This window comes from Streptomyces sp. NPDC027672, from assembly GCF_055566335.1.
Genome location: NZ_JBVHSO010000001.1, coordinates 112,038 through 169,708 on the forward strand (window position 1 = coordinate 112,038; position 57,671 = coordinate 169,708).

36 protein-coding genes and 2 pseudogenes (2 of these 38 cut by a window edge) are annotated in these 57,671 nt (G+C 71.0%); 19 read left to right on the forward strand and 19 right to left on the reverse strand.

Annotated elements, in window-relative coordinates; genetic code table 11:
- Nucleotides 1–1,442: the 5' portion of an ABC transporter ATP-binding protein gene (locus ACZ4SV_RS00515; RefSeq protein ID WP_468000349.1), read on the reverse strand. It extends 412 nt beyond the left edge of the window; only the first 1,442 of its 1,854 coding nucleotides appear in the window; it begins with the start codon at nt 1,440–1,442; the stop codon falls past the left edge of the window.
- Between the two features lie 341 nt (nt 1,443–1,783).
- On the opposite strand from ACZ4SV_RS00515, the gene ACZ4SV_RS00520 reads away from it, so the two are divergent.
- From ACZ4SV_RS00520 to ACZ4SV_RS00530, 3 genes are all read left to right on the forward strand, one after another.
- Nucleotides 1,784–3,838: a M4 family metallopeptidase gene (locus ACZ4SV_RS00520; protein ID WP_468000351.1), complete on the forward strand. Its 2,055-nt coding sequence runs from the start codon at nt 1,784–1,786 to the stop codon at nt 3,836–3,838.
- A 237-nt stretch (nt 3,839–4,075) separates the two neighbouring features.
- Complete coding sequence (locus ACZ4SV_RS00525) at nt 4,076–5,728, forward strand: M4 family metallopeptidase (RefSeq protein ID WP_468000353.1); 1,653 nt, start codon at nt 4,076–4,078, stop codon at nt 5,726–5,728.
- Nucleotides 5,729–5,800: 72 nt separating this feature from the next.
- Nucleotides 5,801–6,322, forward strand: coding sequence for a DUF1990 domain-containing protein (locus tag ACZ4SV_RS00530; protein ID WP_468000355.1), 522 nt, complete (start codon nt 5,801–5,803; stop codon nt 6,320–6,322).
- A 3-nt stretch (nt 6,323–6,325) separates the two neighbouring features.
- Here ACZ4SV_RS00530 and ACZ4SV_RS00535 read toward each other — a convergent pair whose 3' ends face one another.
- Nucleotides 6,326–8,953, reverse strand: a complete 2,628-nt coding sequence (locus ACZ4SV_RS00535; protein WP_365874635.1) for a glycosyltransferase family 1 protein — start codon at nt 8,951–8,953, stop codon at nt 6,326–6,328.
- A 334-nt stretch (nt 8,954–9,287) separates the two neighbouring features.
- Between ACZ4SV_RS00535 and ACZ4SV_RS00540 the strand changes: the two genes are divergently transcribed.
- From ACZ4SV_RS00540 to glgB, 4 genes are all read left to right on the forward strand, one after another.
- Nucleotides 9,288–11,414 (forward strand): alpha-1,4-glucan--maltose-1-phosphate maltosyltransferase, encoded by a 2,127-nt coding sequence (locus tag ACZ4SV_RS00540; RefSeq protein WP_468000358.1) that lies wholly within the window; start codon nt 9,288–9,290, stop codon nt 11,412–11,414.
- Entirely contained in the window at nt 11,411–13,111 is a 1,701-nt protein-coding gene (treS, locus tag ACZ4SV_RS00545; protein WP_468000360.1) for a maltose alpha-D-glucosyltransferase, read from the forward strand. Before ACZ4SV_RS00540 ends, treS begins: the two co-directional genes overlap by 4 nt.
- Before the next feature lie 91 nt (nt 13,112–13,202).
- Nucleotides 13,203–14,588 carry a maltokinase N-terminal cap-like domain-containing protein gene (locus tag ACZ4SV_RS00550; RefSeq protein ID WP_468000362.1) on the forward strand — a complete coding sequence of 462 codons (1,386 nt, stop codon included), beginning with the start codon at nt 13,203–13,205 and terminating at the stop codon, nt 14,586–14,588.
- 170 nt (nt 14,589–14,758) lie between these two features.
- Entirely contained in the window at nt 14,759–16,984 is a 2,226-nt protein-coding gene (gene glgB, locus ACZ4SV_RS00555; RefSeq protein ID WP_468001272.1) for a 1,4-alpha-glucan branching enzyme, read from the forward strand.
- Here glgB and ACZ4SV_RS00560 read toward each other — a convergent pair.
- Complete coding sequence (locus ACZ4SV_RS00560; protein ID WP_468000364.1) at nt 16,959–19,262, reverse strand: HelD family protein; 2,304 nt, start codon at nt 19,260–19,262, stop codon at nt 16,959–16,961. The genes glgB and ACZ4SV_RS00560 overlap by 26 nt on opposite strands.
- 127 nt (nt 19,263–19,389) lie before the next feature.
- Entirely contained in the window at nt 19,390–21,072 is a 1,683-nt protein-coding gene (locus ACZ4SV_RS00565; protein WP_468000366.1) for an MFS transporter, read from the reverse strand.
- 127 nt (nt 21,073–21,199) lie between these two features.
- On the opposite strand from ACZ4SV_RS00565, the gene ACZ4SV_RS00570 reads away from it, so the two are divergent.
- Complete coding sequence (locus ACZ4SV_RS00570; RefSeq protein ID WP_468000368.1) at nt 21,200–21,826, forward strand: TetR/AcrR family transcriptional regulator; 627 nt, start codon at nt 21,200–21,202, stop codon at nt 21,824–21,826.
- A 323-nt stretch (nt 21,827–22,149) separates the two neighbouring features.
- On the opposite strand, the gene ACZ4SV_RS00575 is transcribed toward ACZ4SV_RS00570, so the two are convergent.
- Nucleotides 22,150–23,529, reverse strand: a complete 1,380-nt coding sequence (locus tag ACZ4SV_RS00575; RefSeq protein WP_468000370.1) for a cation:dicarboxylate symporter family transporter — start codon at nt 23,527–23,529, stop codon at nt 22,150–22,152.
- A gap of 154 nt (nt 23,530–23,683) precedes the next feature.
- Here ACZ4SV_RS00575 and ACZ4SV_RS00580 point away from each other — a divergent pair, with 154 nt between their 5' ends.
- From ACZ4SV_RS00580 to ACZ4SV_RS00590, 3 genes are all read left to right on the forward strand, one after another.
- Nucleotides 23,684–25,312 carry a sensor histidine kinase gene (locus ACZ4SV_RS00580; RefSeq protein WP_468000372.1) on the forward strand — a complete coding sequence of 543 codons (1,629 nt, stop codon included), beginning with the start codon at nt 23,684–23,686 and terminating at the stop codon, nt 25,310–25,312.
- Nucleotides 25,309–26,001 carry a response regulator gene (locus ACZ4SV_RS00585; RefSeq protein WP_468000374.1) on the forward strand — a complete coding sequence of 231 codons (693 nt, stop codon included), beginning with the start codon at nt 25,309–25,311 and terminating at the stop codon, nt 25,999–26,001. The genes ACZ4SV_RS00580 and ACZ4SV_RS00585 overlap by 4 nt, the downstream gene beginning before the upstream one ends.
- Nucleotides 26,002–26,145: 144 nt before the next feature.
- Nucleotides 26,146–26,868 (forward strand): XRE family transcriptional regulator, encoded by a 723-nt coding sequence (locus tag ACZ4SV_RS00590; RefSeq protein WP_468000376.1) that lies wholly within the window; start codon nt 26,146–26,148, stop codon nt 26,866–26,868.
- A gap of 57 nt (nt 26,869–26,925) precedes the next feature.
- On the opposite strand, the gene ACZ4SV_RS00595 is transcribed toward ACZ4SV_RS00590, so the two are convergent.
- Nucleotides 26,926–27,144, reverse strand: a complete 219-nt coding sequence (locus tag ACZ4SV_RS00595) for a hypothetical protein (protein ID WP_468000378.1) — start codon at nt 27,142–27,144, stop codon at nt 26,926–26,928.
- Between ACZ4SV_RS00595 and ACZ4SV_RS00600 the strand changes: the two are divergent.
- The 3 genes and pseudogenes from ACZ4SV_RS00600 to ACZ4SV_RS00610 all read left to right on the forward strand — a co-directional run bounded on the left by ACZ4SV_RS00600 (nt 27,079) and on the right by ACZ4SV_RS00610 (nt 29,914).
- Nucleotides 27,079–28,444: pseudogene (locus ACZ4SV_RS00600) on the forward strand (replication initiator). The gene ACZ4SV_RS00595 and the pseudogene ACZ4SV_RS00600 overlap by 66 nt on opposite strands.
- Nucleotides 28,444–28,671: a helix-turn-helix domain-containing protein gene (locus tag ACZ4SV_RS00605; RefSeq protein WP_468000380.1), complete on the forward strand. Its 228-nt coding sequence runs from the start codon at nt 28,444–28,446 to the stop codon at nt 28,669–28,671. The pseudogene ACZ4SV_RS00600 and the gene ACZ4SV_RS00605 overlap by 1 nt, the downstream one beginning before the upstream one ends.
- Nucleotides 28,671–29,914 (forward strand): annotated as a pseudogene (locus tag ACZ4SV_RS00610) (site-specific integrase). Before ACZ4SV_RS00605 ends, ACZ4SV_RS00610 begins: the two are co-directional and overlap by 1 nt.
- Before the next feature lie 110 nt (nt 29,915–30,024).
- On the opposite strand, the gene ACZ4SV_RS00615 reads toward ACZ4SV_RS00610, so the two are convergent.
- Both ACZ4SV_RS00615 and ACZ4SV_RS00620 read right to left on the reverse strand, forming a co-directional pair.
- A complete protein-coding gene (locus ACZ4SV_RS00615; RefSeq protein ID WP_468000382.1) occupies nt 30,025–30,384 on the reverse strand; it encodes a hypothetical protein in 360 nt (119 codons plus the stop codon).
- 44 nt (nt 30,385–30,428) lie between these two features.
- Nucleotides 30,429–37,529 (reverse strand): polymorphic toxin-type HINT domain-containing protein, encoded by a 7,101-nt coding sequence (locus ACZ4SV_RS00620; protein ID WP_468001274.1) that lies wholly within the window; start codon nt 37,527–37,529, stop codon nt 30,429–30,431.
- Between the two features lie 529 nt (nt 37,530–38,058).
- On the opposite strand from ACZ4SV_RS00620, the gene ACZ4SV_RS00625 reads away from it, so the two are divergent.
- Nucleotides 38,059–41,526, forward strand: a complete 3,468-nt coding sequence (locus ACZ4SV_RS00625) for a DNRLRE domain-containing protein (protein ID WP_468000384.1) — start codon at nt 38,059–38,061, stop codon at nt 41,524–41,526.
- 348 nt (nt 41,527–41,874) lie between these two features.
- On the opposite strand, the gene ACZ4SV_RS00630 is transcribed toward ACZ4SV_RS00625, so the two are convergent.
- Nucleotides 41,875–42,900: an ATP-dependent 6-phosphofructokinase gene (locus tag ACZ4SV_RS00630; RefSeq protein ID WP_365878932.1), complete on the reverse strand. Its 1,026-nt coding sequence runs from the start codon at nt 42,898–42,900 to the stop codon at nt 41,875–41,877.
- A 193-nt stretch (nt 42,901–43,093) separates the two neighbouring features.
- Here ACZ4SV_RS00630 and pta point away from each other — a divergent pair, with 193 nt between their 5' ends.
- The 3 genes from pta (at nt 43,094) to pyk (ending at nt 47,898) form a co-directional block, all read left to right on the forward strand.
- Nucleotides 43,094–45,184, forward strand: a complete 2,091-nt coding sequence (gene pta, locus ACZ4SV_RS00635; protein ID WP_397943615.1) for a phosphate acetyltransferase — start codon at nt 43,094–43,096, stop codon at nt 45,182–45,184.
- The gene (locus ACZ4SV_RS00640) at nt 45,181–46,392 is read left to right on the forward strand and encodes an acetate kinase (protein ID WP_365878936.1); all 1,212 of its coding nucleotides are present in this window, start codon (nt 45,181–45,183) and stop codon (nt 46,390–46,392) included. The genes pta and ACZ4SV_RS00640 overlap by 4 nt, the downstream gene beginning before the upstream one ends.
- 84 nt (nt 46,393–46,476) lie before the next feature.
- The gene (gene pyk, locus ACZ4SV_RS00645; protein ID WP_365878938.1) at nt 46,477–47,898 is read left to right on the forward strand and encodes a pyruvate kinase; all 1,422 of its coding nucleotides are present in this window, start codon (nt 46,477–46,479) and stop codon (nt 47,896–47,898) included.
- A 94-nt stretch (nt 47,899–47,992) separates the two neighbouring features.
- On the opposite strand, the gene ACZ4SV_RS00650 is transcribed toward pyk, so the two are convergent.
- The 4 genes from ACZ4SV_RS00650 to ACZ4SV_RS00665 form a co-directional block, all read right to left on the reverse strand.
- The gene (locus ACZ4SV_RS00650; RefSeq protein ID WP_468000387.1) at nt 47,993–49,450 is read right to left on the reverse strand and encodes a hypothetical protein; all 1,458 of its coding nucleotides are present in this window, start codon (nt 49,448–49,450) and stop codon (nt 47,993–47,995) included.
- Nucleotides 49,451–49,544: 94 nt separating this feature from the next.
- Nucleotides 49,545–50,132: a DUF6114 domain-containing protein gene (locus tag ACZ4SV_RS00655; RefSeq protein WP_365878942.1), complete on the reverse strand. Its 588-nt coding sequence runs from the start codon at nt 50,130–50,132 to the stop codon at nt 49,545–49,547.
- Nucleotides 50,133–50,249: 117 nt separating this feature from the next.
- Nucleotides 50,250–50,888, reverse strand: a complete 639-nt coding sequence (locus ACZ4SV_RS00660; RefSeq protein WP_365878944.1) for a DUF6230 family protein — start codon at nt 50,886–50,888, stop codon at nt 50,250–50,252.
- 624 nt (nt 50,889–51,512) lie between these two features.
- The gene (locus tag ACZ4SV_RS00665; RefSeq protein WP_365878946.1) at nt 51,513–52,487 is read right to left on the reverse strand and encodes a tetratricopeptide repeat protein; all 975 of its coding nucleotides are present in this window, start codon (nt 52,485–52,487) and stop codon (nt 51,513–51,515) included.
- Between the two features lie 210 nt (nt 52,488–52,697).
- Between ACZ4SV_RS00665 and ACZ4SV_RS00670 the strand changes: the two genes are divergently transcribed.
- On the forward strand, nt 52,698–53,324 hold the full coding sequence (locus tag ACZ4SV_RS00670; RefSeq protein WP_397943608.1) for a TetR/AcrR family transcriptional regulator: 627 nt from the start codon (nt 52,698–52,700) through the stop codon (nt 53,322–53,324).
- Nucleotides 53,325–53,413: 89 nt separating this feature from the next.
- Here the strand turns inward: ACZ4SV_RS00670 and ACZ4SV_RS00675 are convergent, their stop codons facing one another.
- From ACZ4SV_RS00675 to ACZ4SV_RS00700, 6 genes are all read right to left on the reverse strand, one after another.
- The gene (locus ACZ4SV_RS00675; protein ID WP_468000391.1) at nt 53,414–55,114 is read right to left on the reverse strand and encodes an acyl-CoA mutase large subunit family protein; all 1,701 of its coding nucleotides are present in this window, start codon (nt 55,112–55,114) and stop codon (nt 53,414–53,416) included.
- Nucleotides 55,115–55,189: 75 nt separating this feature from the next.
- Entirely contained in the window at nt 55,190–55,528 is a 339-nt protein-coding gene (locus tag ACZ4SV_RS00680) for a DUF3817 domain-containing protein (protein ID WP_468000393.1), read from the reverse strand.
- A gap of 43 nt (nt 55,529–55,571) precedes the next feature.
- Nucleotides 55,572–56,081: a MarR family winged helix-turn-helix transcriptional regulator gene (locus tag ACZ4SV_RS00685; protein WP_365872156.1), complete on the reverse strand. Its 510-nt coding sequence runs from the start codon at nt 56,079–56,081 to the stop codon at nt 55,572–55,574.
- Between the two features lie 116 nt (nt 56,082–56,197).
- Nucleotides 56,198–56,845 (reverse strand): TetR/AcrR family transcriptional regulator, encoded by a 648-nt coding sequence (locus ACZ4SV_RS00690; RefSeq protein WP_468000395.1) that lies wholly within the window; start codon nt 56,843–56,845, stop codon nt 56,198–56,200.
- Nucleotides 56,842–57,522 carry a DUF4166 domain-containing protein gene (locus tag ACZ4SV_RS00695; protein ID WP_468000397.1) on the reverse strand — a complete coding sequence of 227 codons (681 nt, stop codon included), beginning with the start codon at nt 57,520–57,522 and terminating at the stop codon, nt 56,842–56,844. The genes ACZ4SV_RS00690 and ACZ4SV_RS00695 overlap by 4 nt, the downstream gene beginning before the upstream one ends.
- Nucleotides 57,519–57,671: the 3' end of a hypothetical protein gene (locus ACZ4SV_RS00700; protein ID WP_468000399.1), read on the reverse strand. Its footprint extends 600 nt past the window's final position; the window shows 153 of its 753 coding nt (coding positions 601–753); its start codon lies off the right edge, out of view; the stop codon is at nt 57,519–57,521. Before ACZ4SV_RS00700 ends, ACZ4SV_RS00695 begins: the two co-directional genes overlap by 4 nt.

Genomic DNA, 57,671 nt, shown 5'->3' on the forward strand with positions numbered 1-57,671 from the left:
TTCCCGGCGCCTTCGGGCGCGCCCATGAGCACGTTCTCGCCGACACCGGCGGAGAAGAGCGTGGGTTCCTCGAAGGCCACGGCGACCCGGGTGCGCAGCTCCGCGCGGGACATCGCCCGGATGTCCACGCCGTCGAGCGTGATCCGGCCGGAGGTGACCTCGTACAGCCGGGGGACGAGGGCGGTGAGGGTGGTCTTGCCGCTGCCGGTGGCGCCGACCAGGGCCATGGACTCGCCGGGGCGGATGTGCAGGTCGATCCGGGCGAGGAGGGGCGGCGAGCCGGCGGGCGCGTCGGGGTACCGGAACGAGACACCCTCGAACCGCAGCCCCTTGCCGCCCCCGCCTCCCGCCGTGGCCGGGGCCGCCGGGGCCGGGCCCTGATCCGCCGGGGCCGCCTGGTCCGCCGGGGCCGGGGCCGCCGGCGTCAGGGCCGTCGTGTCCTCCGGGGGTTCGTCCATCACCTCGAAGTAGCGTTCCGTGGCGGTCGCCGCCTCCTGGCTCATCGCCAGCAGGAACCCGATGGAGTCGACCGGCCAGCGCAGCGCGAGCGCGGTGCTGAGGAAGGCGACCAGCGTGCCCGCGGACAGGCCGCCGTCGGCCACCCGGACCGTGCCCAGCACCAGCGCCGCCCCGATCGCGATCTCGGGCAGGCCCACGATGACGCCCCAGATGACGGCCAGCAGCCGCGCCTTGCGCAGTTCGGTGCCGCGGAGCCGGGCCGACAGCGCGCGGAACGCGCGCTCCTGGCTGCGGTGGCGGCCGAAGCCCTTGACGACCCGGATGCCGAGCACACTCTCCTCGACCACCGTCGTCAGGTCCCCGACCTGGTCCTGGGCGCGCCGCGCCACCCGCGCGTACCGCCCCTCGAAGACCACGCAGGTCCACAGCACGGGCAGGGCGGGCCCGAGGACGACCAGTCCCAGCAGCCAGTCCTGCATCAGCATGATGACCAGGCCGACGAGGATCGTCACCGCGTTGACCAGCAGGAAGGTCAGCGGGAAGGCGAGGAACATGCGCAGCAGCATCAGGTCGGTGGTGGCGCGCGAGAGCAGTTGCCCGGAGGCCCAGCGGTCGTGGAAGGCGACCGGCAGGCGCTGCAGCCGGCGGTAGAGGGCGGCCCGCATCTCCGCCTCCACGTGCGACAGCGGCCGGGCCACGAGCCAGCGCCGGACGCCGAACAGGACCGCCTCGGCGAGGCCGAGCAGGAGCAGGTACAGCGCGCCGAGCCGGATGCCCGCCGGGTCCCGGTCGGCGACCGGCCCGTCGACCAGCCACTTCAGCACGAGCGGGATGACCAGTCCGGTACAGGAGGCGACGATCGCGACGAACGCGGCGGTGAACAGCCGCGCGCGGACGGGGCGGACGTACGGCCACAGCCGCAGCAGGGTGCGGACGGCGGACCGGTCGGCGGAACGGTCGGCGGTCGCGGGTGTCGTGGACATCAGTCCGGAGCGTACGGACCGCCGCCCGCATCGCCCACCGAGTTTTGGCCGGACCCCGTTCAACAGGCTGTCGCATACCAACAGTTCGCATACCGAACCCGAACATCCGGTCAACGAACCGTTTCCGGCCAACTTTCTGACGCGGTCCTGACAGACCGGGAGATCCCCTGCCACTCTTCCCAGGCCGACTCACAGCGACCCCACAGCTTCCGCACACCTGTGCGGGCCGGTCGAGCGCGCGCACCTGGTTCCGCGTAACGCCCTGTTCTGCCCGGACGCCCGAACCCACCGTCCGGTCTCCCCTGGCCGCGCGACCCGCGGTCATGCAGAAGGAGTCAGTGTTGAGAAGCAGTTCCTCTCGCGGACGCACCCCCCACGCAGCCCGGCGCCACCCGGCGCACCGCCGCACCGCCGTCGTCGCCCTCGCGGGCGTCACCGCCCTGATCGCCGCCGCCGTCCAGGCGGGCGCGGCCACCGCCGCCCCGGCCCAGCCGCGGGCCGGGCAGACCGGCTCCGCCCACGCGGCGCTCCGGCTCAGCCCCTCGCAGCGGGCCGAGCTGATGCGGGACGCCGACGCCGGCAAGGCCGCCGCGGCCCGGGCGATCGGCCTGGGCGGCCAGGAGAAGCTGGTCGTCAAGGACGTGGTCAAGGACGGCGACGGCACGCTGCACACCCGGTACGAGCGGACGTACGCGGGGCTGCCGGTGCTCGGCGGCGACCTGGTCGTGACCACCGCGCGGTCCGGCAAGACCATGGAGGTGGTCCGGGCCACGAACGCCACGCTGAAGGTCCCCGGGCTCACCCCGGCCGTCCCCGCGGCCGCGGCCGAGCGGCAGGCCGTGCGGCGGGCGGAGGCGCTCGGCGGGACCCGGACGGCCGCGGACAGCGTCCGCAAGGTGATCTGGGCGGCCACCGGCAAGCCCGCGCTGGCCTACGAGACCGTGGTCGGCGGGCTCCAGGAGGACGGCACGCCGAACCGGCTGCACGTCGTCACCGACGCGGCCACCGGCAAGAAGCTGCACGAGTACCAGGGCATCGAGACCGGCACCGGCAACACCCAGTACAGCGGCCAGGTCGCGCTGACCACGACCCAGTCGGGCTCGGCGTACACGCTCACCGACGGGGCGCGCGGCGGCCACAAGACGTACAACCTGAACCGGGGCACCTCCGGCACCGGCACCCTGTTCTCGCAGGCCTCGGACACCTGGGGCAACGGGACCGCGTCGAACGCCGCCACCGCGGGCGCGGACGCCCACTACGGCGCGGCGCTCACCTGGGACTTCTACAAGTCCGCCTTCGGCCGCACCGGCATCAAGAACAACGGCGTCGGCGCCTACTCCCGCGTCCACTACGGCAACGCGTACGTCAACGCCTTCTGGGACGACAGCTGCTTCTGCATGACCTACGGCGACGGCACCGGCAACACCAAGCCGCTGACCTCGCTGGACGTGGCCGGCCACGAGATGAGCCACGGGGTCACCTCGGCCACCGCGAACCTCAACTACAGCGGTGAGTCCGGCGGTCTGAACGAGGCGACCAGCGACATCATGGCCGCGGGTGTGGAGTTCTCCGCGAACAACACCACCGATCCCGGTGACTACCTCGTCGGCGAGAAGATCGACATCAACGGCAACGGCACCCCGCTGCGCTACATGGACAAGCCCAGCAAGGACGGCGCGTCCAAGGACAACTGGTACTCGGGCATCGGCGGCGTCGACGTGCACTACTCGTCGGGCCCGGCGAACCACTTCTTCTACCTGCTGAGCGAGGGCAGCGGCGCCAAGGTCGTGAACGGCGTCAGCTACAACTCGCCCACCGCGGACGGGCTTCCGGTCACCGGCATCGGCCGGGACAAGGCGCTGCAGATCTGGTACCGGGCCCTGACCACCAAGTGGACGTCCACCACCAACTACGCGGGCGCCCGCACCGGCACCCTCGCGGCGGCCGGCGAGCTGTACGGCACCACGAGCGCGGAGTACAAGGCGGTGCAGGACGCCTGGGCGGGCATCGCGGTCGGCTCCCGCTCCGGTGGCGGGGGCGGCGGCGGCACGTCGTACGAGAGCACCACGCCGGTGGCCATCCCGGACAACGGACCGGCCGTCACCTCCGACATCGCCGTCTCCGGGCGGACCGGGAACGCGCCGGCCGCGCTCCAGGTGGGCGTGGACATCGCGCACACCTGGCGGGGCGACCTGGTGATCGACCTCGTCGGCCCCTCGGGCACCGCCTACCGGCTGAAGAACGCCAGCTCCTCGGACTCGGCGGACAACGTGTCCGAGACCTACACGGTCAACGCCTCGGCGGAACCGGCCAACGGCACCTGGAAGCTGCGCGTACAGGATCAGGCCACCTACGACACGGGAACGATCAACGGCTGGAAGCTGACGTTCCCGTAAGCAACGCCTCGTCAGGCCGGTGATCACGGCGCTGCCCGGGGGCTCGACACCTTCGGGCAACGCCCGTTCATCCCGGTGAAACATTCACCTGAACGTCGATTTCCAGCCAACATCACTTCAGGGTCATGACATGTACGCGGCCCTGATGTCACTCTCTCTCCACCCGCCGCAGCACCCACGCCACACACTCCGGCCAGTGACCCCACGCTGACCGGACTCCCCCACGAAGGAGCTTGCGTGAGCCCCCTCTACACGCGTCACAAGCGCAGCATGCTGGCCATCGCCACCGCTGTCGCCGCCGGAGCCCTCCTCGCCACCGGTGTGACCACCAGCGCCAGCGCCCAGACCCCGGCCGGCGCCGCGGCGAAGCCCCTGGCCGCCGCCCCGACCACGCTGTCCGCCGCGGCCCGCACCACCCTGATACAGAAGGCCCAGGCCGGCGCGGCCGACACCGCGCGGAGCATCGGCCTCGGCGCCAAGGAGAAGCTGGTCGTCAAGGACGTCGTCAAGGACGTCGACGGCACCGTCCACACCCGCTACGAGCGCACCTACGCGGGCCTCCCGGTGCTCGGCGGCGACCTGATCGTCCACACCGCCAAGTCCGGCAAGACCGAGGGCGTCACCAAGGCGACCAAGCAGGCCGTCAAGGTGGCCTCGCTCAAGCCGCAGGTCAGCGTCGCCCACGCCCGGCAGCAGGCGGTCTCCGCCGCCAAGACCCTCGGCTCCGCGAAGACCACCGCGGACGGCGCCCGCAAGGTCATCTGGGCCGGCTCCGGCAAGCCCGTCCTCGCCTACGAGACCGTCGTCGGCGGCCTCCAGGACGACGGCACCCCGAACCAGCTGCACGTCATCACCGACGCGGCCACCGGCAAGAAGCTCTACGAGTACCAGGGCATCGAGAACGCGACCGGCAAGACGCTGTACTCCGGCACGGTCACCCTCAACTCGGTGCAGTCGGGCTCGACGTACCAGCTCACCGACAGCGCGCGGGGCAGCCACAAGACGTACAACCTGGCCCGCAAGACGTCCGGCACGGGCACCCTGGTGGCCAGCTCCACCAACGTCTTCGGCACCGGTACCGCCTCCACCTCCTCCTCCGACCAGACCGCGGCCGCCGACGCCGCCTACGGCGCGGGCGTGACCTGGGACTTCTACAAGAACACCTTCGGCCGCAACGGCATCAAGAACAACGGTGTCGGCGCCTACTCCCGCGTCCACTACGGCAACGCGTACGTCAACGCGTTCTGGGACGACAGCTGCTTCTGCATGACCTACGGCGACGGCTCCGGCAACGCGGACCCGCTGACCTCGCTGGACGTGGCCGGCCACGAGATGAGCCACGGCGTCACCTCGAACACCGCGGGCCTGAACTACTCCGGCGAGTCCGGCGGCCTGAACGAGGCCACCTCCGACATCTTCGGCACCGGCGTGGAGTTCTACGCGAACAACGCCAGCGACCCCGGTGACTACCTCATCGGCGAGAAGATCGACATCAACGGCGACGGCACCCCGCTGCGCTACATGGACAAGCCCAGCAAGGACGGCGGCTCGTCGGACTACTGGTCCTCCTCCGTCGGCGGCAAGGACGTGCACTACTCGTCCGGCGTCGCGAACCACTTCTTCTACCTCCTGGCGGAGGGCAGCGGTTCGAAGACGATCAACGGTGTGACCTACAACTCGCCGACGTACAACGGCTCCACGGTCACCGGCATCGGCCGCGCCAAGGCGCTGCAGATCTGGTACAAGGCGCTCACCACGTACATGACGTCGACGACCAACTACAAGGCCGCCCGCACGGCGACCCTGAACGCGGCGTCCGCGCTGTACGGCTCGTCCAGCGCCGAGTACAACGCGGTGGCGGCGGCCTGGTCGGCGGTCAACGTCAGCTAGTCGCACCCCTTTCCGGCCGAGGGCGGCACCCGGGACCGACCGGTCCCGGGTGCCGCCCTACCCTTGTGACCCATGTCCTCGGCGCCCTTCACCTACGAGCCGGTCGGCGCGACCCGCGACGACCTGGCCTTCTGTCCGCCCGGCTTCCACCCCCTGCTCGTCCGCACCCGTCTCGGCGAGGGAGCGGCGGTGTTCCGGCGGGCCGCCGAGGCGGTCCTGACCTGGGAGATGCACCGGGCCCTGGGCGTCGGCATCGACGCCGGCGCCGACCGCGCGGCCCCCGGGGTCGACATCACCGTCACCCTGGCCGGCCTCGTCAAGGCCCCCTGCCGCATCATCTGGACGGCGGAGGAACCCCGCCGCGCCGGCTGGGCCTACGGCACCCTCGAAGGCCACCCCGAGTGCGGCGAGGAGGCCTTCGTGGTGGACCGCACCGGCGACGGCACCGTCTGGCTCACGGTCGCCGCGTTCAGCAAGGCGGCGAAGTGGTACGCCCGGGCCGGCGGCCCGGCCACCCGCGGCCTCCAGCACGCCTACGCCCGCCGGTGCGGCAAGGTGCTCAGGGAACTGGCCACCCGGGGGTCCGAGGACTGAGGCTCACCGCAGCACCATCCCCGCCCCCTCCACCACCTCCTGCGACGGCACCGTGACCAGACCCGGCTCCGCCGGGGAGGCGAGCAGGCGGTGGGTGGGCAGGATGCGGACCGTGTAGCCGTAGGGGCCGGTGCGGTCCAGGGAGAGCGGGCCCTCGTACAGCACGCGGCCCTCCAGGTCGGGCGGGCCGGCCGGTTTCAGCGGCACCACCGTGGCGTCGGTGATGCGGTCCTCCGCGTCCACCCGGCCGGACACCGCCTGCACCTCCACGTCGTCCGGGGTCAGTTCGCCGAGCGCCACCCGGACCCGCAGCCCCACGGTGGCGCCCAGCTCCGCCGTGGCCGTCGCCGCGGTCGTCCCGGTCGTCTCCACGTGGTCGACGCTCACCGCCGGCCAGGCGGCCCGCACCCGCGCCTTCCACCCGGCCAGGTCCCGGGCGGTGTCCGGGGTCAGCGCCCGGTGCGCGCGGGCGGCGGGCGCGTAGAGCCGGTCGACGTACTCGCGGACCATGCGGCCGGCCAGCACCTTCGGGCCGAGCAGGGACAGGGTCTGGCGGACCATCTCGATCCAGCGGTCCGGCAGCCCGGCCCGCCCGCGCTCGTAGAAACGCGGCGCGATCCGCTGTTCGAGCAGGTCGTACAGGGCCGCCGCCTCGATGTCGTCCCGGCGGTCGGGATCGGTGCCGGCGCCGTCGGCCGTGGGGATGGCCCAGCCGAAGTCCGGCCGGAACCACTCGTCCCACCAGCCGTCCAGCACGGAGAGGTTGAGGCAGCCGTTGAGCGCCGCCTTCATCCCGCTGGTGCCGCACGCCTCCAGCGGCCGCAGCGGGTTGTTCAGCCAGACGTCACAGCCCGGGTAGAGCTTCTGCGCCATCGCCATGCCGTAGTCGGGCAGGAAGACGATCCGGTGCCTGACCCGCGGGTCGTCCGTGAACCGGACCAGCTCCTGCACCAGCCGCTTGCCGCCGTCGTCCGCCGGGTGCGCCTTGCCCGCGACCACGATCTGCACCGGGTGCTCGGGGTGCAGCAGCAGCTCGGTCAGCCGGTCGGGGTCGCGCAGCATCAGCGTCAGCCGCTTGTACGACGGCACCCGGCGCGCGAACCCGATGGTCAGCACGTCCGGATCGAGCACGCCCTCGATCCAGCCCAACTCGGCGTCCCCGGCACCGCGTTGCCGCCAGGACGCGCGCAGCCGCTCGCGCACCTCCAGCACCAGCCGCTCGCGCAGGGTGCGGCGCAGCTCCCAGACGTCCTCGTCCGGGATGTCCGCGACCGAGTCCCAGCGCTCGGAGCCGCCGACGGTCAGCGCGTCCTCGGCCCGCTGGGCGCCGACCTGCCGGGCCCCGAGCCGCAGCACCTCCGGCGCCACCCAGGTCGGCGCGTGCACCCCGTTGGTCACGGAGGTGATCGGCACCTCCTCGGCGTCGAATCCCGGCCAGAGCCCCGCGAACATCTCCCGGCTGACCTGGCCGTGCAGCAGTGAGACGCCGTTGGCGCGCTGGGCCAGCCGCAGTCCCATCACGGCCATGTTGAACAGGTTCGGCTCACCGCCCGGGTAGGTCTCCCGGCCCAGTTCCAGCACGCGCTGCACGTCGATGCCGGGCAGTTCGGCGTCCGGGGCGAAGTGCCGGGCGATCAGCTCCCGGTCGAAGCGGTCGATGCCGGCCGGGACCGGGGTGTGCGTGGTGAACACCGTCCCGGACCGCACGGCCTCCAGCGCCGCGTCGAAGTCCAGCCCTTCCGCGCACAGTTCGGCGATCCGCTCCAGGCCGAGGAACCCGGCGTGGCCCTCGTTGGTGTGGAACACCTCGGGCACCGGGTGCCCGGTGAGCCGGCAGTACGTCCGCACCGCCCGCACACCCCCTATGCCGAGCAGCATCTCCTGGAGCAGCCGGTGCTCGCTGCCGCCGCCGTAGAGCCGGTCGGTGACCCCGCGTTCGCCGAGGTCGTTCTCCTCCACGTCCGAGTCGAGCAGCAGCAGCGGCACCCGGCCGACCTGCGCCAGCCAGATCCGGGCGTGCAGCGCCTTGCCGCCGGGCAGCGCCAGCGAGACCTGGGCGAGGGTGCCGTCAGCCTCCTCGAGCTGGGTGAGGGGCAGCTCGTTGGGGTCCAGCACCGGGTAGTGCTCCTGCTGCCAGCCGTCCCGGGAGAGGGTCTGCCGGAAGTACCCGTGCCGGTACAGCAGTCCCACGCCGATCAGCGGCACCCCCAGGTCGCTGGCCGCCTTCAGATGGTCGCCGGCGAGGATACCGAGGCCGCCGGAGTACTGCGGGAGCGCGGCCGTGATGCCGAACTCCGGGGAGAAATAGGCGACGGCACCGGGCAGGCCGTCGGCCTGTTCCTGGTACCAGCGGTCGCCGGAGAGATAGTCGTCGAGGTCGTCGGCGACGGCGGTGAGCCGGCGCAGGAACCTCCGGTCACCGGCCAGTTCGGCCAGCCGGTCGGGCCGCACGCTGCCCAGCAGCCGCACCGGGTCGGCGCCGGCCGCGGCCCACGCCTCGGGGTCGACGGACTGGAACAGGTCGCGCGTCTCCGCATGCCAGGACCAGCGCAGGTTGCGCGCCAGGTCGCTCAGCGGCCGGAGGGGGTCGGGGAGAACGGGACGGACGGTGAACCGACGGATCGCCTTCACATTCCACCTCGGACGCGTTACGGGGTGAGACGCACGTGGTCCGGTCGTGCGTCTCGTCGTCGCCTTCGACGGTAGTGGTTACCGCGCGGTCGGTGGGGACGTACCGGCCTGGGGTGTCGGGGTGCGTCAAGACCCGGTCGCCGGGCACCCGGAAGGAGGAGGGTCTTGTGGAGGGACGTACGCGTGAGTAGTTAACACAGTGCCGGATTGCCCACCCGAACCGGGTGGGAAGGCTCCTCCGGTACACATCCCGCACGCGCACCACTGCACCACCGCAGGACCCACCTCCCCACACCCTCCGCCCACACCACCGTTGAAGCGGACAGGAGCGGTCATGCCCGCCAGGCACCACTCGTCACCACCCCCGACACCCGGCAAGACCAAGGCAGCAGGAAAGAAGACGACGGGCAGGAAAGGAGTAACGCCCCCCGGCGCGGCCGCTTCGCCGGCCGCCGGGGAACGGCCCACCGCGCGGGCGGCCACCGCGGTGGGCCGCATCCCCGTGCTCGACGTCCGCCCCGTGGTCCAGCACGGCCGCCGGCCCGCCAAGGCCGTGACCGGCGAGTCCTTCGAGGTGTCCGCCACCGTGTTCCGGGAGGGCCATGACGCCGTCGCGGCCAACGTGGTGCTGCGGGACCCGGCGGGCCGGCCCGGCCCCTGGACGCCGATGCGGGAACTCGCGCCGGGCACCGACCGCTGGGGCGCGACCGTCACGGCGGGCGAACCCGGCCGCTGGACCTACACGGTGGAGGCGTGGTCGGACCCGCTCGCCACCTGGCGGCACCACGCCCGGATCAAGATCCCGGCCGGCATCGACAGCGAGCTGGTCCTGACGGAGGGCGCGCTGCTGTACGAGCGGGCCGCCGCCGGGGTCCCGGATGCGGACCGGCAGCCGGTCCTGGACGCGGTGGCGGCGCTGCGCGACACCGGCCGGCCGGCCGCCTGGCGCCTGGCGGAGGCCCTGTCCCCGCGGGTGGAGGCGGTGCTGGCCCGTCATCCGCTGCGGGAGCTGGTCACCGCGTCCGATCCGATGCCGCTGCTGGTGGAACGCGAACGCGCGCTGTACGGCTCGTGGTACGAGTTCTTCCCCCGCTCCGAGGGCACCGCCGAGCGCCCGCACGGCACGTTCCGCACCGCCGCCCGCCGGCTGCGGCCGATCGCCGAGATGGGCTTCGACGTCGTCTACCTGCCGCCGATCCATCCCATCGGCACCACCTTCCGCAAGGGCCGCAACAACGCCCTGACCGCCGGCCCCGACGACGTCGGCGTGCCCTGGGCCATCGGCTCCCCCGAAGGCGGCCACGACGCCGTCCACCCCGATCTGGGCACCCTGGACGACTTCGACTTCTTCGTCGCCGAAGCACACAAGCAGGGTCTGGAGATCGCGCTCGACTTCGCCCTGCAGTGCTCCCCCGACCACCCCTGGGTGGAGAAACACCCCGAGTGGTTCCACCACCGCCCCGACGGCACGATCGCCTACGCCGAGAACCCGCCGAAGAAGTACCAGGACATCTACCCCCTCGCCTTCGACGCCGACCTGGACGGCCTGGTCGCCGAGACGGTCCGGATCCTGCGGCACTGGATGGACCACGGCGTGCGGATCTTCCGCGTGGACAACCCGCACACCAAACCCGTCGTCTTCTGGGAACGCGTCATCGGGGAGATCAACAGCGCCGACCCGGACGTCATCTTCCTCGCCGAGGCCTTCACCCGGCCCGCGATGATGCACACCCTGGCCCAGATCGGCTTCCAGCAGTCCTACACCTACTTCACCTGGCGCACCGGCAAGGAAGAGCTGACCGAGTACCTCACCGAGCTGTCGGGCGAGGCGGCGGCCTACATGCGGCCGAACTTCTTCCCCAGCACCCCCGACATCCTGCACGCCTACCTCCAGCACGGCGGCCGGCCCGCCTTCGAGGTCCGCGCCGTCCTGGCCGCCACCCTCTCCCCCTCCTGGGGCATCTACAGCGGCTACGAACTGTGCGAGAACACCCCGCTCAGGGACGGCTCCGAGGAATACCTCGACTCGGAGAAGTACCAGCTCAAACCCCGCGACTGGGAAGCCGCCGCACGCGAGGGCCGCACCCTCGCCCCCCTGCTCACCCGCCTCAACACCATCCGACGGCAGAACCCGGCCCTGCACCGGCTGCGGAACCTGCACTTCCACCACGCCGACCAGGACGCGGTGATCGCCTACTCGAAGCGGAGCGGACCGAACACGGTCCTGGTGGTCGCCAACCTCGACCCGCACAGCACCCAGGAGGCCACGGTCTCGTTGGACATGCCGCAACTCGGCCTGGACTGGCACGAGTCGGTGCCGGTCCGCGACGAGCTGACCGGCGAGACCTACCACTGGGGCAGGACCAACTACGTGCGCCTCGAACCGGGTCACACGCCCGCGCACGTCTTCACCGTCCTGCGACCGTCCACCCCGCAGACCGGAGGGTCACCCACAACATGATCGTCAACGAGCCGGTTCAGGACACCTTCGAGGACACCCCCGCCAAGGACCGGGACCCCGACTGGTTCAAACGAGCCGTCTTCTACGAGGTCCTGGTCCGCTCCTTCCAGGACAGCAACGGCGACGGCGTCGGCGACCTGAAGGGCCTGACCGCCAAGCTGGACTACCTGCAATGGCTCGGCGTGGACTGCCTCTGGCTGCCGCCGTTCTTCAAGTCACCGCTCAGAGACGGCGGATACGACGTCTCGGACTACACCGCCGTCCTGCCCGAGTTCGGCGACCTCGCCGACTTCGTGGAGTTCGTGGACGCCGCCCACCAGCGCGGCATGCGCGTGATCATCGACTTCGTGATGAACCACACCAGCGACCAGCACCCGTGGTTCCAGGAGTCGAGGCGGAATCCGGACGGGCCGTACGGCGACTACTACGTCTGGGCCGACGACGACAAGCAGTTCCAGGACGCGCGGATCATCTTCGTCGACACCGAGGCCTCCAACTGGACGTACGACCCGGTACGCAAGCAGTACTACTGGCACCGCTTCTTCTCGCACCAGCCGGACCTCAACTACGAGAACCCGGCCGTGCAGGAGGAGATGATCTCCGCGCTGAAGTTCTGGCTGGACCTCGGCATCGACGGGTTCCGGCTGGACGCGGTGCCGTACCTGTACCAGGAGGAGGGCACCAACTGCGAGAACCTGCCCGCCACCCACGACTTCCTCAAGCGGGTCCGCCGGGAGATCGACGCCCAGTACCCCGACAAGGTGCTGCTGGCCGAGGCCAACCAGTGGCCCGAGGACGTGGTCGACTACTTCGGCGACTACAGCGCGGGCGGCGACGAGTGCCACATGGCGTTCCACTTCCCCGTGATGCCGCGCATCTTCATGGCCGTACGACGCGAGTCGCGCTACCCGGTCTCCGAGATCCTGGCCAAGACGCCCGCGATCCCGTCCAGTTGCCAGTGGGGCATCTTCCTGCGCAACCACGACGAGCTGACCCTGGAGATGGTCACCGACGAGGAACGCGACTACATGTGGGCCGAGTACGCCAAGGACCCGCGGATGCGCGCCAACATCGGCATCCGCCGGCGCCTGGCACCCCTGCTCGACAACGACCGCAACCAGATCGAGCTGTTCACGGCCCTGCTGCTGTCCCTGCCCGGCTCGCCGATCCTGTACTACGGCGACGAGATCGGCATGGGCGACAACATCTGGCTCGGCGACCGCGACGCCGTCCGCACCCCGATGCAGTGGACACCCGACCGGAACGCCGGATTCTCGTCCTGCGACCCGGGACGCCTGTTCCTGCCGACCATCATGGATCCGGTCCACGGCTACCAGGTCACCAACGTCGAGGCCTCCATGTCCTCGCCGTCCAGCCTGCTGCACTGGACCCGCCGCATGATCGAGATCCGCAAGCAGAACCTCGCCTTCGGACTCGGCTCCTACACCGAGCTGCCGTCGTCGAACCCGGCGGTCCTCGCCTTCCTGCGGGAGTACGAGGACGACCTCGTGCTGTGCGTGCACAACTTCTCCCGCTTCGCCCAGCCCACGGAGCTGGACCTCAGCCGGTTCGGCGGACGGCATCCGGTCGAGCTGTTCGGCGGGGTGCGGTTCCCGGCCATCGGCGAACTGCCGTACCTGCTCACCCTCGCGGGGCACGGCTTCTACTGGTTCCGGCTGCGCCGCGAGGGCGCGTAGCCCAGGCCCGGTGGGGCGGTTTCCGCCGCCCCACCGGGGGCACGTGAGAGGAACACCCCTCGACGACCTCCGGGCAAAGGACGTGACGCCCATGGCGGGAACGGTCACCACCTCCGGCACCACCGGATCACTCCTGGCCTCCCTCGACCCCCTGCTGCGCGCCTGGCTGCCCCGGCAGCGCTGGTTCGCGGGCAAGGGCCGCCCGGTCACCGGCTTCACCCCGGTGGCCGTCACGGAACTGCTGCCGTCGGGCGGGCGGCTGAGCCTGTACCACCTGCTGCTGCGCGTGCACCAGCCGGACGCCCCGGGCGGGGAGCCGCACCCGGGCGACTGCTACCAGCTCCTCATAGGCGCGCGCGAGGCGCTGCCGCCCCGGCTGGCGCCCGCGCTGATCGGTCACGTCGACGAGGGCCCGCTCGCGGGCCAGACGGTGTACGACGCCCTGTTCGACCCCCGGCCCGCCGAACTGCTGCTGGAGGCCCTGCGCGACCGGACCCGGATCGGTGTGCTGCGCTTCGAGCGCGGCCCGGGGCAGGAGATCCGGCCGGGACTCGTGGCCCGGCTGATGACCGGCGAGCAGTCCAACTCCTCGGTCGTCTATGGAGATACGTTTATCCTCAAGCTGCTGCGCCGGGTGCTGCCCGGTGTCAACCCCGATCTGGAGCTGCCGCTCGCCCTGGCCCGCGCGGGCTGCCCCCGGGTGCCCGCGCCGGCCGGCTGGCTGCGCGCCGAGCCGGCCGGGGAGCCCTATGTGCTGGCCGTGCTCCAGCCCTACGTCAGCGGGGCCGGCGACGGCTGGGAGCTGGCGCTGCGCGAGCTGGCCAAGGGCGAGGACTTCACCGCCGAGGCCCGCGCGCTGGGCCGGGCCACCGCCGAGGTGCACACCGCGCTCGCCCGCGCCCTGCCCACGGTCACCCTCGGCCACAGCCAGTTGGAGTCGCTGGTCGACGGCATGACCGAGCGGCTGGCGGCGGCCGTGCAGGCGGTGCCGGCGCTCAGACCGTACGAGGACGGGCTGCGTTCGGCCTACTCGGCGCTGTCCTCGCTCGCCGCCGAGGGCCGCACCTGGACCGCCCAGCGGGTGCACGGCGATCTGCACCTGGGGCAGTGCCTGCGCTCGCCGTCCGGCGACTGGTCCCTGATCGACTTCGAGGGCGAGCCGGCCCGGCCGCTGGCCGAGCGGCGGATGCCGCAGCCGCCGGTGCGGGACATCGCGGGCATGCTCCGCTCCTTCGACTACGCGGCCCACTCGGCCGGCCGGCCCGCCCTGGACTGGGCGCACGCCTGCCGGGCGGCCTACTGCTCCGGCTACGCGGACGCCTCCGGCCTCGATCCGCGCACCGACCCGGTGCTGCTGCGGGCCTACGAGACCGACAAGGCGGTCTACGAGGTCGTCTACGAGGCCCGGCACCGCCCGGACTGGCTGCCCGTACCGCTGTCGGCGGTCCGCCGCCTCGCCGCGTCCGACCCGACCTGACCCGAACTCGCCCGGGAGATGCGCTCGTGACGTCCAAGAAGCCAGCCGCCAGGAACACGCCCGGCACGCCCGGGGCCGCGAAGAGGGCCGGCCGCAGCCCGGCCGGCACCGGGGCGGCCCGGGAGCAGGCGGCCGGGGAGACCACGGACCGGGGGGCGCGGGCCGCGCAGGTGCCCGCGCAGCCGGTGCCGCCCGCGCTGGAGGCCGCCGTGTCGCCCGCCCTGGACGCGGGCGACCGTGAGCGGCTGCTGCACGGCACCCACCACGATCCGCACGCCGTCCTCGGCGCCCATCCGGTCCCCGGCGGCGTCGCCTTCCGCGCCTTCCGGCCGTACGCCCGGGCGGTCACCGTGGTCTGCGGCGAGGAGCGCGCCCGGCTGCACGACGACGGTGACGGCTTCTTCTCCGGGCTGCTGCCGCTCGCCGAGGTCCCCGTCTACCGGCTGCTGGTGACGTACGACGGCACGGAGCTGGAGACCGAGGACGCCTACCGCTTCCTGCCCACCCTCGGCGACCTGGACCTGCACCTGATCGGCGAGGGCCGGCACGAGGAGCTGTGGCGGGCGCTGGGCGCGCACGTCACCACCCACCAGGGCGTCACCGGCACCCGGTTCGCGGTGTGGGCGCCGAACGCGCGGGGCGTCCGGGTCACCGGCGGCTTCAACTTCTGGGACGGCAGCGGTTTCCCGATGCGCTCGCTGGGCGGCACCGGGGTCTGGGAGCTGTTCGTGCCGGGGCTCGGCGAGGGCGAGCTGTACAAGTTCGAGATCACCCGCCCGGACGGCTCGCGCACCCTGCGCGCCGACCCGCTGGCCCGCCGTACCGAGGTGCCGCCCGCCACCTCCTCGGTCGTGCACGCCTCGCACTACGAGTGGGACGACGCCGAGTGGCTGGCCCACCGCGCGGACACCCCGGTGCACGAGGCGCCCTTCTCCGTCTACGAGGTGCACCTGCCCTCCTGGCGGCCCGGCGCGACCTACCGCGAGCTGGCGGAGGAACTCCCCTCCTACGTACGGGACCTGGGCTTCACGCACGTGGAGCTGATGCCGGTCGCCGAGCATCCGTTCGGCGGCTCGTGGGGCTACCAGGTCACCGGGTTCTACGCCCCGACGGCCCGGCTCGGCACCCCGGACGACTTCAAGTACCTGGTGGACCGGCTGCACCAGGCCGGCGTCGGGGTGCTGATGGACTGGGTGCCGGCGCACTTCCCGCGCGACGAGTGGGCGCTGGCCGCCTTCGACGGGCAGCCGCTGTACGAACCGGCCGATCCGCAGCGGGCCGCCCATCCCGACTGGGGCACGCTGGAGTTCGACTTCGGCCGCCGCGAGGTGCGCAACTTCCTGGTGGCGAACGCCGTGTACTGGTGCGAGGAGTTCCACATCGACGGGCTGCGGGTGGACGCGGTCGCCTCGATGCTCTACCTCGACTACTCGCGCGAGCCGGGCCAGTGGACGCCGAACGAGCACGGCGGCCGGGAGAACCTGGCCGCGGTGGCCTTCCTCCAGGAGATGAACGCCACCGTCTACCGGCGCTGCCCCGGCGTGGTGACCATCGCCGAGGAGTCCACCGCCTGGGACGGCGTCACCCGCCCCACCCACCAGTCCGGCCCGAGCGGCTTCGGCGGGCTCGGCTTCGGCCTGAAGTGGAACATGGGCTGGATGCACGACTCGCTGCGGTACATGAGCCACGACCCCGTGCACCGCGGCTACCACCACCACGAGATGACGTTCTCGATGGTGTACGCCTACAGCGAGAACTACGTGCTGCCGATCTCGCACGACGAGGTGGTGCACGGCAAGGGCTCGCTGGTGTCGAAGATGCCCGGCGACTGGTGGCAGCAGCGCGCCAATCTGCGCGCCTACCTGGCCTTCATGTGGGCCCACCCGGGCAAGCAACTGCTGTTCATGGGGCAGGAGTTCGCGCAGGGCGCCGAGTGGTCCGAGGCGCGCGGCCCGGACTGGTGGCTGCTCGACCCGGCGTACGGCGCGGAGGCGGACCACCGGGGCGTGCGGGACCTGGTGCGGGACCTGAACGCGGTGTACCGGGCGACGCCGGCGCTGTGGCAGCGGGACACCGACCCGGCGGGCTTCGAGTGGATCGCCGGGGACGCGGCGGACGACAACGTCTTCGCGTTCCTGCGCCGCGCCGCCGACGGCACCCCGCTGCTCGCGGTCTCCCACCTGGCGCCGGTGGTCCGCCACGACTACCGGATCGGCGTGCCGGACGACGTGCCGGCCTGGGTGGAGGTGCTGAACACCGACGCCGGAGGGTACGGCGGCGGCGGGATGACCGGCCCGGACGCGGTCAAGCCGGAGCCGCAGGGCGCCCACGGCCGCCCCGCGAGCCTCCGGCTGACCCTGCCCCCACTGGCTACGGTGTGGCTGCGGCCTGCCTGAGCCCGTCCGGGAGCGTGCCGGTGTGCAGGACGCCGAGGCGCTGGGTGGCGCGGGTCAGGGCCACGTACAGGTCGCTCGTGCCGTAGGCGGCCGGCTCCACCACCAGGACGGAGTCGAATTCGAGCCCCTTGGCCTGGCGCGGGTCGAGCAGCACGACCGTACGCGTCAGGTCCGGCTCCGCGCCGGCCGTGACGCCGTCCAGCCGGGCGGCCAGCGGACGGTGCAGGTCGCGCGGGGCGATGACGGCCAGCCTGCCCTCGGCCGGGGTGAGTTCGGCGACCGCCTCGGCGACCGCGCCGGGCAGGTCGCCGCCCACCCGCCGCACCCAGGGGCGTTCGCCGGTGGAGCGGACGGAGCTGGGCGGCTCGAAGTCCGGGTGGCCGGCGCGGACCACGGCCGCCGCGAGGTCCATGATCTCGGCCGGGGTGCGGTAGTTGACGCCGAGGCGGGTGTGCTCCCAGCGGTCCTCGACGTACGGCGCGAGGATCCGTGCCCAGGAGCCGACACCGGCCGCCTCCGCGGTCTGCGCGGGGTCGCCGACCAGGGTCATCGAGCGGGTCGGGCTGCGCCGCATCAGCAGCCGCCAGGCCATCGGCGACAGCTCCTGCGCCTCGTCCACGATGATGTGCCCGAACGCCCAGGTGCGGTCGGCGGCGGCCCGCTCGGCGGCGCTGCGGTGGTCCGCCTCCTCGTGCCGCTCGGCGAACCGTTCGGCGTCGATGATGTCGTGCGCGGACAGCACCTCGCTCGACTCGGGGTCGCTGTCCTCCTTGTCCTCGAACTCGTACGTCCGGGACGCGTACGACACGTCGAGCACGCCCTGCGCGTAGGCCACCTGGGTCTCGCGCTCGCGTTCGGCGTGGGCGCGGGCCAGGCGGTCGTCCTCGCCGAGCAGTTCGGCCGCCTCGTCCAGCAGGGGCACGTCGGCGACGGTCCAGGCGCGGGTCACCGGGCGGCGGACGGCGTCGGCGTCCTCGGGCGGCAGATAGCCGTCGGGCTCGGCGAGGAAGTCGGCGACGAGCCGCCGCGGGGTGATCCGGGGCCACAGCCGGTCGACGGCGGCCCAGACCTCGGGGTTCTCGGCGAGTTCGTCGCGGATCTGGGTGAGGTCGGCCGCGTCCAGCAGGCTGCTGCCGTCGTACGGGTCGGTGCCCACGCGCTCGGCGTACAGCTCGGTGAGCGTGTTGAGGATGTGCCCCTCGAAGTGCTCGCGGGCCGCGTTGTGCGGCAGCCGGGCGGCGCGGGTGCGCTCGCGGGCGACGCTCACCAGGCCGTCGTCCAGCATGAGCACCTCGCGGTCGTGCTCGATGGCGATCACCGGGTCGGGCAGGGCCTGCCGGTCGCGGACGACGGCGGCCAGCACGTCGGCCATCTCCGCCCGGCCCTTGACGGCGGCGGCCGCGGGGCTGTCGGCCGCGGTGGCCTTCACGCCGGGGAACAGCTCGCCGACGGTGGCCAGCAGCACGCCGGTCTCGCCGAGGGAGGGCAGCACCTCGCCGATGTAGCCGAGGAAGGCGGGGTTGGGGCCGACGATGAGGACCGCGCGGCGGGCCAGCAGCTCCCGGTGCTCGTAGAGCAGGTACGCCGCCCGGTGCAGGGCCACCGCGGTCTTGCCGGTGCCGGGGCCGCCCTCCACGACCAGCACCCCGCGGTGCGGTGCCCGGATGATCCGGTCCTGCTCGGCCTGGATGGTCTGCACGATGTCGCTCATCCGGCCGGTGCGCGCCGAGTTCAGCGCGGCCAGCAGCACGGCGTCGCCGTTGCGGTCCTCGTGGCCGGTGCGGGTGGCGTCGCCGAGGTCCAGGATCTCGTCGTGCAGGGAGGTGACGGTCCGGCCCTCGGAGGCGATGTGCCGGCGGCGGCGCAGGCCCATCGGGGTGTGGCCGGTGGCCAGGTAGAAGGGGCGGGCGACGTCGGCCCGCCAGTCGATCAGGACGGGGGTGCGCTCGGCGTCGTCCTCGCGCAGCCCGATGCGGCCGATGTGGTGTTTCGTGCCGTCGGCGAGGTCGATCCGGCCGAAGCAGAGCGAGCCGTCCACGGCGTTCAGCGCGGCGAGCAGCCCGGAGCGCTCGGCGACCAGGATGTCCCGCTCCAGCCGGGCCTGCATGGGCTTGTCGCCCTGGGCGAGCGCGTCCGCGACACCGCTCTCGGCCTCGCCGCGCAGCACGTCCACGCGCGCGTACAGTCCGTCGACGAATTCCTGCTCACCGCGCAATTCATCGTCCGGAAATTCACTGTTCGACAGATCCGCGTTTGACAATTCCGCTCCCGCCCGCATATACTGTGGTCACTGAACTTCCGCGGCTCACCGAATAGCAAGTCGCGAATCATCGAATATACGCAGCGAAATCCCCCGAGCGCAATTGCCCGGGGGATTTTTTCGTGTGGGGCCGCGGGGCCCGGCGTCAGCGGGCCGCGCTGTCCGCCAGGTCCTTGTCGCCGGCGTCACCGGCCGGCGTGGGCGTCCCGGCGGCCTCCCGGCGCGGCAGCAGCACCGCCACCAGGACCGTGCCGACGCCGAGGATCACCGCGCCGACCAGGCTGGTGTGGGCGACCGCGTCGGAGAAGGCGGAGCCGACCGCGTCGGCCATCTGCCGGGCCCCGGCGGCCAGGTCGCCGGCCTGCTGCTTGAGCTGTGCGGCCTGCTGCGGGTCGGTCGCCTGCTGGGCCCGCGCGGCGGCCTGGTGGGCCTTCTCGCCGATGCCCTGCGCGACGGCGTACCCGGCGCCCACCGAGTCCTGCGCGGTGTCCAGGGCGCCCGCCGGCAACCTGCTGCCCGCGGTGGCGTCGGCGAGGTGGTCGCCGTAGGAGGTGGCGAGCAGGGAGCCGAGGATCGCGATGCCGAGCGAGCCGCCCAGCTCCAGCGAGGTGTCGTTGACGGCGCCGCCGACACCCAGCTCGGACTCCGGGAACGCGCCCATGATGGCGTCGGTGCAGGGCGAGAGGGCCAGACCGATGGCGAGGCCCAGGATGATCAGGGGCGCCACGAAGTCGCCGTAGCCCGAGTGCGCGTCCACCCGGGTGAGCAGGGCGAGGGCGACCGTGCCGCCGACCATGCCGGCGCTGACGGTCCACTTCATGCCGACCCGCGGGGTGAGCCAGCCGGTCAGGGCCGAGCCGACGAAGACCGCGCCGGCCAGCGGCAGCATGCGCACACCGGTCTCCAGGGCGTCGTAGCCGAGGACGAACTGGAGGTGCTGGGTGAGGTAGTAGAAGGCGCCGAAGACGGCGAGGAAGAACAGCGCGACGGCGAGGTTGGAGCCCGCGAACCGGCGGGCGGTGAAGCGGCGCACGTCCAGGATCGGGCGCGGGTGGCGCAGCTCCCACAGCACGAAGGCGACCAGTCCGGCCCCGGCGACGACGGCCGCGCCGACGGCCTTGGCGCCCCAGCCGAAGTGCGGGCCCTGGATGATCATGTAGACGAGCGCGCCGGTCCAGATCACCGACAGCGCACCGCCGACGTAGTCGATGCGGTCGTGGTGGCCCGCCTTGGACGGCGGCACCAGGACCAGGGCGGCGACCAGCGCGACGGCCGCGATGGGCACGTTGATCAGGAAGGTCGAGGACCAGCCGTGGTCGCGCAGCAGGGCGCCGGCGACCACCGGGCCGGCGGCGATGGCGAGTCCGGCGGTGGCGGTCCACAGGGTGATGGCCTTGGCCCGCTCACCGCGCGGGAAGGTCGCGGCGAGCAGCGACAGCGTGGCCGGCATGATCAGGGCCGCGCCGACGCCCATCACGGCGCGGGCCGCGATGACGGTGGCCGCGCTGTCCGCGAGGTAGCCGAAGACGGCGCCCGCGCCGAAGACGACGAGCCCGAGGACGAGCGCCCCGCGCCGGCTGTACTTGTCGCCTATCGCGCCGAGCAGCAGCATCAGCGCCGCGTAGGGCACGGTGTAGCCGTCGATCACCCACTGCAGGTCGGCGCTGGAGAGCCCGAGGTCCCGCGTCATGTCGGGCGCGGCGACGGTGAGGGCGGTGTTCGCCATCACGATGATCAGCAGGCTGAGGCAGAGCACCAGCAGGGCCCACCACCGCCGGGCGTAGGGCCGCTCCATCCTTTCGACCGGTTCGGTCATGACGAGTCGCATGGCAGGGGTCGCCTTCCTCGGGTACGCGACGGACTTGCACAGTGGCGTGCAAATGCACAACTATGTGCAATGTACGTCGTTGCACAACCCTGTGCAAGTCGACTCGGGACGGGGGCGGGGAGGCAGAATGTCCGCCATGACCACGGGTAACAGCAGCCGCGCCGACGCCAACCGGCGCCGCATCCTCGACGTCGCCCTCGCGGAGCTGCTGCGCGATCCCGACGCGTCCATGGACCAGATCGCGCGCGCGGCCGGGGTCGTGCGCCGGACGGTGTACGGCCACTTCCCCAGCCGCGAGGCGCTGATCAGCACGCTCGTGGACGAGGCGGTGCAGGCACTGGCGGACGCGGACGCGCAGGGCCGGGCGGGCGTGCGGGACCCGGCGGAGGCGGTGGCCCGGTCGGTGCTGGCGATCTGGCAGACCGCCGACCGCTACCGGCTGCTGATCGCGCTGGCCCAGCGGACGGTCACCGTCCAGGGCATCCGCGAACGCCTCGCACCGCTGCGCGAGGCCAAGGTGGCCCTGCTCCAGCACGGCCTGGACGCGGGCGTCTTCCGCTCCCCGCTGCCCGCGCCGGCCCTGGCGTACGTCCACGAGCAGATGCTGTTCGCCCTGATGGAGGCGGTGAACGACGGACTGCTGGCGGCGCGGGAGGCGGGCCGCTCGGCCACGGTCGCCGTACTGACCGCGGCGGGCGTGCCGGCCGCGCGGGCCGCCGAACTGGTGGCCGAGGTGGCGGCCGAGGTGGCGTGAGAGAGACGGACCCGGACGCCCGGCCCCGGCTCTGACAGACCCGGACGCCCGGCCCCGCTTCAGAGACGGACCCGGACGCCCGGCCCCGGTCTAGACGGACCCGGGCACCCGGCCCCGGTCTAGACGGACCCGGACATCCGGCCCCGGTCTAGACGGACCCAGACACCCGGCCCCGGTTCATGCAGACCCGGACGCCCGGCCCCGGTTCACACAGACCCGGACGCCCGGCCCGGACTAGACAGACCCGGACGCCCGGCCCCGGTTCAGGCGGGGCCGGACGTCCGGAGCAGAGGGGGCGCCCCGTCCGGGGGCGCGGCGGGCGCTCAGGCCTTGACCAGCCGGTCCTCCCGGGCCCCGGGCCCCTCGCCCGGCGCGGAGGCGCCCTCGTCCAGCAGCGTCGTCTCGTCGAACGGCAGCTCGCCGGCCAGCACCCGCCGTACCCGCGCCGTGTCGATCTCCTTGGTCCACGTGCCGATCAGCACCGTCGCCACCGCGTTGCCCGCGAAGTTCGTCAGCGCCCGTGCCTCGCTCATGAACCGGTCGATGCCGACGATCAGCCCGACGCCGTCGACCAGCGCCGGCTTGTGCGACTGGAGCCCGCCGGCCAGGGTGGCGAGCCCGGCGCCGCTGACCCCGGCCGCGCCCTTGGACGCCAGCAGCAGGAACAGCAGCAGCGGGATCTGCTCGCCGACCGACATCGGCGTGCCCAGCGCGTCCGCGATGTACAGCGACGCCATCGTCATGTAGATCATCGTGCCGTCGAGGTTGAACGAGTAACCGGTCGGCACGGTGATCCCGACCACCGGCCGGCTGACGCCCAGGTGCTCCATCTTCGCGATCAGTCGCGGCAGCGCCGACTCCGACGAGGAGGTGGACAGGATCAGCAGGAACTCGCGGGCGAGGTACTTGAACAGGGAGAACACGTTCAGTCCCGCGACGATCCGCAGGACCGTGCCGAGCACCACGAAGACGAACAGGACACAGGTGACGTAGAAGCCGAGCATCAGCACGGCCAGGCTCTTGAGCGCGTCGACGCCGGCGGAGCCGACCACGGCCGCGATCGCGCCGAACGCGCCGACCGGCGCCGCCCACATCACCATGGACAGGATGCGGAAGACGAGCCGCTGGACGTGCTCGATGCCGCGCAGCACCGGCTGCCCGGCCGTGCCCATCGCCTGGAGCGCGAAGCCGGCGAGCAGCGCCACCAGCAGCGTCTGGAGCACCTGGCCCTGGGTGAACGCGGACACGAACGTGGTCGGGATGATCGACAGCACGAAGTCCACCGGCGGCAGCGCGTCGCTCTCCACCTGGGCGTGCCCGCTCTGCTTGAGCGCGTCGGTCAGGTGCAGCCCGTCCCCGGGGTGCAGCACGTTGCCGACCACGAGACCGATGGCGAGCGCGACGAGCGACATCACCAGGAAGTAGCCGAGCGCGATCCCGCCGACCGCGCCCACCTTGGCGGCCTTGCGCACCGAACCGATGCCGAGCACGATCGTGCAGAAGATGATCGGCGAGATCATCATCTTGATCAGGTTCACGAATCCGGTGCCCAGCGGTTTCAGCTCCACCGCCGCGCCGGGCCAGATCAGGCCCACGGCGATACCGAGCGCGACCGCCGCGATGACGGCGATGTACAGGTAATGGGTCCGGTCCCGCTTCCCACGGGGTGCGGCAGGTGCCGTATCGGCGGTGCTGGCGGCCACGACTGCCCTCCTTGACGTCTTCGTCGGCGAACAACCGGCGTGCGGCTCACGTCCGGGCGTTGTTGGGGAACGCCGTGACTATCTCCCGGCCTGTGAGAGCGGTCACCCTTCCGTTCATTTAGTTCACGATCGGCCGGAGAGGCACACTGCTGGCATGCGTCTGCCCACCCTCCCGCGCCCCCGCAGCCTGGCGGGCCAGCTATTCGCCATGCAGGCCGTGCTGATCGCGGTGGTCGTGGCCGGGTACGCGCTGTTCACCTACGTCAGCGACCGGCGGCAGGCCGAGGACTCCGCCGCCCGGCAGGCCACGGCGGTGGCCCGCTCCGTCGCCGACGCGCCCTCGGTCCGCGCGGCGGTCCGCGGCCCGGACCCCACGGCCCGGCTGGAGCCGTACGCCCTGCGGGTCACCCGGGACGCCAACGTCGGCTTCGTGACGATCATGAGCCCGTCCGGCATCCGCTGGACCCACCCCGACCGCGACCAGATCGGCAGGCGCTTCCTCGGCACCATCGAGCCCGCCCGGCACGGCCGCACCTTCACCGAGACCTACACCGGCACGCTCGGCCCGTCCGTCCGCGCGGTGACGCCGGTGACGGACGGCGGCCGGGTCGTCGCCCTGGTGAGCGCCGGCATCACGGTGGAGACGATCAGCGCCCGGGTCCGGGACCAGGTCGCGGCCCTGCTCGGGGTGGCCGGCGGGGCGCTGCTGCTGGGCGCGGTCGGCACCTATGTGATCAACGCCCGGCTGCGCCGCCACACCCACGGCATGAACGCCGCCGAGCTGAGCCGGATGCACGACTACCACCAGGCGACGCTGCACGCGGTCCGGGAGGGGCTGCTGATGCTGGACGGCCAGTACCGGGTGGCGCTGATCAACGACGGCGGCCGGGAGCTGCTGGGCGTGGGCCCACGGGAGGAGGCGGTCGGCCGCTCGGTGGCGGACCTGGGCCTGCCGGCCCCGCTGACGGGCGCGCTGCTGTCCGCCGAGCCCCGGGTGGACGAGGTGCACCTGACGGCGGAGCGGGTGCTCGTGGTGAACACCTCGCCGGTGTCGGGGGGCGAGCGCAGGGGTACGGTCGTGACCCTCCGGGATGTCACCGAACTCCAGTCCCTGATGGGCGAGCTGGACTCCGAGCGGGGCTTCACCCAGGCGCTGCGCTCGCAGGCGCACGAGGCAGCGAACCGCCTCCACACGGTGGTCTCGCTGATCGAGCTGGACCGGGCCGGGGAGGCGGTGGAGTTCGCCACGGCCGAGCTGGAGCTGGCGCAGGCCCTCACCGACCAGGTGGTGGCGGCGGTGGGCGAACCGGTGCTGGCCGCGCTGCTGCTGGGCAAGACCGCCCAGGCGCACGAGCGGGGCGTGGAGCTGGTGGTGTCGCCGGACAGCCGGCTGGACGACGGGCTGCTCCCGGCCGAGCTGCCGGCCCGGGACCTGGTCACCATCCTCGGCAACCTGATCGACAACGCGGTGGACGCGGCGCAGGGCAGCGCCCGGGCGCGGGTGACGGTCACGGCGTACGCCGCGGACGGCGCCCTGGTGCTCCGGGTGGCCGACACCGGACCCGGTGTCGACCCCGCCCGCGCCGGCCTGGTCTTCCAGCGCGGGTTCTCCACCAAGCCGGCCGGGCCCGGCGGGCGGGGACTCGGGCTGGCCCTGGTCCGGCAGGCGGTGACCCGCCACGAGGGCACCCTGACGGTGACGGGGTCCGGCCAGGACGGCGAGGGCGGAGCGGTGTTCGAGGCGCGGCTGCCGTTGCGGGTGTCCCTGGGCGGCGGCCGATGACGGACGCACGCCCGCCCGTCCGGGTCCTCGTGGTGGAGGACGACCCGGTGGCCGCCGACGCGCACGCGCTCTACGTCGGACGGGTGCCGGGATTCGTCGCGACCGGGAAGGCGCACACGGGCGCGGAGGCCCGGCGGCTCCTGGAACGCACGCCGGTGGACCTGCTGCTGCTGGACCTGCACCTCCCGGACGTGCACGGGCTGCAACTGGTCCGGTCGCTGCGGGCGGCCGGGCACCACGCCGACGTGATAGCGGTGACCTCGGCCCGGGACCTGGCGGTGGTGCGGGAGGGTGTCTCGCTGGGCGTGGTCCAGTACGTGCTGAAACCGTTCACGTTCGCGACGCTGCGGGACCGGCTGGTCCGGTACGCCGAGTTCCGGGCGGCGGCGGGCGAGGCGAGCGGCCAGGACGAGGTGGACCGGGCGCTGGCGGTGCTCCGCGCGCCGTCGCCGGCGGCACTGCCCAAGGGGCTGAGCGGGCCGACGCTGGAGCGGGTCACGGGCGCGCTGCGCGGGGCGCCGGAGGGGCTGACGGCGGCCGGGGTGGCCGAGACGGTGGGCATCTCCCGGATCACCGCCCGACGCTATCTGGAGCACCTGGTGGAGGCGGACCGAGCCGCCCGGAGCCCGCTGTACGGACAGGTGGGACGGCCCGAGCTGGTGTACCGGTGGGTCACGCGGGGACGGTGAGGGCGGCGGGGGCCTGGCAGGTCCCGCCTTGGTGACACCGAGTGCCGGGCAATCAGACGTATCCGGCCCGTACGTTCCTACGACCGGTGATCTCGGCGGAACCGACCGTGGTCAGCGGCCCGGAGCGCCCCTACGGTGTGCGGAGTGCGCCCTCCCTCAGCCCAGCCCGGCCCGCCGGCTCCCCCGTTCGACGCCCCGGCCGCCCGCAGACTCCGTGCCGCGCTCGGCATGGGGCCCGAGCACGTCGCCTACGGGATGCGTGCCGCGTACGGGCTGCCGTACGTCACCGCCGGTCACGTGATCGCCTGGGAGCGCGGCACCGCCGTGCCCAGCGGACCCGAACTCACCGCGCTAGCAGCCGTGTTGTGGTGTTCGCCGGGCGAACTGATCGGCCGGCCGCGGACACTGCGCGAGCACCGCGTCGCCCGCTCCGCGGCCCCGGAGGACATCGCCCACGCCGTCGGCATGGACCTGCGCGCCTATCTGCGGGCGGAGGAGAGCGGGCAGTGGCGGGGCACCGAGCGGCAGTCGGCGGCGCTCGCCCGCGTCCTGGACCTCGCCCCGCGCGACTTCACCACCGCCACCGGCCGCGCGGCACAGCTCGCCGAACTGCTGCGCGGCGCGGTGACGACCCGCTGGCAGGCGTACGTACGGCCGGTGACCCGGCTCGTACCCCTGGACCAGGACCGGGTGGAACGGGCCCTGCGGGAGCTGCACCAGGACTACCAGGGACGCATGGCCGCCACCCTCGGCTGGGGCGGCGGCAGCCGGAACGCGAGCGAGCCCGGCCGGCGCTTCCTGGCCGGGATCACCACCGCCTTCTGGACGGCAGTCGAGGACACGACCACCGGACGGAGCGCCGAGTAGGGCCTGATGAGAACCAGGCCGGACCGGAGAGGAAGGCTTGGGACCGTGTCTACATGGTCAGTCGGCCGTTGCGCTGGGCATGGGGAGTGGATGGTGGGGATGGATCGTTCCGGACGGCTTGCGGGAGCCGGCAAGGCCGTTGCCGCCGCCGGCTCGGGTGCGTCCACGGGGCGGCGGGATCGCGAACATCGCTAGGGGGAACTCCTCGGCCTGCGCACCCAGCAGCAGATCGAACACCTCGGCGGCTGCACCGAACCCGTCCGCCTGACCGGCCACACCACCACCGTCGACACCACAACGGGCGAGGTACTGCGCTCCTACACCTCCTCGGACGAGCCCACGGGCAGCCTGCTCACCGCGTGCGGCAACCGCCGCGCCTCCCGCTGCCCGGCCTGCTCCCGCCTCTACGCCGCCGACACCTACCACCTCATCCGCGCCGGCCTGTCCGGCGGCAAGAACGTCCCCGACACCGTCCGCACCCACCCCCGCATCTTCGCCACCCTCACCGCCCCCTCCCTCGGCCCCGTCCACAACTGCCCCACCACTCCCAGCGGCGACGTCCGGGCCTCCCGCTGCGGCACCCGTCATGAACCCACGGACCCGCTGCTCGGTACGCCGCTCAATCCGGCGACGTACGACTACGCGGGCGCGGTCCTGTTCAACGCCCACGCCGGAGCCTTGTGGGCCCGCTTCACCACCTACCTGCGCCGCGAGATCGCCGTCCGCCTCGGCCTGACGCAGAAGGCCGCCCGCACGGTTCTGCGGGTTTCCTTCGCCAAGGTCGCCGAGTACCAGAAGCGCGGCCTGGTCCACTTCCACTCCCTCATCCGGCTCGACGGCCCCGACGGCAACACCCAGCCCCCGCCCACGTACGCCACCGTCGCCGTGCTCACCGACGCCGTACGCGCCGCCGCCGTGCGAGCCGGCATCACGGTCGAGTCGGATTCGGTCGGGGACCGCGAATTCACCTGGGGTGAACAGCTCGACGTACGCGAGATCACCGCCTTCGGCACCGACGCCGAACTCACCGACCAGGCCGTGGCCGCCTACGTGGCGAAGTACGCCACCACGTCCGCCGATGCCTCCGGCACCCTCGACCGCGCCCTGTTCTGCCGCCCCTGCCAGGGCCGCGGCGCCACCCTCCTGCCCCACGGAACCCCGCTCCCCTGCACCGCGTGCGACGGAACCGGACAGGCTCGGCCCCTGCCCCGCCTCGCGGTCGCCGGGCATGTGCGGCAGATGATCCGCACCTGCTGGGAGCTGGGCAGGCTGCCGGAGTTCGCCGGCCTCAAGCTGTGGAAGTGGGCGCACATGCTCGGCTTCGCGGCCACTTCTCCACCAAGTCCCGCTCCCACTCGACCACACTCGGCGCGCTGCGCGCCGCCCGCCGCGCCTGGCGCACCGAACAGGCCCGCACCCACGCCGGCCTGCCCGAGCGCGACCCGCACACCACCCTCGTCGTCGGGCACTGGCATACCTCGGCACCGGCTACAGCCCCGGCGCCGCACTCCTCGCCGCCGCCGTCTGGCACCGCAGAGAAGTCGCACGGCGGTTCATCGCGGAAGGGGGCTGCTGATGACCGCACATGATCCGGTCCCGCCCCGCCAGCCGGTGAGCACGCCGGAGGAACTGCTGACAGCGCCACAGGTCATGGCCCACCTCCAGCTCGGCCGCTCAGCCGTCTACGACCTGCTCCGCACCCACCAGCTCACCTCGATCACCCTCGGCCGTGCCCGCCGCATCCCCACCCACGCCCTCACCGACTTCATCCGCACCCGCCCCGACCAGGAAGCCGCCGCCTGATGACCAAGCCCCGAGACACCCGCCTCCCGCCGTGTACGCGCCAACGGCGACGGCACCGTCTACCAACGCAAGGACAGCCGCTGGGAAGCCGCCGGATACGTCCTCGCCCCCGGCAACACCCGCAGGCGGGTCCGCGTCTACGGCGGCTCTCGCAAGGAGGCGCTGACCAAGCTGACCGAGAAGATCGCCGCCAGCAACCGCGGCGTACCCATCATCGCCGCCCAGGGCAGCCTCGCGGCGTACCTGACGTACTGGCTGGCGAACGTCGCCGTCCACCAGCTCCGCGAGACCACCCACACCCGCTACACCGCCGTCGTCGAGCAGTACCTCATCCCCGGCCTCGGCCGGAAAAAGCTCGCCAAGCTCACTGCCAAGGACATCCGCACCTGGCTCAACGAGCTGCGAACCGTCTGCCAGTGCTGCGCACGCGACATCGCCGCGGGACGCGACCCCAACGCCCAGGCAAGTCGCCGCCCGCGCTGCTGCGCCATCGGCAAGTACTGCCGGAAGCAGCTCTCGCCGCTGACGCTCGCGTACATTCACTCCGTGCTCAAGTCCCCCCTAGAGCACGCCGTGCGCGAGGAAGAGATCCCACGCAACGTCGCCCGCAATGTCCGCACCGGCACACCCCGCCCTCGCCGCGTCAACCCCCTCACCGCCGACGAGGCCCGCCAGCTCCTCGCCGCTGCCCAGGGGCACCAGCTCGCCGCGCTCTTCGAGCTCGCTCTGCGCACCGGCCTCCGCAAGGGCGAACTCCTCGGCCTGCGCTGGGAAGACCTCGACGGCGGCACGGCCAGCATCCGCCAGACCCTCCAGCGCACCACCAGCCGGGGCCTGGCCACCCTGCCGACCAAGACCATCAGCTCCGAGCGACGCATCGCCGTGCCGGCCTCCTGCGTCACCTCGCTTCGCGCACACCGCGAGAGGCAGTCCGGGGAGCGAGACCGAGCGGGCTCGGAGTAGCAGGGCGGCACGCACGTCTTCACGCGGCCGAACGGGCACCCGATCGAGCCCGCCACCCTCACCCGGCACTTCAACGCCCTGCTCCGCGACGCCCACCTGCGGCCGATCCGGTTTCACGACCTCCGCCATTCGACGGCCACCCTTGTACGCCCACGTTCGACTGCGTCTTCAGCGCGAAGCCATCGATCTCCTTGGCCGCGCCCTCCGTGACCCCGCCGATGTCGTCAGCCGACCTGATGAAGGCGACGAACCGCCGCTGTGTCCCGCACCCGTCCGCTGACGTTGCCGTCAACTACTGCCGTCAAGCCCCCCCCCAGAAGCCCCGCTAGTAGACACCTGGCGGGGCTTCTGAATTCCCTCAACAAGATTCCTGGCTGCCGTCACGAACCATCAGGAAGGTATATTTCGCTCATTCTGGAAAGCGGCCACAGCCCCCGCCTCACCTTCGACCAACCTTTCATAAAAGAATGGATCATTCGCCCACTCCTTGAAGGTGATCAGTGAAGCTCCAGTGCGATCCGGTGACGCGTCATTAGAGATGTAGTTCACGACCCAATGAGCTGGTATTGATCCATCCGATACCTGAAACAAAGGACTCGGATACCAGACCGGATACGGGAGATCATGCTCGTCGAGCAGGTAGTACCAGAAGGCGTCCTTGACCACAGTAATCGCGTAGACGACATATTCCTTCCCCATAGCAAGCGGGAAAGAAACATCCCTGGTCAACCCCCACTTGGAGTCAAGCATGGACAGAGGGATTCGCTCTCCGGAGTTACCGATTACCCGCACCTTCATCTTACGTTCGGCTCCATCTGGGGATAGTCGAGCTTGAACTTATACTCGACGTTCATCCCATTGTCGAGATTTCTGAACCAGTGAACGGTTCGGATGGCTTTTCCGTTGGCGTCATCCAAGGTGGACTGCATCTTTACCCACTCGCCCGGACCGTAGTTTGCCTCAAGCCTCGGAGTGTCGCCAAGATTTCTCATGATCACGGTTCCCGCGCCGGGAGCCTTCGCTCCCTGCATAGCGAGATGATCGTAGTAATCATGCGGAATCTTATCGGGGATCGGACCCTTACATGCCGCGCCTCCAGAATTATGAACCAGGACCGGCGTACCGCCCGCCAGCACATAGTACGTGTGGAGGTCGTCGACCGTCAGGTTGTACGTGCGCGCGTGCCGGGTGAAGGGGCGGTTGCCGGTGACGATGACCGTGTCGCCCGTTTCGGTGCGCAGGGTCATGCCTGGGGTGAGTTCACCTGCTGGGACCCAGTCGCGCCGGGAGGGGGACCAGAAGGGGTGCTCGTGGGTGGCGGTGAGCTTTTCGATGCCGTCCTTCGTGGCGATGGACAGCTCGTCGAAATACTTGTCTCCGTCGGTCCGGATCAGTCGGGTGACCTTGCGGGGGGCCGTTTCACCGGTCTTGGGATCGGTCGCCAGGACCTTGTCGCCGAGCTTGACGTCTTCGATGTCCTTGGTGGAGCCGTTGGCCATGAGGACATCGGTGCCGGCCAGGAAACACTTGCAGCCGGGCAGCTTGCGTACGTCGGCGGCTTCATCCGCGTACTTGCCGTACTTCAGCAGCTTGAGAGCCTTGCCCCAGGGCAAGTCCAGGGCCAGCGGGCCACAGTTACCCAAACTGAAGTCGTCATTGCACTTGCCCAGTTGATCCGTATCGAAGACGAAGAAATTGAAAAGGTCCTTGGCCTGCTGCTTGCGACGGTTTCCGCCGAGCGGGGCGATGCCGTGGTAAGTGCCGTAGTCACCGACGGTGGCGTAGGACTTCCTTTTACGGCGCCCGTCGGTATGCGTGTACGAATACAGTCTCGAGCCGTCGGTGCGGGACGTCTCCGTATAACTGACGGTGTGCTGGGTCCAGCGACCCTCGTCATCGTGAGTGAACCACTCCTTTGTATTGTTCGGGCACGTACCCATATCGCACACTCCCACCGGGCGCAGGCCGTCGGGGTCGGACGTGGAGATGGGGCTGTTGCGGGCGTAGGAGTAGCCGTTGCTCTGCAGCGGGTCGGTGATGTCGATGACCGGGTCGGCGGACAGGAACCGGCCGGCGTTCTGGTCGTATTCCCGGGCCCCGATGTGGGTCAGTCCGGTGGCCGCGTCGTCGATGCCGGTGCCGAGGTAGCTGCGCTTGTTGGGCCAGGCAGCCGGCTTGGTGCCGCGGACTTCGCCGTAGGGCTTGAAGGCGCGGCGGGTGACGGCTTGGCCGGAGGCCACGTCGACCGAGGTGTTGGCGGTGCCGAGGTGGTCGGCGAGCAGGACGCTGAGTTTGTGGCCGGTGCCGGCACCGTTGGCTGTAGTGCGCACGACGGTGGGTGCGCCGGCCTGGGCGTAGGAGCGCGTGGCGCGGGTGATGGCTCCGCTCGCGTCCGTGGTCAGTTCCGTCTCGCCCAGGTAGAGGGTCGAGCCTGCGGCTGAGTTCTCCAGGAGGCGGTTGCCGTCGGCGTCGTAGACGTATGTCGTCTTCTTGCCGGTGTCGGTGATCGATTCCAGCTTGTTCTCGGGCGACCAGACCAGGTCCTGGGTGGTGTTGTAAAGGTCCCGGGCTTCGGTGTTGCCGGTCGCGTCGTAGGTGTAGGTGCTGCCCTTGCCGGAGGGCGTGGAGGTGATCGACGTGGCTGTGTGGGGCTGTGTCCTGCCGTCGGTGCCCGTCTTGCCGTAGCCGTAGGTGTAGGTGAGGTTCTTCGTTGCGTCGGCTGTGTCGTGGTCGGTCAGGGTGGCGCGGTTGCCGAGCCAGTCGAAGGTGAACGACTGGCGGTAGGCCGTCGCGCCGGTGGAGACGGTGGCGGTGTCCGGTGCTGCGGCGGCGAGGGTGGAGGTCAGCGCGGTGTCGGGGGCGGTGGTGTCGGTGGCCTGGTCGGGAGCGTCCGCGACCGGGCCCGAGGAGGCGGCGTAGTCGGCACGGGGGCCCCACGTGGTGCCGTTGGCTGCCTTGCAGCCGGTGCCGTTGCCGGCCGGTGTGACCTTCGACGTCCAGGCGTGCGCCAGCTCGCCCAGCACGTCGTAGGTGAAGCACTGGGTGTCCCAGGTCTCGCCCGTCGTGTCGGCCAGCTCTCGGGCTTGGGAGGTGATGGTGCCGGAGGCGTCGTAGGAGTAGTAGCCGTCGGTGATCCGGTGTGGGCCGGCGGTCTCGCGGTCGGTGACTGTGCGCTGGAGCCGTCCGGTGTGGGGGTCGACGAAGTTCGTCGTCCACACGCGGTAGGGCTGGGTGGCGGAGACGGTGCGCAGTACCTCGCCGTAGGGCGAGTAGGTGGTGTCGGAGGTGTACCAGGTCAGTCCGGAGGTCGACTCGGGAAGTCCGTCGGTGTTGTAGCGGGTGACGACCTTTTCGCTCGCCAGTCCGCCCTTGGCGGGCAGGGTGACGGACAGTGGATTGCCCGTTGGTGTGTAGGTGTAGGTGTAGGCGTACGTGCCCGACAGTCCTGTGGTCAGGGAGTTCGCCGGGATGACGGTCTCGGTGCCGGTGACGTGGTACTCGGAGTCGTATCCGGTGACGCGGTTGACGTAGTCGCCGTCGGAGGTGTGCCGGACGGAGGCGGTCGGTTTGCCGATGCCGCCGGGCAGGTCGTCGTAGGTGTACTCGCGGACGGGGGTCGCGGTCGCGGATCCCTGTCGCACGTAGCGGGGGCGGCCGAGCGGGTCGTACTCGGTGAAGACCTCCTGCTTGCGGGCGTTGCGGACGCGGTTGGGGCGGTCGGCGTCGTCGTACCAGGTGTCCGTGGTGCCGGTGTCCGGGTCGGTGGCGGAGGTGACGCGGCCGCGGGCGTCGAAGACGTAGGACCAGACGTTGCCGGCGGGGTCGGTGACCTTGCTGCGGTTGCCGCGTGCGTCGTACTCGTAGCTGGTGCTGCGGCCGGCGGTCGAGCCTTCCTTGGTGTAGTGCTTGATCGAGGTCACCCGGCCGAGGGCGTCGAAAAAGGTCTGGGTCCGCGGGGTGGTGGAGCCCGCCGGGTCCACGAGCGTGCTGCCGTCCCTGTAGGTGGTGGACGTCGCGTATGTGTACTTGGCGCCGTGGTAGGTGGCGGCGCGGACCTCGCGTTCCAGTCCGTCGTAGCGGTGCTTGACGGAGCTGGGTATCAGCGTCTTCGATCTGGGGGCGAACAGTTCGGTGGCCGGTTCGCCCTTGGCGAGATAGCCGCTGGTCTGTTCGTCGACGAGGCCGTGGTCGTCGTAGAAGGTGTCGGCGATGATCCGGCCCGGGCCGTGGGCTTCGCTCTGCTGTTGCACCTGGCGCTGCAGGCCGTCGTAGAGGGTGATCTGACGGGCGTAGGTGCCGTCGTCCTTGAGTGTCTGCACGGTGACCGCGGCCGGGCGGTTCTCATCGGGGGTTGCCACCGCCATCTGGTAGGAGATCTGCACGGTCGCAGATGCGCCGACGATGGACGAACGGGAGGGGGACCAGCCCTTCACCAGGCGGCCCAGTGCGTCGTACTCGTCACGGGTGACGCGGCCGTTGGGGTCGGTGACGGTCAGGGCGAGTCCGCGTCCGGGGTCGTAGGTCGTGGTGGTGGTGTGTCCCTTGGCGTTGATGGACTTGACCGTGGTGACCGGGCCGCCCACGTCGCCGGGGGTGTATTGGGTTTCGGTCGTGCCGGTGCCGGGGGCGGTGACCGTGCGCACCCGGCCGAGCGGGTCGTACGTCGTCTTGACGACGAAGGAGTACGCGGTGCCGGCACCGTCGGTCTCGGCCTCGGAGGTCACCAGGCCCTTGGTCGGTGCGGTGCCGTAGGCGAGGTCGTCATAGGTGTTGCGGACAGCTGACGTCAGCTCGGTGGCGGGGTCGGCTGTGGCCTGGGTGGCGCAGCCGGTTCCGGTGACCCGCTGTTCCTTGGGCAGGCCGATGAGCCAGACCGAGGTGTTGTGTACGTACGTGGTGGTGGTGCACGTCTGGTCGGAGAGCGACTCGCCGTCGCCGTCGGGCTTGACGACGGCGGTCTCCTGCTGGAGCGGCAGGCCGTAGGTGTCGTCGGACGTGGTCAGGGTGCGCACCGTGCGCCAGCTCTCGCCGACGGTCTGCTTGACGTCTGTTCGCCTGACGCCGACACGGTGGGCGAGTAGCGGATCACCTTCGGTGCCGTCTTCGTTCTCGCGGGCGCGGGATGCGGTTTGTGTGGATTCGGGGAAGGTGAGGGCCTGCTGTTCGGGTGTCTTGTCGTTCGAGTCGACGTAGACGAGGTTTTCGGCGGTCATGCCCGCGTACTGCGGTGCGTCGTCGGTGAGCAGGGTGATGGTGTTGGTGGAGTCCTTCACCGCGCCGCCGGTGCCTTGGAAGTACCGGGTGACGGTGTACGACTGCGGGTTGACCTCGCCGGCGTCGGATGTGGTCTTGCTGCCCTTACGGACTGCTACCTGCCGGTAGCCCTTCCAGTCGCTGTAGGTGCGCAAGGACGGGCGGGTGAACTCGTCGTCGCTCTTTGCCCAGGCCGGGCCGGAGTAGGTGTAGGTGGTCTTTACGGGCTTTCCGTGCGAGGTGACCTTGTCGGTCTCGGTGACGGAGGCGACGACGTACTTGTTGAACCAGGATTTCTTCGGAGTGCGTTCGTCACCGTCGGGTGACCAGCGGACCGGGTAGCAGGTGCTGTTGGCCTTGCCCTTGTCTTCGGCGGGCTCGCTGGGGCAGCCGCCGGTGTACTCGATCTCGATGTCCCCGCCGTACTCGGTGGAGACGGTGCCGATGCGCGGGCGGGTGAAGCCGGGGCGTTGGTCGCTCTTGCCGGTCAGGACCAGATTGGGCAGCTGGCGGTCTTTCAGACGGGCTTTCAGAGGTGAGTTCGCGCCGACGGTGTACTTGGAGAAGCTGACGCCGTCCTTTGACTGGAGGGTGCCGGTGGCGTCGCCGGGTGCGTATCCGGTGCGGGTGAGGGAGTTGAGCCACAGCCCGGGTGCGGTGTCGTACCAGTCCTCGGGGAAGGACTGGTGCAGCGTGTACTTGTCGACCGGGCCGAGGCCGCTCTGACCCGCGCGGGCGGCTTTGGTGGTGACCGTGTCCAGGCGCAGCTGGGTCCAGAAGGAGGGGAACGCCGGGCACAGTTTGGAGGTGGATTTGCAGTTGAGGTTGCCGGGGGTGTCCCACCAGGGGCGGTAGGCGCCGGGGTCGTCGGTCTTGGCGAAGTTGGCCGGGTCGCAGGCCGTGCCGGACTTCAGGCAGCGCTGTTCGACGCCGAACTCGACCTTTGCCGAAGGCTTGGTCAGGTCGCTGCGCATGCCGTACTCGATGACCGTCGGGTAGGCGTACCGGTCGTACTGCTCGGGCGACTTGAACTTCTTGCGGACGGCGTAGTAGTTGGTCTCCTGCTTCCAGGAGACCACCATGGTGTTGCCGTGCACGTCGACGACCTTGTCGAGGCCCCAGCGCCATGCCTGCTGCTTACCGGTGCCGCAGCGGGAGTCGGCGAAGTCGGTGGCGTGGCAGGGTTCCTTGGGGTGGTTGCCGAAGACGGGGACCGTGGAGACGGAGTCGGTGTCGGCGTGGCCGCCGCCGACCTGGTCCAGGCCGTAGTAGTACCTGGTGCCGTCCCGGGTGGTGACGATCCAGTACTCACCGTTGTTGTCGTCGTTGCTGCCGCCGACCCTGTGCTCGATCCGGGTGCCGTCGTCCTGCTGCGGGCGGTAGGTCTCGGTGTCGGTCTCGGGGTTGCTGTCGGCGCCGGCGGCGCGGACCAGCTCGGTGGTGCGGCCGTTGAGCGACATCACCGCGTTGTACGACACCCAGCACAGGTCGGACGTCTTGTCCTTCTTGGCCGTGTTGTTGGGGGCGCCGGCGTCGAGGGTCTTGCGGTCGTCCTTGCAGCTGCGGTACCGGCGCTCGATGTATCCCGGGTCGTAGGTCCAGCCCTCACCGATCCAGGAGGCCTGGGGGGAGGAGACTGCGGTACGGCCGTCCACGGTCTGGGAGCTGTACTCGAAGGAGACCTTGGGGGCGGGACCGGCGGGCGGTGAGGGGATGTTGAGGGGGTAGGACCAGGTGAAGGCGCCTGAGGATCCGGCCACCTCCCACTTGCCGTCGGAGGGGAGCGGGGTCGCGGTGAAGGAACCGCCGTTTCCGGCGCCGGAGTCGATCGCACCGACGACCGCGGTGTCACCGCCGGCGGCGGCCGGCGTCACGGGAGCGGAGGAGCGGTAGGCGGCCTCGATGACCCCGTGGGTGTGGTCCGGCCGGTCTGCCGTGGACGCAGGGGTCACGGTGCCGTCGGCAGCGGGGTCGACGGTGGCGGTGAGGGACTTGGAGACTGTGTCGTTGCTGGTCTCCAGCTCCTCGTAGGTCTGGCATGCCTCGTCGTCGGGGGTGGTGAGGTAGCACTCGGGGAACTGCACAAAGCGCAGCCGGGAGGCCCAGTCCGCGCCGTAGAGGCTCTGGAATGTGGAGTAGTTGAGTTTTACGGAGACGGGTACCGCTCCGCTGGCCGGGGCCTGCACCTTGAGCACGGTTCCGTCGATGCCCTGGCCGACCGCGGAGGCGCGGTCCGGGATGGTGACCTGCCAGGTCCCGGTGGGCGCCGGCTGGTCGGGGGCCTGGCCGAGGCTGACCGGCAGGGTGCCGGCCTGGCTCATGTCGGCCGGCTCAGCCGAGGCGGTGGAGCGCAGCGAGGCCGGTGTGGTGGCGGCCGCGCCGAAGTTGACCGGTGCGGTCAGGTTGGACGGGGCCGTCGTGGTACCGGCCGAGGCCTGGAGCTGGTCTTCGGGTATCTCACCCCGCAGGCTCTCCAGGTCTCGGGAGAACGCCTTGCCCGGGACGGGCTCTTGGCTCTCCAGGTGCTCCAGTTCGACCGTCTCTCGCCCGGGGACGTCCTGGCCCGGGCTGGGGTCGGGTGGCAGCGCCTGCGACTGGGTGGGCAGAAGTCCCACCAGCAGGGCGGCTGCCACGGTCGGCAGCGCCGCACGGGTGAGGCGGCGACGGGCATGCGAACGGCGGCCGAACACGACGGGGTCCCCCCGGACCACTCCAAGGCGGGCCGGTTACGGACCACGCACGGCGACATACAGACAGCGTGAATTGTGTGCCTAGCCTGTGAAGAAACGCCAGGTCACATGCATGCATGTGAAAACGATCACGGCGCGTAACGGGAGATCGCTCTATGAAGTCAGTGCAATCAGGCCCAACCGCATGCGAGATGCACTTACCTGATTCTTGACGGCTTCTCACCGAAAACTCACACCGACAGGCGCAAAGCCACCGGCTACATGTCCGGGTTTGGGGTTTTCGCACCGTCGGGAACCAAGACGTCCCACCGCGTCAGCCGCTCCCAGCCGTCCATTGCCCCGGCATACCGCCGACCGCACACGCCGTACACACAAGATGACGACAGCACCTCCATGGGTCATCATCAGCTGCCCGGCGGGGGCGAGTTCTGTCCCGCTCGTCGGCTCAGAGGGGAATCTCCAAGGGGAAGGAACTCGCCCGATGACGCGCACCTGGCGTCGAAGGCCCGGCCGTCGGGTCACTGCCGCACTGCTCGCGAGCACGGTCGCCGCGACCGGCATCGTCTACGCCGGACTAGCACTCGACCACTCGTCCGGCCCGTCCGGTCAGCACCAGCACGCCCAGCCGGTCACCGAATCCGCAGCACTCGCCCAGGCCGCCAGGACCAAACGAGACGTAGAGGTCACCGCTGCTCGCACCGCCCACTCCACGACCTGGGCACGCCCCGACGGCCTGATGACGAAGCGGCTGTACTCCTCTCCGATTCGCGCCCAGGTGAACGGCACCTGGCGGCCCATCGACCCCACCCTGCGGCGCACCGAAGCGGGCTGGGAGCCGAAAGCCACCAACACCCGGATGGTGTTCTCAGCCGGCTCCGGCAAGCGCAAGGAGAGCGGGCGGGCCTCCAGAGCCCAGGTACGGCATGCCTCACTGCAGACGGCGACCGCCGACACCGGCACCCCGCTGGCCACCCTGTATGTCGGCGGCGGCAACGACCCGATCCAGCTGACCTGGCCGGACGCGATTCCCACGCCCATCGTCGACGGCAACCGCATCCTGTACCCGGAGATCTTTCCCGGCGGTGATCTGGTGCTGACCGCCGACGACGACGGCTTCGGGCAGGTCCTCGTACTGAAGAACCGTCAGGCCGCGGCCGATCCGCACGTACAGCAGCTCGCCTACGGCCTGCACTCGCCCTCCCTGGCCTTCCGGCTCGACCCCGCCTCGGGCATGGTCAGCGCCGAGGACGGCCAAGGCGACGAGGTCGCGGTTTCGCCGACCCCCCTGATGTGGGACAGCAGTGGCCAGCCCGCCGTCACGGACGGCACGGTCGGTGCCAGTGCCCAGCCCACCGCACCGGAAACGCCCGATCCGTCCGGCTCCGTGAGCGAAGCCCCCTCGGACACCGCGAGCCCCACCGAGGACTCGGTCGAGTCCGACGAGCAGGGCGACACGGATGTCGAGATACTCCCGTCCGCCAGTGACGACCCCGAGACGACGGTGTCGGAATCCCCGCTGCCGACAGCGCCCGCCGAGCCGGTGCCGGGCCCTTCCCAGACCGGTTCTTCGGCGAGTCTGAGCCTGCCCTTGCTGGACGGACCGTCCCCCGACTCGCACGGCGATCTCGTCGACGCCGACCTCGGCAGCGGCCAATGGACGCTCACCCCGTCCCGGGACTTCCTCGACGACCCGGCCACCTCCTACCCGGTCTTCATCGACCCGTCCGTCAAGAAGCACGTCCAGAACTGGACCACGGCCTACAACCGGCATCCCAACGCCACGTTCTACAACGGCAAGGGCTTCAACAAAGGCGGCACGCACGAGGCCCGGGTCGGCTTCGAGTCCGACACCTGGGGCACTTCACGGTCATACTTCAACGTCGCCTTCGACAGCGACCTCAAAGGTACGAAGATCACCCGCGCGAGCCTGCGGATGCTCGAGACGTATTCCTGGTCGTGCCAGGACCGTTCGATGAGCGTCCACCTCACCGGTGAGATCGACGCCCACACCAACTGGAAAAACGCCCCGAAGCTGCACGACGGCAACAAGCTGGCCACCAAGGCCTTCGCGCACGGCTTCAAATCCGGCTGCCGGGACGCCTACGAGACCTTCGATGTGACGAAGGGCGCGCAGAAGGCCGCCGACAAGGGCCAGGACACGATCACCTTCGGCATGCGCGCCCGGGACGAGGACTCCCAGTACGCATGGAAGAAATTCCAGGCCGACGGTGACTACCCGCCGGTCCTCGAACTCGTCTACAACCGCAGGCCCAGCATCGTCTCCAACTCCCTCGACCTCGGACCCGACGGCAAGTGCACCACCACCAAGCCGTACGTCCGCATGGGCTCCGGTGACCTGACTTTCACCGCGAAGGCCACCGACAAGGACAACAACCTCGACTACTTCGACTTCGACCTGTGGGAGACCGCCCAATGGGACACCACCGGTGACCGGCTGAAGTCGACCGGCAGGGTCCCCGTGGGCAATGACACCGGCACCGCTCTGGGGATCACGTCGCGGTTCTCCACCAGCGGTCTGAAGAACGGGGCCACCTACTCCTGGCGGGTGCAGGCCAAGGACGACGCCGGCTCCACGTCCGGCTGGTACCCGAAGACGCCCTGCAGGTTCGTCCTCGACACCACCGCCCCCCGTCCGCCCAAGGTCAGCTCCACCGATTACCCGGACGCCGACGGCAGTGACAACGGCTTCGGCAACGACGCCGAGGACGCCAACTGGTCCGTGAAAAAGTTCGGCACACCCGGCTCGTTCACCGTCCGCGCCCTGAACTCCGACGTCGTGCGGTACGAGTACGCGTTCAACTCGACCAGCTACACCGGCAGCCTGGGGCGCGCCAACGGCACATCCACCAGCGTCAGCAGCGTCATCACGAATGCCAAACCACCGACCGCCGGGCCGAACGTGCTGTACGTCCGAGCCGTCGACAGCGCAGGCAACGCATCGGAGCCGACGAAGTACCTCTTCTACGTCACCCCGCGGGACCAAGCTGACAAACCCGGTGACTTCACCGGCGACGGGCTGCCCGACCTGATGACCATCACCGACGCCGGCAACCTCGCGCTGTATCCCTCGCAAGCCGACAAGGACCTGGCCAAGGGCACGGGCGACCTGGACTACTCCATGCCGGGCGCCTACCGCGACAACTCCGAGAAGGACCCCAACGGTGACGGCCTTCCCCCGTACGTGGCCGCCTCGAGCGGTCACTTCAAGGGCGCCCTGATCACCCACAACGGCGACATCTACGGCGGCGACGGCCTACAAGACCTCGTCGTACGCGTCGGCGGCAAACTCTGGGTCTATCCCGGTGACGGCTACGGAGCCGTCAACACCGACCGACGCAGGGAAATCCTGCTGCCCTCCGGATCACCGGATCCGGGCACCTTCACCCAGATCGTGGCCACGGGCGACATCACCGGCGACGGACGCACCGACTTCCTCGCCACCGTCCGCAGAAGCGACGGCACCGACGACGAACTGTGGGCCTTCACCGGCTATCACGGCGCCACCGTCGACCAGGTCGTACGACTGTCCCCATCGGCCTGGAAAGACCGGGACATCGTCATGGCCATGGACATCTCCGGTGACAAGGTGGCCGACCTCGTCTACCGCATCAACACCTCAGGCAGGCTGGTGCTGCGCAAGGGCATCGCCGCCTCCGGTGGCGGTGTGGACCTCGATTCCCTGGCAGCAGCAGCCAATTCCGCCGGAGGCGAGGACATCTACTGGACCGGCGGCGGCTGGACCATCGACGCCATACCCCACATCATGGGCACCCCGGACGCCAACGGAGACGGCATCCCCGACGTATGGACCGTCCGCTCCGACGGCAGCGTCCGCTTCTACGCCGGCGGCCGCGACGCCATGACCGGCGCGGGAACCGAAATCATCAGCCCCTCCCCCTGGTGGAAAACCCGCATCGCCATCGGATGAGCACCCCCGCACAACCTAGGGCCCCGTTTGCCGGGTCGGACCGGGAAACGGGGCCCTAGGTCGTGGCCGCAAATGGGTCGGCCCGGCGCACCCAGCGGACCGGACGCGGTACCGGCCAGGTCGGCGATGCTGCGGGGGGCGCGTCGGGCGAGACTGTGACGCCGCGGGCCGGGGCGCCCACAGGGGCGCCCCGCAGCCACTCAGCCGATGCGGCAGACGTAGCCGAGGTGACCTGGACCGGGTCCGGGGCCAGTCGCGTCGGCGAGAACAGTACGCAGCGATGGGGCGCCGACGCCTGCGGTGAGGCGCCGCCCAAAAGCGCCGCGCCTCACCACGTAGGACACGGTCCTAGAAGACCGACTCGGCCTCGTCCATGCGGTCCTTCGGGACCGTCTTCAGTTCGGTGACCGCCTCCGCGAGCGGCACCATCACGATGTCGGTGCCGCGCAGCGCGGTCATCCGGCCGAACTCGCCGCGGTGCGCGGCCTCGACCGCGTGCCAGCCGAAGCGGGTGGCGAGGACGCGGTCGTAGGCGGTGGGGACGCCGCCGCGCTGGATGTGGCCCAGGATGACCGGCTTGGCCTCCTTGCCGAGGCGCCGCTCCAGCTCGTAGGCGAGGGCGGTGCCGATGCCCTGGAAGCGCTCGTGGCCGTACTGGTCGATCGCGCCCTTGCCGTAGTCCATGGTGCCCTCGGCGGGGTGGGCGCCCTCGGCGACGCAGACGACCGCGAACTTCTTGCCGCGGGCGAACCGCTCCTCGACCATCTTGACCAGGTCGGCCGGGTCGAAGGGCCGCTCGGGCAGGCAGATGCCGTGGGCGCCGGCGGCCATGCCGGACTCCAGGGCGATCCAGCCGGCGTGCCGGCCCATGACCTCCACGACCATCACGCGCTGGTGGGACTCGGCGGTGGTCTTCAGGCGGTCCATCGCCTCGGTGGCCACGCCGACGGCGGTGTCGAAGCCGAAGGTGCGGTCGGTGGAGGAGATGTCGTTGTCGATGGTCTTGGGGACGCCGACGACCGGCAGGCCCGCGTCGGAGAGCATGCGGGCCGCGGTGAGCGTGCCCTCGCCGCCGATCGGGATGAGCGCGTCGATGCCGAACTCCTCGACCATGTCCGCGGCGCCCTCGCAGGCCTCGCGCAACCGGTCGCGCTCCAGCCGGGAGGAGCCGAGAATGGTGCCGCCGCGGGCCAGGATGCCGCTGACCGCGTCCAGGTCGAGGGCGCGGTAGTGGCGGTCCAGCAGACCGCGGTAACCGTCCTCGAAACCGATGACCTCGTCGCCGTACTGTGCGACCGCCCGGTGCACGACCGACCGGATCACGGCGTTCAGGCCGGGGCAGTCGCCGCCTGCGGTGAGAACTCCGATACGCATCGTGCTGTGTCTCCTGCTCGCTGTCGTCTACCGGTGAGCCAGTGCCGATTCTTTCACGTCCGCCGGGCAGGTGAAGTCTTGACGGGCGCCTTATCCGTCGGCGGGGGTATTGTCAAGAGGGTTCGGCTCACCTGGGTGGGCGATTTTTATGCCGTAGAGGCGACAGACGCGACATGAGGAACGGAGTGGACACGTGACGCGCAGCGTGTACGTGACCGGCATCGACCGAGGTGACGGCCGCCAGGTCGTGGAGTTGGGGGTCATGGAACTCCTCACCCGGCAGGTCGACCGGGTGGGTGTGTTCCGTCCGCTCGTCCACGACGGCCCGGATCGCCTGTTCGAGCTGCTGCGGGCCCGGTACCGCCTCGCGCAGGAGCCGGCGACCGTCTACGGCATGGACTACCACGAGGCGTCCGCGCTCCAGGCCGAACAGGGCACCGACGAACTGGTCGCCGCCCTCGTCGACCGCTTCCACCGGGTGGCCCGCGACTACGACGTGGTCCTCGTCCTCGGCACCGACTTCGCCGACACCCAGCTACCGGACGAGCTGTCCCTGAACGCGCGGCTCGCCAACGAGTTCGGCGCCTCGGTGATCCCGGTGGTGGGCGGCCGCAAGCAGCCCGCCGAGTCCGTGCTCGCCGAGACCCGCAATGCCTACCGCGCCTACGCCGGGCTCGGCTGCGACGTGCTGGCCATGGTCACCAACCGGGTGGCCCGCGAGGACCGCGACGAGATCGCCGGGCGGCTGGCCGACCGGCTGCCGGTGCCCTGCTACGTGGTGCCGGACGAGCCCGCGCTCTCGGCGCCGACGGTCGCCCAGATCGCCCAGACCCTGAACGCCAGGGTGCTGCTCGGCGACGACTCCGGCCTCGCCCGGGACGCGCTGGACTTCGTCTTCGGCGGCGCCATGCTGCCCAACCTGCTCGCCGCCCTGACCCCGGGCTGCCTGGTGGTGACCCCGGGCGACCGCGCCGACCTGGTCGTCGGCTCGCTGGCCGCGCACAGCGCCGGCACCCCGCCGATAGCCGGGGTGCTGCTGACGCTGAACGAGGTGCCGCGCGACGAGATCCTGACCCTGGCCGCCCGGCTCGCCCCGGGCACCCCGGTGCTGTCCGTGTCCGGCAACAGCTTCCCCACCGCCGAGCAGCTGTTCTCCCTGGAGGGCAAGCTGAACGCGGCCACCCCGCGCAAGGCGGAGACCGCGCTCGGCCTGTTCGAGCGGTACGCCGACACCGCCGGCCTGGCCCGCCGGGTCTCCGCGCCCAGCAGCGACCGGATCACCCCGATGATGTTCGAGCACAAGCTGCTGGAGCGGGCCCGCTCCGACAAGCGGCGCGTCGTGCTCCCGGAGGGCACCGAGGAGCGGGTGCTGCACGCGGCCGAGGTGCTGCTGCGCCGGGGCGTGTGCGACCTGACGCTGCTCGGCCCGGTGGACCTGATCCGCAAGAAGGCCGCCGACCTCGGCATCGATCTCGGCGACAGCGTGCTGATCGACCCGGCCACCTCCGAGCTGCGGGACTCCTTCGCCGAGAAGTACGCCGCGCTGCGCGCCCACAAGGGCGTCACGGTCGAGCTGGCCCACGACGTCGTCTCCGACGTCAACTACTTCGGCACCCTGATGGTCCAGGAGGGCCTGGCCGACGGCATGGTGTCCGGCTCGGTGCACTCCACGGCCGCCACCATCCGGCCCGCCTTCGAGATCATCAAGACCCGGCCGGACGCCTCGATCGTCTCCTCCGTGTTCTTCATGTGCCTGGCCGACAAGGTGCTCGTCTACGGTGACTGCGCGGTCAACCCGGACCCGGACGCCGAGCAGCTCGCCGACATCGCCGTCCAGTCGGCGGCCACGGCCGCCCAGTTCGGCGTGGAGCCGCGGATCGCGATGCTGTCGTACTCCACCGGCACCTCCGGCTCGGGCGCCGACGTGGACAAGGTGCGCCAGGCCACCGAGCTGGTCCGCGCCCGCCGCCCGGACCTGAAGACCGAGGGCCCGATCCAGTACGACGCGGCCGTGGAGCCGTCCGTCGCCGCCACCAAGCTGCCGGACTCCGAGGTCGCCGGGCAGGCCAGCGTGCTGATCTTCCCCGACCTCAACACCGGCAACAACACCTACAAGGCCGTCCAGCGCTCGGCCGGCGCCATCGCCGTCGGCCCGGTCCTCCAGGGCCTGCGCAAGCCGGTCAACGACCTGTCCCGGGGCGCCCTCGTCCAGGACATCGTCACCACCGTCGCCATCACGGCGATCCAGGCCCAGCACCTCGACGAGAAGGCAACCCAGCAGTGACTTCCCCCACCCGTGTCCTCGTCCTCAACTCCGGTTCCTCGTCGCTGAAGTACCAGCTGCTGGACATGCGGGACGCCGGCCGTCTCGCGGTGGGCCTGGTCGAGCGCATCGGCGAGCAGACCTCCCGGCTCAAGCACACCTGCCTGACCGGCGGCGGCACCCGCGAGCACACCGGCCCGATCGCCGACCACGACGCCGCGCTGAAGGCGGTCGCGGGCGAACTGGCCCGGGACGGCCTCGGCCTGGACTCGCCCGAGCTGGCCGCGATCGGGCACCGGGTGGTGCACGGCGGGATGTTCTTCACCGAGCCCACCGTCATCGACGACGAGGTGCTCACCGAGATCGAGCGGCTGATCCCGGTCGCCCCGCTGCACAACCCGGCCAACCTCACCGGCATCCGGACCGCGCGGAACCTGCGCCCCGACCTGCCCCAGGTCGCCGTCTTCGACACCGCGTTCCACACGACGATGCCGGAGTCCGCGGCGCGCTACGCCCTGGACCCGAAGATCGCCGACCGGTACCGCATCCGCCGCTACGGCTTCCACGGCACCTCGCACGCCTACGTCTCGCGGGAGACGGCCCGGCTGCTGGGCAAGGACCCGTCCGAGGTCAACGTGATCGTGCTGCACCTGGGCAACGGCGCCTCCGCCTCGGCGGTGGCCGGCGGCCGGTGCGTGGACACCTCCATGGGGCTGACGCCTTTGGAGGGGCTGGTGATGGGTACGCGGTCCGGTGACCTTGACCCGGCGGTCATCTTCCATTTGGCGCGCGTCGGCGATATGTCCATGGACGAGATCGACACTCTTCTGAACAAGCGGAGCGGTCTGTTCGGGCTGTGCGGCGACAACGACATGCGGGAGATCCGCCGCCGGATCGACGAGGGCGACGAAGAGGCGGCGCTCGCCTTCGACATTTACATTCACCGGCTCAAGAAGTACATAGGCGCCTATTACGCGGTGCTCGGCACCGTGGACGCGGTGGCCTTCACCGCGGGGGTCGGGGAGAACGCGGCACCCGTGCGGGAAGCGGCCGTGGCGGGCCTGGCGGGCCTGGGCCTGGCGGTGGACCCGGAGCGCAACGCCGTACGCGCGGACGGGCCGCGGCTCATCTCGCCGGACTCCGCCCGGGTGGCGGTCGCCGTGGTGCCGACGGATGAAGAACTGGAGATCGCGACGCAGACCTACGCACTGGTCGGAAAGCACAACTGAATAGCACCTGAGCGGTGCGGCACTCATTTGTATCTTCCGCCAGACGGAATATTCCGTAGCGAAACAAACCGATAGGATCGCTCCATGCGCCGTTCGAAAATCGTCTGTACTCTCGGCCCCGCGGTCGACTCCCACGAGATGCTCGTCGCCATGATCGAGGCGGGCATGAACGTTGCCCGGTTCAACTTCAGCCATGGCTCCCACGCCGAGCACCAGGCGCGGTACGACCGCGTCCGCGCCGCCTCCAAGGAGACCGGCCGCCCCATCGGCGTCCTCGCCGACCTCCAGGGCCCGAAGATCCGTCTGGAGACCTTCGCCGAGGGTCCGGTCGAGCTGGAGCGCGGTGACGAGTTCGTCATCACGACCGAGGACGTGCCGGGCGACAAGCACATCTGCGGCACGACGTACAAGGGGCTCCCGGGCGACGTGTCGCGCGGCGACCAGGTCCTGATCAACGACGGCAACGTCGAGCTGAAGGTCGTGGACGTCGAGGGCCCGCGGGTGCGGACGATCGTCATCGAGGGCGGTGTCGTCTCCGACCACAAGGGCATCAACCTGCCCGGCGCGGCCGTCAACGTGCCCGCGCTGAGCGAGAAGGACATCGAGGACCTGCGCTTCGCCCTGCGGATGGGCTGCGACCTGGTCGCGCTGTCCTTCGTGCGGGACGCCAAGGACGTCCAGGACGTCCACCGCGTCATGGACGAGGAGGGCCGCCGCGTCCCCGTCATCGCCAAGGTGGAGAAGCCGCAGGCGGTGGAGAACATGGAGGACGTCGTCCTCGCGTTCGACGGCGTGATGGTCGCCCGCGGTGACCTCGCCGTCGAGTACCCGCTCGAGAAGGTCCCCATGGTGCAGAAGCGCCTGATCGAGCTGTGCCGGCGCAACGCCAAGCCGGTGATCGTCGCGACCCAGATGATGGAGTCGATGATCACCAACTCCCGCCCGACCCGCGCCGAGGCCTCCGACGTGGCCAACGCGATCCTGGACGGCGCCGACGCGGTCATGCTGTCCGCCGAGTCCAGCGTGGGCGCCTATCCGGTCGAGACGGTCAAGACCATGTCGAAGATCGTCACCGCCGCCGAGCAGGAGCTGCTCTCCAAGGGCCTCCAGCCGCTGGTGCCGGGCAAGAAGCCGCGCACGCAGGGCGGTTCGGTGGCCCGCGCGGCGGCCGAGATCGCCGACTTCCTCGGCGGCCGGGGCCTGATCGCCTTCACCCAGTCCGGCGACACCGCGCGCCGGCTCTCCCGCTACCGCGCGACCCAGCCGATCATCGCCTTCACCACGGACGAGGCCACCCGCAACCAGCTCACCCTGAGCTGGGGCGTCGAGTCGCACGTCGTACCGTTCGTGAACACCACGGACGAGATGGTCGAGCTGGTGGACCAGGAGATCGCCAAGCTGGGCCGCTTCGACGCGGGCGACACCGTCATCATCACCGCCGGCTCGCCTCCCGGCGTCGCCGGCACCACCAACCTGCTGCGCGTCCACCACCTGGGCGGCCAGTAGGTCTGACCGGACCGGGTACGGCACCGGGGGCGCCCCCTGCGACAGGGGGCGCCCCCGGTGTTCCCGCGGCTCCCGGACAGGTGTGTGCGACCGCTCAGTCGGTTGTGTACATGTGCATGCCGGGCACGTGCAGGTTGCCGCCGAACTGGGCCGCCTGGACCACCTTGACGTGGGTGAAGTAGATCAGCGGGATGTTCAGCGGGGGCGGGCTGTCGGGGCTGAACGTCACCGGGATCAGCCCGAACAGGTTGCCCGAGATGCTCTCGGTGTACATCACCGTGTCGCCGCCGGTGATGGTCGACGTGGAGCCCTTGGCGGCCTGGACGTGATAGGTCCTGGCCGCCTGCTTGTCCTGCACCGTCTGGTGCAGGTCCCCGATGTCGGTGCCGCCGGTGATGACGTACTTCAGCACCTTCTTGGTGGTGCCGTCGGCCTTGCGCACCTCGACGATGCCCTGGTAGTCGGCGCCCTTGAGGAGCAGGGAACTGGCGTTCAGGTACCAGGGGTCGTCCGCCACCAGCACCTTGTTGTCGACACCGCCCTCGGCGTCCGTGGCCACCGGGCAGTCCTCGGCGGAGGCGGACTCGCTCGCGGACGGGCTCGGCGTGGCCGACTCGGTGCCGTCCCCGGCCGTGCCCTCGTCCTTTTTGCCGGTGTCCTCGGGGGTGCCCTTCGCGGTGTCCCCGGAAGTGCCCTTGCCGGTGTCTGCGGAGGTGTCCTTCGCGGTGTCCTTGCCGGTCTTCTCGGCGGTGCCGGTGCCGGTGCCGCCGGCCGGCGTGTCCTCGGCGGACGTGCCCTTGCCCGACGTGTCCTTGGCGGAGGTGTCCTTGGGCGCGGTGTCCGCCGGCGTGGTGTCCGGGACGGACGGCGACTGGGACGCGGTCGGCGTCGGAGCCGGAGCCGTGGCGGGCGCCTGGGAGTCCTGGTGACCACCGGTCAGGATGTCGCCGAGCGTGTCGCCGAGGGTGTCGAGGACCCCGCCGCCGCCCTGGGGCCGCGGCTGCGCCGGCACGGTCGTGTCGGCACCGGAGCCGGAGGAACCCGAGCCGGACGAACCGGACCCGGAGGAGCCCGTACCGGAGGTCGCGGTGGGCTCGGGGGCCTTCTCGTCGCCGGAACCTGAATCCGGCGACGAGGCGCCTCCCGAGTCCCCGGCCGTGCCGCCGTCGGCGGTCGCCGAGGGCGAGGGCGTGTCCGTACCGTCCGGGGCGGAGGGCGACGGCGAGGCCGAGGTGTCCCCGGAACCCTGCTCCGTGTCCTTGGAGCCGTCCGCGGAGCCGTCGTCCCCGTCCTTGGACCCGTCCTGGGAACCGTCCTGGGAACCGTCCTTGGCGTCGTCCTTGGCGTCGTCCTCGGAACCGTCCTTGGAGTCGTCCAGCGCCTTGACGCAGTCCTTGTACTCGTCGGCCGTCAGGCTCTTGGCCGAGGAGGACGGAGTGGACGGAGCCGGGCCGCCGTTGTTGTCGGCCAGCGCGAAGCTGGACGTGAACCCCATGCCCATGAGCACGGCCGTGGGCATCGCCACGGAGGCTATGGCCTTCCCGGCGGGCATGTGGAACCTGGTGAACAGCGGCTTTCTGGGGGCCGCGTGGCGGGGCCCGGTTCTCGCGCGGGACACGTCCACATCGGTCCCGCGGGTCACCTCGTCAGCCGGCACTGTGCCTCCCGTTCGCCCCGTTGGCCGGGTTCGTTCCTGACAGGTCGCTCTCCCACGCCGGGTACGGCCCGGAGGGGGCCTGGCCGTGCACCGCCTCCCCGCCCTGGTGCGGCACCGGAGCGGCGCCGGGGGCACCGCCTTCGCCCGGGGCGGCACCGGCCGGCGGCTGCGGCTGCCGGGAGGCGCCCGGCGCCCAGGCCACGGCCATCGCCCCGCCGGTCAGCGAGCACAGGAAGCCGACGATGAAGCCGCCGACGTTGGAGAGCGGAATGGACACCAGTGCCAGCAGGATCGCCGCGACACCCGCGAAGACCCGGATGTGCTGCTGGAACCAGAGGATGATCCCGAGGACGATGAGCAGTCCACCGATGATCAGGGAACTCGAACCGCCGGGCGTCCCCATCGTCATGCTGAGGTGGCCCAGCTGCAGGTGTGCGTACGGGAAGTACAGGATGAGAAAGCCGCCGAGCGTGACGAACAGACCGGCCCAGAACGGACGCGAGCCCCGCCAGGCGCGGAACTGCAGCCTCCGGCGGGTGAACTGGCCGGGTACGGCGGCAGGAGTCTCGGCGCTCATGGAAAACAGCTCCCTGGTGCGGCGTTGCTGTGGTGGTGAGGTGTGCCGCGCACGAGGACGCGGCCGGAGTGTGGACGGGCGGAGGCGCCACCGGCCCCCCCGCCCGTCAGCGAGTGCCTAGTAGCACTCCTTGACACCCGTCGACAGCGACATCTTCAGGCCGCTCAGCTTGAAGGTGCCCGCCGTGGTCGCCCACGCGGTCTGCTTCACGCCGGTCAGCGTCGCCTTGTCGGCCTGCTGCGAGAAGCCCCACGGGTTCGCCTGCTCGCCCCCGCCCTTCATGCCCGGGCCCTTGGAGGCGTCGCGCGCGGCCACACCGATGTCGATGTTGCTGAACACCGCGTCGGCGTTGAGGTCCTCGACGTCGATGTAGATGTTCTCGGCCTGGACCTTGGGGTGGCCCTGGCCGCCGGCCCGCAGGATCAGGCTGACGTTGCCGAAGATCGGCACGTCGGGCGTGACCACGGACTGGCACAGGTTGGTGATCTCGGCGTGCTTGAACGCGGAGACGGCCACCGGGTGCGCCGTCTTCTTGCCGTCCAGCGTGTAACCGCTGTCGATGGCACCGTACTGCGAGAAGCCCGTACCGACGAGCTCGTCGGCGGACACCTTGAACGACTGACCCGACACGCTGAACGAGGCCGCGAGAGCGCCCTGCGCGAGTGCGACGCCTATACACGCCGTGGCGGCCACGCTGGGCACCATGACCACAGCGAACCGCTTCCATCTGGTCCCGCCACGCACCTGGGACTCCATATTTCCTCCTTCTCGGACGTACATCTCCTGGCCCGGATTCGCCCCCGGTCGGCGGCTCAGCCGGGCAGGGATGGGAGAAGTGCTACGTCCTCGGGAAGGAGAGCGCCCGTACTCGGAGGCGCGGAACGCGCCCGAATCACCGGCGATCACCCCCGAGCGACAACCACTGGTCGCGCCTGACACGCATCACGCACAACCTTGCTGGACAGGCTTCGCCGGGCCGGCGAAGACCCCCCTGCCCTAGAGCCGGCGCCACTGCCGCCGGCTCTGCCCGGTGGGGACCCAGAGTCTCCCGCGACCCGGCCGGCTGCCGGGGTACGGGAATGGACCGAGCGTCGCCGATCGTGGTGCATTCTCGGCCCGGACACAAGGGGGTTCGTTACTGGCTAGTAACGGCGGGATAACCGGAGGACGACCGACCGGTCTCGGAGTGCGACGCTCGGTGCCATCACAGGGCAGAGCAAAGCCGTTGATCCCCGGACGAATCCAGACAGATCAACGGCTTCGATTTACTCCGAGTAACACGGCCCGCGATTACCAAGATTTGGCAAAGTGCGGTCGCCGTGACGCCTCGTTGACGGATCTTTCACCCCGGCATCACGGGCCGTGGCGTTTAGCGACTGGTCAGAACAGGGCGCGCGCCAGCGCCCGGCGCGCACCCACCACGCGCGGGTCGTCCGGGCCCACGACCTCGAACAGCTCCAGCAGCCGGCGCCGTACGGCGTCCCGGTCGTCGCCCGCCGTGCGCTGCACGGTCTCGATCAGCCGGCCGAAGGCGTCCTCGACATGACCGCCCACCAGATCCAGGTCGGCGGCGGCGATCTGGGCGTCGGTGTCCGCGGGCCGCTCGGCGGCCTCCTTGCGCACCCGCTGCGGGTCCATGTCCTGCACCCGCTGGAGCAGCTCGGCCTGCGCGAGGCCCAGCTTGGCCTCCGGGTGGGCCGGGTCGTCGGCCAGCACGTTCCGGTAGGCCCGGACGGCACCGGCCAGGTCGCCCGCGTCCATCGCCTGCGCGGCGGCGTTCAGCGCCGCTTCGTACGGGCCCTCCGCCGGCGCGGCGGAGGGCACCGCACCGCCCGGCTCGGCGTCCGGGTCGACGGTCAGGCCGGTCAGCCCGAAGCGCTGCTCGGCGACCGTCACGAGCTGGTCCAGGGTCTGCCGGATCTGCTCCTCGCCGGCCGCGCCCTGGAACAGCGGCAGGGCCTGGCCCGCGACGACGGCGAACACGGCCGGGATGCCCTGGATCCCGAACTGCTGCATCAGCATCTGGTTGGCGTCGACGTCGATCTTGGCGAGCAGGAAGCGCCCGTTGTACTCGACGGCCAGCCGCTCCAGGACCGGGCTCAGCTGCTTGCAGGGCTGACACCACTCGGCCCAGAAGTCGATGACGACGGGGACTTCGGCGGAACGCTGCAGGACGTCCTGCTCGAATCCCGCCTCATCGACGTCGATGACGAGATCGGCCGGGGAGACGGCACCGGTGCCGCCCTGCCGGGCCGCTTCGGCGCGCGCCTGCTCGGCCTTGGCCTTGGCCTCCTGGGCCGCCTTCACCGCGGCGAGGTCGACGACACCGCTCATGGACATGTTCCGTGGCTGCATGCGTCTATCCTCCCCTGATCCGGCGCCCGAAGTGAAAAAAACGATGTACGGCGCCGGGTCCCCACCCCACGCCTGGCAGTCGTCGCCCGTGCACGTCCCGCACGCGCTTTCGCTACGAGTCGTAGCGTAATGCCAGGAGGGGGCCGCGCGACACCACGCGCCGGTGATCTCCCTCACGGCGTCACAGGACCCGCCGGTTATGGTCGGAGGATGCAGAGCCGCACCCCCGCCAGCCGTACCGGACGTCCGCGCAGCGCCGCCGCGGACACCGCGATCCTGGCCGCGACCCGGGAGGCTCTCGTCGAACTCGGCTGGTCCAAGCTCACCCTGGGAGACGTCGCCACCCGGGCCGGGGTTGCGAAGACCACGCTCTACCGCCGCTGGGCCGGCAAGTACGAACTCGTCGTGGACGCCGTCGCGGAACTCTTCGACGAGCTGGAACTCCCCGACCGCGGCAGCCTCGCCGCCGACATCGAGGGCGTCGTGCTCCAGTTCGCGGCCATTCTCGCCCGCCCGGAGGCCAGGAGCGGACTGATGGCCGTGGTCGCCGAGTCCACCCGCGACGAGGCGCTGCGCGAGCGCATCCGCGCCTCCATCGTGGACCGGCAGATGCGCCTGGTCCTGCTGGGCCGGTCCCGGGCGCAGCGGCGCGGCGAACTCCCGGCGGAACCCGATCCGCGGGAGGCCGCCCGCACGGTGGACCTGATCTTCGACATGGTCGCGGGCGCGGTGGTCCACCGCACCCTGGTCAGCGGCAAGCCGGCGGACGAGGAGTGGGTCCGCGACTTCACCCGGGTCCTGGTGCTGGGCCTGGCGGGGGCGGCCGGCAACCCCTAAGGGCCTCGCGTCCGGATCATGCCGCTCGCGAGCCCCGGCTCCGCGCCGTCCCGGGGACCTGCCCCTGGAACGGCGCGGTGCCGGACGGGTCAGAAGCCGGGCGGCTCGGTGTAGACCCCCCACTCGTCCCGCAGGACGCCGCAGATCTCGCCCAGGGTGGCCTCGGCGCGTACGGCGTCCAGCATCGGCTCGATCATGTTGGCCCCGGAGCGGGCCGCGGCCAGCATCCCGTCGAGGGCGGAGCGCACGGCCCGCTCGTCGCGGGCGGCCTTGCGTCCGGCGAGGGCGCGGACCTGTTCGCGCTCGACCTCGTGGCTGACCCGCAGGATCTCCAGGTCGCCGGTCACCGACCCGGTGTGGACGTTGACGCCCACCACCCTCTTGTCGCCCTTCTCCAGCGACTGCTGGTAGCGGAAGGCGGACTCGGCGATCTCGCCGGTGAACCAGCCGTCCTCTATCCCGCGCAGGATGCCGGAGGTGATGGGCCCGATCGGGTGACGCCCGTCCGGGTGGGCCCGCAGCCCCCGCTCCCTGATCCGCTCGAAGATCTTCTCCGCGTCGGCCTCGATCCGGTCGGTGAGCTGCTCGACGTACCAGGAACCGCCCAGCGGGTCGGCCACGTTGGCGACCCCGGTCTCCTCCATCAGCACCTGCTGGGTGCGCAGCGCGATCTCCGCGGCCTGCTCGCTGGGCAGCGCGAGGGTCTCGTCCAGGGCGTTGGTGTGCAGCGAGTTGGTCCCGCCGAGCACGGCGGCCAGTGCCTCCACGGCCGTACGCACCACGTTGTTGTAGGGCTGCTGCGCGGTCAGCGACACCCCGGCGGTCTGGGTGTGGAAGCGCAGCCACTGCGCCTTCTCGCTCCGCGCGCCGTAGACGTCGCGCATCCAGCGGGCCCAGATGCGCCGGGCCGCCCGGAACTTGGCGATCTCCTCGAAGAAGTCCACGTGCGCGTCGAAGAAGAAGGACAGGCCGGGGGCGAAGACGTCCACGTCCATTCCGCGGCTGAGGCCCAGCTCGACGTACCCGAACCCGTCGGCCAGCGTGTAGGCCAGCTCCTGCGCGGCCGTGGCCCCGGCCTCCCGGATGTGGTACCCGGAGACCGACAGCGGCTTGTACGCCGGGATGCCCGCCGCACAGTGCTCCATCAGGTCGCCGATCAGCCGCAGGTGGGGCTCGGGCTGGAAGAGCCATTCCTTCTGGGCGATGTACTCCTTGAAGATGTCGGTCTGGAGCGTGCCGTTGAGCACCCCCGGATCGACGCCCTGGCGCTCGGCGGCGACCAGGTACATGCAGAACACGGGCACGGCCGGCCCGCTGATGGTCATGGAGGTCGTCACCTCCCCCAGCGGGATGTCCTTGAACAGCACCTCCATGTCGGCGGCCGAGTCGATGGCGACCCCGCAGTGCCCGACCTCGCCGAGCGCGCGCGGGTCGTCGGAGTCGCGCCCCATCAGCGTCGGCATGTCGAAGGCGACGGACAGACCCCCGCCGCCGGCGGCGAGGATCATCTTGTACCGCTCGTTGGTCTGCTCGGCGTTGCCGAAACCGGCGAACTGGCGGATCGTCCAGGTCCGCCCGCGGTAGCCGGTCGGATGGAGCCCGCGCGTGAAGGGATACTCCCCGGGCCAGCCGATCCGCTCGAATCCCTCGTACGTGTCACCAGGTCGTGGCCCGTAGACCGGCTCCACGGGGTCACCGGAGAGCGTCGTGAAGTCCGCGTCGCGCTTGCGCGCGGCGTCGTAGCGGGCCTGCCAGCGACGGCGGCCCTCCTCGATGGCATGAGCGTCCATACCCCCGAATTTACTTGGACGTCCTAGTAAATGTCGATGGCAGACCGCCGCACGGCATCCGTACGGCGGGTGTCGCTACGCCTTGGCGACGGCCGGCGCCTGGCCGGCGGTCCGCTGCTCCAGCTCGCGGCTGATGCGCCGCTCGACGAAGAACGCGGCGGTCGGGATGGTGCCCGCGAGCAGCACCCACAGCTGCTTGCCGACCGGCCACTTCGCCTTGGAGCCCAGGTCGAAGGCGAAGACCAGGTAGACGACGTACAGCCAGCCGTGGGCGATGGCGACCACCCGCGTGAAGTCGGCGGCACCGCTCATGTCCAGCCCGTACTTCGCGATCATGCCCAGGCAGAGGACCACCAGCAGCACACCGGTGGTGTAGGCCAGGACGCGGTAGCGGGTCAGCACGCTCTTTTTCATGGAGTCGAGCGTAACGACCCTTTCCGGGAGATCTTGCCCCGGGTCACTCGTCCTCGAAGTCGTGTGCCGCGATCCGCAGCGGGCGGAACATCGCGAAGATCTCCCGGCACTCCTCCGCGTCGTACGCCCCGAGCCCGAAGTCCATGGCCATCAGATCGCGGGTGGCCGCGTCGACCACCTCGCGGCCCTTGTCGGTGATGACGGCGAGCGTGCCGCGGCCGTCGTTGGGGTTCGGGCGCTTGGCCACCAGCCCGGACCTGACCAGGCGGTCCACGGTGTTCGTCACCGACGTCGGGTGCACCATCAGCCGCTCCCCGATCTTGGACATCGGCAGCTCACCGGCCTTGGAGAAGGTGAGCAGCACCAGCGCCTCGTAGCGGGCGAAGGTCAGTCCGTACGGCTTGACCACCGCGTCGACCTCCGCGAGGAGGATCTGCTGGGCGCGCATGATGGAGGTGATCGCGGCCATGGACGGCACGCTTCCCCAGCGCTGCTTCCAGAGCTCGTCGGCGCGGGCGATGGGGTCGAACGGAAGGCTGAGTGGCTTCGGCACGTCTTCAGACCCTACCGGCCGGTCATATGCCGGTCAGCTCCGTCTCGGCCCTCGGTCACCGGACGCTTCGGCACGGAAGGCCGTAACCCGGACGAATGGACGCCCGTACGCACGTCCTACCTCCTGCTCCGGCGTAGCTGGTGCCGTACGGCCCGCTGGGCGACCGGGCCCAGGGTCTCGACCGCGGCGACCAGCGCGCCCAGGTCCTCCAGGGCCTTAAGCGCCGCGTCCGCCCCGGCCTCGTCCACCCCCTCGTACAGCTCGATGCCCACGAAGGCCGCCGCCACGGCCCGCGCCAGCCCCGCCGGATCGGTGAACTCCGCGAACGGGGTCGCCGCCAGCACCCGCCCGAGCACCTGCTCGATCTCGGTGATCCACAGGTCGAGCCCGGCGGCGGTGGCCGGGCCCAGGCCCGGGTGGGTCGGGGCGCCGGCCAGCAACTGGCCGAGCAGGGCCACCTGGCCGCCGGCCCGCTCCCGCTCGTGGATCTCCCGGCCGACGGCGAGCAGCTCGGACAGGGAGCCGACCGCGGCGAGCCGGTCCCGGTACCGGGCCACCGCCTGCTCCGCCCCGTACCGGCAGGCCGCGGCGAGCAGGTCGTCCACCGATCCGAAGTGGTAGAAGACCAGCGCCTGGTTGACGCCGGCCGCCGCCGCCACCGTCCGGGCCGAGGTCCCGGCGATGCCCTGCTCGGTCAGCGTCCGCAGCGCGCCCTCCAGCAGCCTGGTCTTCGTCTCCCGCGCCTTGGCGGTCTCGGGGCTCACGCGCGCGCCTCCTCCCGCACCGGGCGCAGTCCCGGCCGCACACCGCGGGTGCGGACGTCGGCGTACGACACGGTGAAGGAGCCCTCGTAGCCGAAGAGCGGCCCGACGTAGCGGTTCACCACGCGCACCCGGACCCGGAAGCGGCCGGCCGTCTCGTCGTAGGACTCGCGCACCTCGGCGGTGGCGCCGACCAGCTCGGGGACGCGGACGTCCACCGGGCCCTCCCGGAACCGGTGCGTCCCGGAGCGGATGAGCAGGGAGCCGTCGGGCCCGGCGCCCAGGTGCAGGTCGCTGGCGAGGTGCTGGTGGGTGCCGAGGTAGTCGAGGACGCGGTCGCCCCGGGGTCCGAGCACCATCTGCGCGTCGAAGCGGCGGGCGCGGCCGGGCAGGAGGAAGGTGCGCACGAAGCTCACCGTCTCACGGCCGAAGCGGTCGGTGTACGGCACGTTCTCGATGACGAAGGGAACGTTCCGCCCGGCCCGCGGGACGAGGATGTGGCGGGTGGCGCCGAGGGCGAGGAACGGCTTCACGAACGCCGGTCCGTGCCAGATCCGGTCCATCACGCCCCGGCCGGTGCACGCCTCGCCGCTCGCCAGGCCCACCGAGAAGCGGCGGCGCAGCGCCGGGTGGAGGCGGTGGAAGGCGGGGCCCATCGCGGTCTGGAAGATCGAGGTCATCCGTGCTTCTCCAGGGTGCTCGGCAGGCGCGGGGCCCGGGTGCGGGTGGCGGGGGCGCGCAGGCAGCGGCGGGCGGCCGGGGTGGTGGCGAGCGGCGCCTTGAACAGGGCGAGGAAGACGGCGACCAGGAGCAGCGGCGGGCTCAGGTA

What these genes read in the sequence shown, in the direction of transcription:
- ACZ4SV_RS00630 (WP_365878932.1), bottom strand. Translation starts at nt 42,900, where the DNA reads ATGCGTATCGGAGTTCTCACCGCAGGCGGCGACTGCCCCGGCCTGAAC.
- ACZ4SV_RS00625 (WP_468000384.1), top strand. Translation starts at nt 38,059, where the DNA reads ATGACGCGCACCTGGCGTCGAAGGCCCGGCCGTCGGGTCACTGCCGCA.
- ACZ4SV_RS00695 (WP_468000397.1), bottom strand. Translation starts at nt 57,522, where the DNA reads ATGACCTCGATCTTCCAGACCGCGATGGGCCCCGCCTTCCACCGCCTC.
- ACZ4SV_RS00670 (WP_397943608.1), top strand. Translation starts at nt 52,698, where the DNA reads ATGCAGAGCCGCACCCCCGCCAGCCGTACCGGACGTCCGCGCAGCGCC.
- ACZ4SV_RS00605 (WP_468000380.1), top strand. Translation starts at nt 28,444, where the DNA reads ATGACCGCACATGATCCGGTCCCGCCCCGCCAGCCGGTGAGCACGCCG.
- ACZ4SV_RS00580 (WP_468000372.1), top strand. Translation starts at nt 23,684, where the DNA reads ATGCGTCTGCCCACCCTCCCGCGCCCCCGCAGCCTGGCGGGCCAGCTA.
- ACZ4SV_RS00540 (WP_468000358.1), top strand. Translation starts at nt 9,288, where the DNA reads ATGCCCGCCAGGCACCACTCGTCACCACCCCCGACACCCGGCAAGACC.
- ACZ4SV_RS00570 (WP_468000368.1), top strand. Translation starts at nt 21,200, where the DNA reads ATGTCCGCCATGACCACGGGTAACAGCAGCCGCGCCGACGCCAACCGG.
- ACZ4SV_RS00615 (WP_468000382.1), bottom strand. Translation starts at nt 30,384, where the DNA reads ATGCTTGACTCCAAGTGGGGGTTGACCAGGGATGTTTCTTTCCCGCTT.
- treS (WP_468000360.1), top strand. Translation starts at nt 11,411, where the DNA reads ATGATCGTCAACGAGCCGGTTCAGGACACCTTCGAGGACACCCCCGCC.
- ACZ4SV_RS00655 (WP_365878942.1), bottom strand. Translation starts at nt 50,132, where the DNA reads ATGAGCGCCGAGACTCCTGCCGCCGTACCCGGCCAGTTCACCCGCCGG.
- ACZ4SV_RS00565 (WP_468000366.1), bottom strand. Translation starts at nt 21,072, where the DNA reads ATGCGACTCGTCATGACCGAACCGGTCGAAAGGATGGAGCGGCCCTAC.
- ACZ4SV_RS00560 (WP_468000364.1), bottom strand. Translation starts at nt 19,262, where the DNA reads ATGCGGGCGGGAGCGGAATTGTCAAACGCGGATCTGTCGAACAGTGAA.
- ACZ4SV_RS00530 (WP_468000355.1), top strand. Translation starts at nt 5,801, where the DNA reads ATGTCCTCGGCGCCCTTCACCTACGAGCCGGTCGGCGCGACCCGCGAC.
- ACZ4SV_RS00665 (WP_365878946.1), bottom strand. Translation starts at nt 52,487, where the DNA reads ATGCAGCCACGGAACATGTCCATGAGCGGTGTCGTCGACCTCGCCGCG.
- ACZ4SV_RS00550 (WP_468000362.1), top strand. Translation starts at nt 13,203, where the DNA reads ATGGCGGGAACGGTCACCACCTCCGGCACCACCGGATCACTCCTGGCC.
- ACZ4SV_RS00585 (WP_468000374.1), top strand. Translation starts at nt 25,309, where the DNA reads ATGACGGACGCACGCCCGCCCGTCCGGGTCCTCGTGGTGGAGGACGAC.
- ACZ4SV_RS00680 (WP_468000393.1), bottom strand. Translation starts at nt 55,528, where the DNA reads ATGAAAAAGAGCGTGCTGACCCGCTACCGCGTCCTGGCCTACACCACC.
- ACZ4SV_RS00650 (WP_468000387.1), bottom strand. Translation starts at nt 49,450, where the DNA reads ATGCCCGCCGGGAAGGCCATAGCCTCCGTGGCGATGCCCACGGCCGTG.
- ACZ4SV_RS00660 (WP_365878944.1), bottom strand. Translation starts at nt 50,888, where the DNA reads ATGGAGTCCCAGGTGCGTGGCGGGACCAGATGGAAGCGGTTCGCTGTG.
- ACZ4SV_RS00675 (WP_468000391.1), bottom strand. Translation starts at nt 55,114, where the DNA reads ATGGACGCTCATGCCATCGAGGAGGGCCGCCGTCGCTGGCAGGCCCGC.
- pyk (WP_365878938.1), top strand. Translation starts at nt 46,477, where the DNA reads ATGCGCCGTTCGAAAATCGTCTGTACTCTCGGCCCCGCGGTCGACTCC.